Source organism: Corallococcus sp. AB038B, assembly GCF_003668955.1.
GTDB lineage: Bacteria > Myxococcota > Myxococcia > Myxococcales > Myxococcaceae > Corallococcus > Corallococcus exiguus.
The window spans coordinates 1149236-1205174 of sequence record NZ_RAWO01000001.1 but is presented as its reverse complement, the minus strand read 5'-3'; the positions used below and the strand labels follow the sequence as shown (position 1 = coordinate 1205174).

50 protein-coding genes (2 of these 50 cut by a window edge) are annotated in these 55939 nt (G+C 69.0%); 32 read left to right on the top strand and 18 right to left on the bottom strand.

Annotated features, from left to right (window positions below):
• The 6 genes from D7Y04_RS05005 to D7Y04_RS04975 all read left to right on the top strand — a co-directional run.
• Positions 1–1009 carry the end of a DnaJ domain-containing protein gene (locus D7Y04_RS05005; RefSeq protein WP_121758488.1) on the top strand. 1634 nt of this gene lie to the left of the window's left edge, so only the last 1009 of its 2643 coding nucleotides appear in the window; its start codon lies off the left edge, out of view; the stop codon is at positions 1007–1009.
• A gap of 30 nt (positions 1010–1039) precedes the next feature.
• Complete coding sequence (yhbY, locus tag D7Y04_RS05000; RefSeq protein WP_120580376.1) at positions 1040–1396, top strand: ribosome assembly RNA-binding protein YhbY; 357 nt, start codon at positions 1040–1042, stop codon at positions 1394–1396.
• 132 nt (positions 1397–1528) lie between these two features.
• Positions 1529–1801, top strand: coding sequence for a hypothetical protein (locus tag D7Y04_RS04995; protein WP_233597397.1), 273 nt, complete (start codon positions 1529–1531; stop codon positions 1799–1801).
• The gene (locus D7Y04_RS04990) at positions 1798–2688 is read left to right on the top strand and encodes a hypothetical protein (RefSeq protein ID WP_121758487.1); all 891 of its coding nucleotides are present in this window, start codon (positions 1798–1800) and stop codon (positions 2686–2688) included. Before D7Y04_RS04995 ends, D7Y04_RS04990 begins: the two co-directional genes overlap by 4 nt.
• 139 nt (positions 2689–2827) lie before the next feature.
• On the top strand, positions 2828–3685 hold the full coding sequence (locus tag D7Y04_RS04985) for a hypothetical protein (protein WP_121758486.1): 858 nt from the start codon (positions 2828–2830) through the stop codon (positions 3683–3685).
• Positions 3686–3798: 113 nt separating this feature from the next.
• Entirely contained in the window at positions 3799–4917 is a 1119-nt protein-coding gene (locus tag D7Y04_RS04975) for an alpha/beta fold hydrolase (RefSeq protein WP_233601275.1), read from the top strand.
• On the opposite strand, the gene D7Y04_RS04970 is transcribed toward D7Y04_RS04975, so the two are convergent.
• The 3 genes from D7Y04_RS04970 to D7Y04_RS04960 form a co-directional block, all read right to left on the bottom strand.
• Complete coding sequence (locus tag D7Y04_RS04970) at positions 4895–6064, bottom strand: metallophosphoesterase (RefSeq protein WP_121758485.1); 1170 nt, start codon at positions 6062–6064, stop codon at positions 4895–4897. The genes D7Y04_RS04975 and D7Y04_RS04970 overlap by 23 nt on opposite strands.
• 72 nt (positions 6065–6136) lie before the next feature.
• A complete protein-coding gene (locus D7Y04_RS04965; protein WP_120597126.1) occupies positions 6137–6694 on the bottom strand; it encodes a Uma2 family endonuclease in 558 nt (185 codons plus the stop codon).
• A gap of 114 nt (positions 6695–6808) precedes the next feature.
• Complete coding sequence (locus D7Y04_RS04960; protein ID WP_120597127.1) at positions 6809–7369, bottom strand: Uma2 family endonuclease; 561 nt, start codon at positions 7367–7369, stop codon at positions 6809–6811.
• 197 nt (positions 7370–7566) lie between these two features.
• On the opposite strand from D7Y04_RS04960, the gene D7Y04_RS04955 reads away from it, so the two are divergent.
• Positions 7567–8589, top strand: coding sequence for an NADP-dependent oxidoreductase (locus D7Y04_RS04955; RefSeq protein WP_121758484.1), 1023 nt, complete (start codon positions 7567–7569; stop codon positions 8587–8589).
• A 141-nt stretch (positions 8590–8730) separates the two neighbouring features.
• Entirely contained in the window at positions 8731–10845 is a 2115-nt protein-coding gene (locus D7Y04_RS04950; RefSeq protein ID WP_199749617.1) for a catalase, read from the top strand.
• An 18-nt stretch (positions 10846–10863) separates the two neighbouring features.
• On the opposite strand, the gene D7Y04_RS04945 is transcribed toward D7Y04_RS04950, so the two are convergent.
• Positions 10864–11577 (bottom strand): S8/S53 family peptidase, encoded by a 714-nt coding sequence (locus D7Y04_RS04945; protein WP_121758483.1) that lies wholly within the window; start codon positions 11575–11577, stop codon positions 10864–10866.
• 23 nt (positions 11578–11600) lie between these two features.
• Positions 11601–11792: a hypothetical protein gene (locus tag D7Y04_RS04940; RefSeq protein ID WP_120577837.1), complete on the bottom strand. Its 192-nt coding sequence runs from the start codon at positions 11790–11792 to the stop codon at positions 11601–11603.
• Positions 11793–11954: 162 nt separating this feature from the next.
• Here D7Y04_RS04940 and D7Y04_RS04935 point away from each other — a divergent pair, with 162 nt between their 5' ends.
• Entirely contained in the window at positions 11955–13232 is a 1278-nt protein-coding gene (locus tag D7Y04_RS04935) for a dicarboxylate/amino acid:cation symporter (RefSeq protein WP_121758482.1), read from the top strand.
• Positions 13233–13249: 17 nt separating this feature from the next.
• On the opposite strand, the gene D7Y04_RS04930 is transcribed toward D7Y04_RS04935, so the two are convergent.
• Both D7Y04_RS04930 and D7Y04_RS04925 read right to left on the bottom strand, forming a co-directional pair.
• Complete coding sequence (locus tag D7Y04_RS04930) at positions 13250–14485, bottom strand: SO2930 family diheme c-type cytochrome (protein ID WP_233601274.1); 1236 nt, start codon at positions 14483–14485, stop codon at positions 13250–13252.
• Positions 14486–14524: 39 nt separating this feature from the next.
• Positions 14525–16069, bottom strand: coding sequence for a parallel beta-helix domain-containing protein (locus tag D7Y04_RS04925; RefSeq protein WP_121758481.1), 1545 nt, complete (start codon positions 16067–16069; stop codon positions 14525–14527).
• A 352-nt stretch (positions 16070–16421) separates the two neighbouring features.
• Here D7Y04_RS04925 and D7Y04_RS04920 point away from each other — a divergent pair, with 352 nt between their 5' ends.
• Complete coding sequence (locus D7Y04_RS04920; RefSeq protein WP_120597118.1) at positions 16422–16871, top strand: hypothetical protein; 450 nt, start codon at positions 16422–16424, stop codon at positions 16869–16871.
• Between the two features lie 14 nt (positions 16872–16885).
• On the opposite strand, the gene D7Y04_RS04915 is transcribed toward D7Y04_RS04920, so the two are convergent.
• Positions 16886–17743: a neutral zinc metallopeptidase gene (locus D7Y04_RS04915; protein WP_120597119.1), complete on the bottom strand. Its 858-nt coding sequence runs from the start codon at positions 17741–17743 to the stop codon at positions 16886–16888.
• 138 nt (positions 17744–17881) lie between these two features.
• The gene (locus D7Y04_RS04910; protein ID WP_120597120.1) at positions 17882–19198 is read right to left on the bottom strand and encodes a neutral/alkaline non-lysosomal ceramidase N-terminal domain-containing protein; all 1317 of its coding nucleotides are present in this window, start codon (positions 19196–19198) and stop codon (positions 17882–17884) included.
• Between the two features lie 166 nt (positions 19199–19364).
• Between D7Y04_RS04910 and purF the strand changes: the two genes are divergently transcribed.
• The 7 genes from purF (at position 19365) to D7Y04_RS04875 (ending at position 30558) form a co-directional block, all read left to right on the top strand.
• Entirely contained in the window at positions 19365–20747 is a 1383-nt protein-coding gene (gene purF / locus D7Y04_RS04905; protein WP_216669370.1) for an amidophosphoribosyltransferase, read from the top strand.
• Position 20748: 1 nt separating this feature from the next.
• On the top strand, positions 20749–22383 hold the full coding sequence (locus D7Y04_RS04900) for a sensor histidine kinase (RefSeq protein ID WP_233601273.1): 1635 nt from the start codon (positions 20749–20751) through the stop codon (positions 22381–22383).
• Positions 22380–23747 (top strand): sigma-54 dependent transcriptional regulator, encoded by a 1368-nt coding sequence (locus D7Y04_RS04895; protein ID WP_121758479.1) that lies wholly within the window; start codon positions 22380–22382, stop codon positions 23745–23747. Before D7Y04_RS04900 ends, D7Y04_RS04895 begins: the two co-directional genes overlap by 4 nt.
• Before the next feature lie 157 nt (positions 23748–23904).
• Entirely contained in the window at positions 23905–25230 is a 1326-nt protein-coding gene (locus tag D7Y04_RS04890) for a TolC family protein (RefSeq protein WP_121758478.1), read from the top strand.
• A 132-nt stretch (positions 25231–25362) separates the two neighbouring features.
• Entirely contained in the window at positions 25363–26556 is a 1194-nt protein-coding gene (locus tag D7Y04_RS04885; protein ID WP_121758477.1) for an efflux RND transporter periplasmic adaptor subunit, read from the top strand.
• A 27-nt stretch (positions 26557–26583) separates the two neighbouring features.
• Complete coding sequence (locus tag D7Y04_RS04880) at positions 26584–29718, top strand: efflux RND transporter permease subunit (protein WP_121758476.1); 3135 nt, start codon at positions 26584–26586, stop codon at positions 29716–29718.
• A 42-nt stretch (positions 29719–29760) separates the two neighbouring features.
• A complete protein-coding gene (locus D7Y04_RS04875) occupies positions 29761–30558 on the top strand; it encodes an alpha/beta fold hydrolase (protein WP_121758475.1) in 798 nt (265 codons plus the stop codon).
• A gap of 4 nt (positions 30559–30562) precedes the next feature.
• Here the strand turns inward: D7Y04_RS04875 and D7Y04_RS04870 are convergent, their stop codons facing one another.
• Complete coding sequence (locus D7Y04_RS04870; RefSeq protein WP_121758474.1) at positions 30563–31540, bottom strand: RluA family pseudouridine synthase; 978 nt, start codon at positions 31538–31540, stop codon at positions 30563–30565.
• Between the two features lie 105 nt (positions 31541–31645).
• Positions 31646–32767 (bottom strand): non-hydrolyzing UDP-N-acetylglucosamine 2-epimerase, encoded by a 1122-nt coding sequence (wecB, locus tag D7Y04_RS04865; RefSeq protein WP_121758473.1) that lies wholly within the window; start codon positions 32765–32767, stop codon positions 31646–31648.
• Between the two features lie 104 nt (positions 32768–32871).
• Here wecB and kdsB point away from each other — a divergent pair, with 104 nt between their 5' ends.
• Complete coding sequence (kdsB, locus tag D7Y04_RS04860; protein WP_121759278.1) at positions 32872–33618, top strand: 3-deoxy-manno-octulosonate cytidylyltransferase; 747 nt, start codon at positions 32872–32874, stop codon at positions 33616–33618.
• Here kdsB and D7Y04_RS04855 read toward each other — a convergent pair.
• Complete coding sequence (locus D7Y04_RS04855) at positions 33611–34459, bottom strand: aldo/keto reductase (RefSeq protein ID WP_121758472.1); 849 nt, start codon at positions 34457–34459, stop codon at positions 33611–33613. The genes kdsB and D7Y04_RS04855 overlap by 8 nt on opposite strands.
• Before the next feature lie 116 nt (positions 34460–34575).
• On the opposite strand from D7Y04_RS04855, the gene D7Y04_RS04850 reads away from it, so the two are divergent.
• From D7Y04_RS04850 to D7Y04_RS04825, 6 genes are all read left to right on the top strand, one after another.
• Complete coding sequence (locus D7Y04_RS04850) at positions 34576–36345, top strand: ABC transporter ATP-binding protein (protein WP_121758471.1); 1770 nt, start codon at positions 34576–34578, stop codon at positions 36343–36345.
• Positions 36346–36673: 328 nt separating this feature from the next.
• Positions 36674–36907, top strand: coding sequence for a hypothetical protein (locus tag D7Y04_RS04845; protein ID WP_014393887.1), 234 nt, complete (start codon positions 36674–36676; stop codon positions 36905–36907).
• Positions 36908–36994: 87 nt separating this feature from the next.
• Positions 36995–38638: a CTP synthase gene (locus D7Y04_RS04840; protein ID WP_121758470.1), complete on the top strand. Its 1644-nt coding sequence runs from the start codon at positions 36995–36997 to the stop codon at positions 38636–38638.
• On the top strand, positions 38635–39471 hold the full coding sequence (gene kdsA / locus D7Y04_RS04835; protein ID WP_121758469.1) for a 3-deoxy-8-phosphooctulonate synthase: 837 nt from the start codon (positions 38635–38637) through the stop codon (positions 39469–39471). Before D7Y04_RS04840 ends, kdsA begins: the two co-directional genes overlap by 4 nt.
• 23 nt (positions 39472–39494) lie before the next feature.
• A complete protein-coding gene (locus D7Y04_RS04830; RefSeq protein WP_120581569.1) occupies positions 39495–40070 on the top strand; it encodes an HAD family hydrolase in 576 nt (191 codons plus the stop codon).
• Positions 40071–40114: 44 nt separating this feature from the next.
• A complete protein-coding gene (locus D7Y04_RS04825) occupies positions 40115–40744 on the top strand; it encodes a response regulator (protein ID WP_120600224.1) in 630 nt (209 codons plus the stop codon).
• Positions 40745–40867: 123 nt separating this feature from the next.
• On the opposite strand, the gene D7Y04_RS04820 is transcribed toward D7Y04_RS04825, so the two are convergent.
• Together D7Y04_RS04820 and D7Y04_RS04815 are read right to left on the bottom strand one after the other, a co-directional pair.
• Positions 40868–41317 carry an Hsp20/alpha crystallin family protein gene (locus tag D7Y04_RS04820; protein WP_233601272.1) on the bottom strand — a complete coding sequence of 150 codons (450 nt, stop codon included), beginning with the start codon at positions 41315–41317 and terminating at the stop codon, positions 40868–40870.
• Positions 41318–41542: 225 nt separating this feature from the next.
• Positions 41543–41737: a CPXCG motif-containing cysteine-rich protein gene (locus tag D7Y04_RS04815; RefSeq protein ID WP_120581566.1), complete on the bottom strand. Its 195-nt coding sequence runs from the start codon at positions 41735–41737 to the stop codon at positions 41543–41545.
• Positions 41738–41839: 102 nt separating this feature from the next.
• Here D7Y04_RS04815 and D7Y04_RS04810 point away from each other — a divergent pair, with 102 nt between their 5' ends.
• Complete coding sequence (locus D7Y04_RS04810) at positions 41840–42700, top strand: general secretion pathway protein GspE (RefSeq protein WP_121758468.1); 861 nt, start codon at positions 41840–41842, stop codon at positions 42698–42700.
• A gap of 12 nt (positions 42701–42712) precedes the next feature.
• On the opposite strand, the gene serB is transcribed toward D7Y04_RS04810, so the two are convergent.
• The 3 genes from serB to D7Y04_RS04795 all read right to left on the bottom strand — a co-directional run bounded on the left by serB (position 42713) and on the right by D7Y04_RS04795 (position 46477).
• Positions 42713–43909, bottom strand: coding sequence for a phosphoserine phosphatase SerB (serB, locus tag D7Y04_RS04805; protein ID WP_121758467.1), 1197 nt, complete (start codon positions 43907–43909; stop codon positions 42713–42715).
• Positions 43910–43983: 74 nt separating this feature from the next.
• On the bottom strand, positions 43984–45642 hold the full coding sequence (locus D7Y04_RS04800; RefSeq protein ID WP_121758466.1) for a serine/threonine-protein kinase: 1659 nt from the start codon (positions 45640–45642) through the stop codon (positions 43984–43986).
• A gap of 82 nt (positions 45643–45724) precedes the next feature.
• Positions 45725–46477: a TIGR02266 family protein gene (locus D7Y04_RS04795; RefSeq protein ID WP_121758465.1), complete on the bottom strand. Its 753-nt coding sequence runs from the start codon at positions 46475–46477 to the stop codon at positions 45725–45727.
• A 104-nt stretch (positions 46478–46581) separates the two neighbouring features.
• Here D7Y04_RS04795 and nuoE point away from each other — a divergent pair, with 104 nt between their 5' ends.
• From nuoE to D7Y04_RS04760, 7 genes are read left to right on the top strand one after another with little or no spacing between them, the layout of a single operon-like run.
• Entirely contained in the window at positions 46582–47070 is a 489-nt protein-coding gene (nuoE, locus tag D7Y04_RS04790) for an NAD(P)H-dependent oxidoreductase subunit E (protein WP_120579121.1), read from the top strand.
• 40 nt (positions 47071–47110) lie between these two features.
• On the top strand, positions 47111–48451 hold the full coding sequence (gene nuoF, locus D7Y04_RS04785; RefSeq protein ID WP_120594061.1) for an NADH-quinone oxidoreductase subunit NuoF: 1341 nt from the start codon (positions 47111–47113) through the stop codon (positions 48449–48451).
• Positions 48448–48954 carry an NADH-quinone oxidoreductase subunit J gene (locus D7Y04_RS04780; protein WP_120594062.1) on the top strand — a complete coding sequence of 169 codons (507 nt, stop codon included), beginning with the start codon at positions 48448–48450 and terminating at the stop codon, positions 48952–48954. Before nuoF ends, D7Y04_RS04780 begins: the two co-directional genes overlap by 4 nt.
• Before the next feature lie 25 nt (positions 48955–48979).
• On the top strand, positions 48980–49282 hold the full coding sequence (gene nuoK / locus D7Y04_RS04775; RefSeq protein WP_120527355.1) for an NADH-quinone oxidoreductase subunit NuoK: 303 nt from the start codon (positions 48980–48982) through the stop codon (positions 49280–49282).
• Between the two features lie 25 nt (positions 49283–49307).
• Positions 49308–51536 (top strand): NADH-quinone oxidoreductase subunit L, encoded by a 2229-nt coding sequence (gene nuoL, locus D7Y04_RS04770; protein WP_120594063.1) that lies wholly within the window; start codon positions 49308–49310, stop codon positions 51534–51536.
• Positions 51533–53224 carry a NuoM family protein gene (locus D7Y04_RS04765; RefSeq protein ID WP_120594064.1) on the top strand — a complete coding sequence of 564 codons (1692 nt, stop codon included), beginning with the start codon at positions 51533–51535 and terminating at the stop codon, positions 53222–53224. The genes nuoL and D7Y04_RS04765 overlap by 4 nt, the downstream gene beginning before the upstream one ends.
• Before the next feature lie 15 nt (positions 53225–53239).
• On the top strand, positions 53240–54799 hold the full coding sequence (locus tag D7Y04_RS04760) for an NADH-quinone oxidoreductase subunit N (RefSeq protein ID WP_120594065.1): 1560 nt from the start codon (positions 53240–53242) through the stop codon (positions 54797–54799).
• Between the two features lie 519 nt (positions 54800–55318).
• Here the strand turns inward: D7Y04_RS04760 and D7Y04_RS04755 are convergent.
• A protein-coding gene (locus D7Y04_RS04755; protein ID WP_120594066.1) for a sigma-54 dependent transcriptional regulator crosses the window boundary here: on the bottom strand, positions 55319–55939 show its 3' portion. It continues 834 nt past the right edge of the window; 621 of the gene's 1455 nt are visible here — the last part of the coding sequence; its start codon lies beyond the right edge, outside the window — the gene reads right to left on this strand; it ends in the stop codon at positions 55319–55321.

The window sequence follows — 55939 nt, the reverse complement described above, 5'->3', positions numbered from 1 at the left end:
CGCCGGTCCGGGTGCCGCGCCCGGCGCGCCAGTCGCGGGCCCAGGTGCGCCCGTCGCCGGTCCAGGTGCCGCGCCCCGCCCCGCCGCTGCCGCCCCCGTGGCGGGTCCCGGTGCCGCGCGCCCGGCCGCCGCGCCCACGACGGGCCCTGGTGCGGCGCCCCGTCCTCCTCCGGGAGCCCCCGCCGGAGCCGCCCCTGCCGCGGGCCCGGGTGCGCGTCCCCCGGGTGCCCCTGCTGGAGCCGCTCCCGTGGCGGGTCCCGGTGCCGCCCGGCCCGCTCCGCCCGTCGTCGCCGCTCCGGCGGCCCCGGCCGCTTCGGGTCCCGCCCCCGGCTCGGACGAACTGCCCGCGCTGCGCCAGCTCGCCGCGACCCTGAAGGGCCAGAATCACTTCCAGCGGCTGGGCCTCACCGAACAGACCGAAGGCAGCGCGGTGAAGATCGCCTACTTCCGCCTGGCCAAGCTCTACCACCCGGACACCCTGCCCCAGGGCGCCCCGCAGGAGCTGGAGAAGCTCAAGGCGGAGGTGTTCGCGTACATCGGCGACGCCTACCGAGCCCTCTCCGACGACAAGAGCCGCGCGGCCTACATCGAGGAGCTCAAGAACGGCGGCGGCGACGGCGTGGACATCCAGGCCATCCTCCAGGCGGAAGAGCTCTTCCAGAAGGCCTGCATCCTGGTGAAGGCGCGCAAGTACCCGGAAGCCGTGAAGATGCTCAACGAGGCCATCTCCCTCAACGCCGAGGAGCCCGAGTTCTTCGCCTGGCGGGGCTATGCGCGCTTCCTCGCCGCCCCGGACAAGAAGGCCGCCCAGCCGGAGTCCTTCCGCGAAATCCAGGCCGCCATCAAGCGCAACGAGCGGTGCGCCCCCGCCCACTACTTCCTGGGCGTCATCGCCAAGCTGTGCGGCGACGCGCCCGGGGCCCTCAAGCACTTCAAGCGGACGGTCGAGCTGCAACCGGACCACATCGATGCGATGCGAGAGGTCCGCATGGCGTCGCAAAAGAAGTAGGGTGCGCGCCTTTTCAAGGAGACACCCCCCATGCCCCTCACCGGGAAAGAACGCCGCCACCTGCGGGCCCTCGGCCACCACCTGGAGCCGGTGGTCATCGTCGGCTCGTCCGGCGTCACCGAGGGCGTCATCGCCGCCATCGAGCAGGCGCTGAACGACCACGAGCTCATCAAGGTGAAGATCAACGAAGGCCCGGAAGGCCGCCACGAAGGCGCCGACAGCATCGCCGAGGCCACCGGCTCGGAGCTCGCGCAGCTCCTGGGCCGCACCGCCCTCTTCTTCAAGCGCCGCAAGCAGAAGTCCCACTTCGAGGACATCCTCAAGGGCCCGCATGAGCCCCGTCCGGCCCCCAAGGCGGACGAAGAGAAGAAGCCGCGCCGCCGTTAGCCGCACCGTTTTCCAGAGGTCGCGGGGAATCCAGACTCATCCCCGCACTTTCTGCGGGTTCGAGGGCAGTCGAACCCTCGTACAGGGTTCGAAATGTCCCTACGCTGGGGGTCTTCCCCCCGCGGAGGTGACGTGCAGACTTCCTCGTCCTCCCCGTCAGCCTCCCCCGGCTGGCACGACGTGCTGATGCATCACCTGGAGCCACTCCTGGGTGATTTCACCGCGAAGATGGCCATCCACACCGCCGCGTTGCGGGCCCTCAAGCGTCCACCGGAGCAGGTGGGCGTTCAGGACGTGCCGCAGGTGCTGGAGGGCCTCAAGCCCATGCTCAACGTCTTCATCGGCGCGGTGCGCACGACGAACACCCTCACGGAGATTTCGAAGGCCATGGAGAAGCTGCGATGAACGCCCCCCGTTCTTCTTCGGGTCGCGCCTTCAAGCGGATGGCGCCGTGGCTGGGCGCCGTCGTGGTGCTCCAGCTGGTGCACCTGGCCGCGGTGGCCACGTCGTTCCAGGACGCGCCCCGGCTGGCGCTCGTGGGTGACGTGGCGGGCTGGACGGTGGGCCTGCTCGCGGTGGCGGGAACGGCGGCGGCGGCGCTGTCGTTCGGCTCCGGAGACTACCTGCGCCGCGTGTGGGGCCTGCTGACGGCGGGCGCGGTGCTGTCGCTCGTGAGCACGGCCCTGCGCAGCTACTGGATGCACGCGGTGCCGGACGTGCCCTTCACCGAGTCGCCGCTGCTGCCCGTGCGCATGGGCGTGGTGGTGCTGGCGAACGTGTGCACGACGTTCGCGCTGGTGCTGCTGTCGCGGACCTACAAGCAGTCCGGTCTGCAGCCGCCGCCCAGCTCCCGCGCGTCGCTGCTGTGGGCGGTGGCGGCGGTGGCGGCGCTGGCGGTGGGTGGACCGGCGCTCGTCGCGGCGGTGGGCCACCTGGGCCAGGGCTTCGCGGCCACGTGCACGGCGGTCATCGCGCTGGCCTCCACGCTGGCGGACATGACGACCATCCTGCTCGTCGCGCCCATCCTCCGCGTCGCGTACATGCTTCGCGGTGGGCGGCTCGCGTGGGTGTGGTGGGCCATGGGCGTGTCCGGCGCGGTGTGGCTCTTCTACGACGCGCGCGAATGGCTGGCGCCGCTGTTGCCCGGCAATCCCGCGGAGGCGGTGGAGCTGCTGCGCACGCTGCGCACCTCGGGGCTCGCGATGCTGGGGCTCGCCGGGTGGTTGCAGCGCTCGGCGCTCATGTCGGCCCAGCGCCAGTCCAGCCCGGGCGTCGTCGTCCCCACCGCCTGACACGGCCCGTCGCGTCGAACTGACGCACGAGGCCACCACCGGCCCGCTCCGTCTTCCGGGGCGGGCCGTCGTGTTTCCATGGGCACGGGGCTGGAGGAGACTGGGACTTCCCGTTCTCCTCACTGGAGGCTCCCCGCCCATGCGCTCTTTCCCGACGTCCCTGCTGTTGGCCACCTGCCTCCTGACCGGGTGCCGGACGGCGAGAGAAGCACCGGCGGCACAGGCGAAGGCGGACTGCGGTCCGGTGATTCCGGGCATGGAGGCGGTGCTCAAGCCCGCGGCCTTCGTCGTGTTGGGAGAGGTTCACGGCACGCAGGAGGCTCCGGCCTTCGCGGCGCGGCTGGCGTGTCACGCGGCGGCGGCGGGGCAGCCGGTGCGGCTGGCGTTGGAGTTCCCGGTGGAGGAGCAGGCGCGCCTGGACGCGTTCGTCGCGGGCGAGTCCGAAGGCCCCCCCGACAGTGCCTTCTGGCGCCGTGAAGTGCAGGACGGCCGCAGCAGCGAAGCCATGCGGAGCCTGTTGGAGCGCGCGAGGGAGTTGAGGCACGCGGGGCTGCCGCTGCGGGTGGTGGCGTTCGACGCGGGGGGCAAGGACCGCGATGACACGATGGCGGCGCAGCTCCGTCAGGCGCGGAGCGAAGCACGTGGAGACACCTTCATCGTGCTCGTGGGCAACCTGCACGCGCGTCGCGACGTGGGCGCGCCCTGGAACGAGAAGCTCCAGTTCATGACGCACCGGTTGCTCGAAGCGGAGCCCGGTCTGGTGTCGCTCGACCTGGCGAACACCGGGGGCTCCGCGTGGATCTGCCGGGGCATGACGGCGGACACCTGTGGCCAGCAGTCCCTGCGAAGCCGGGGCGAAGCGCAGGCCCCGGGCATCACGCTCCAGAAGAAGGCGGAGGACCCGGACGGCTACGACGGCACCTACGCCGTGGGAGCACTGAACGCCTCACCGCCCGCGTTCGGAGCCACGAGCACCGCGACGCCCGAGCCTCGCTGAGTCTCCGAACCAGGTGTCGTCCCGCCCACGCCCGGGCCATCGAGGAGTGGCCGACCTCCCACCGGGCGCGCTACATGCGCGGCTCCATTCTTTTTGGGCACGAGGAACCTGGAATGCTCGCACGCACCTGGCGCGGGGTGACGAAGGCGGAGGACGCCGACGCCTACCTCGCCTATCTCCACCAGACGGGCCTCACGCACTACCGGCGCACGCCGGGCAACCTGGCGGCGTACTGCCTGCGCAAGGTGGCGGACGGGCGCGCGGAGTTCCTCCTCGTCACGTTGTGGGAGTCCATGGACGCGGTGAAGCGCTTCGCGGGGGACTCGCCGGAGCGCGCCATCTTCTTCCCGGAGGACGACCGCTACCTCATCGACCGCGACGTGCACGTCACCCACTACGAGGTCCCCTTCGCGGAAGGCCAGGCCTTCGAGCCCCAGCGGATCCGCTTCGACGACTTCCGGGTGGCGGGGCCCGCGGGCGACCTGCGGCTGGTGGACACCGGCGGCGGCGGCAAGGCATTGCCTGTCGTCTTCGTGCACGGGCTCGCGGGCAACGCGTCCCACTGGCAGGCGCAGCTGGAGCACCTGACCCGTCAGGGCCGCCGAGGCATCGCGCTGGAGCTGCGCGGCCACGGGGGCTCGACCGTGCCGGAGCCGGAGGACTACACGCTGGAGTCACTCGCGGGTGACATCGCCGCCGTCGTGCGAGCGCTGGGGCTGCGCCGCTTCGTGCTGGTGGGACACAGCATCAGCGGGGGCGTGACGCTGGCGTACGCGGGGGAGAACCCGCGGCAGGTGGCGGGGCTGTTCCTGGTGGATCCGATGACGGACTCGCGCCAGTACCCCGAGGAGCAGGTGGCCGCATACATCGCCTCGCTGGATGCGCCGGACGTGGCGCAGGCGGTGCGGCAGGACTGGGCGCAGATGGCGGGGCCGCGCGCGGACGTGCGCGAGCGGCTGCTGGCGGACCTGGACGCGACGCCGTTGTCCGCCGTGACGGCCGTGCAGCGCTCCAGCCTGCGCTTCGACCTGACGGCGGCGCTCGCGCGCTACCCGGGACCGAAGTTCTCGCTCGTCGCGCCGGACAACGACGCGCCGCACAGCCTCCACCGGCTGGGGGAAGGCGTGGCGCACCAGGTGGTGGAGGGCGCCGGCCACTGGATCCAACTGGACCATCCGGACGAGGTGAACGCCGCGCTGGACGCGTTCCTCACGAAGTCAGCACCAGCTTGACGAGCTCCGGGGGGCTGCCCAGCCGCATGGGTGGCCCCCAGAAGCCGCAGCCCCGGCTGACGTAGATGTGTGAATCGCCATGCCGGTAGTGACCGGCGGAGTGCTCCCAGCTCAGCCCGATGAGCGCCGTCATGGGGAAGAGCTGGCCGCCATGGGTGTGGCCGGAGATCTGAAGGTCCACGCCGCGCTCCGCGGCCACCTTGAAGTTGGCGGGCTGGTGCGCGAGCAGCACCGCGGCGCGCTCGGGGTCACGGTCCGCGAGCGCCAGGTCCAGGTCATAGCCCTTCTGCCCCAGGCGCCGGCCGCCGTGCCAGTCGTCCACGCCGACCAGGTCGAACGCGCCGCCCTCGTCGCCAATGCGCACGTGCCGGTTGCGCAGCGAAGGAATGCCCATCGAGCCCAGGTGGGCCACCCAGGCCTCCGCGCCGGACGAATAGTCATGGTTGCCGGTGACGAAGAAGCTCCCGTAGCGAGCATGGAGGTTGCCGAGCGCCGCGACGAAGCCGCCCAGCCGGGGCACGGTGCCATCCACCAGGTCACCGGTAATGGCGACCAGGTCCGGCTTGAGCGCATTGGCCCGCCGCACGAGCTCGTCCATGAAGCGCCGCTGGATGAAGGGGCCCACGTGCAGGTCGGTGAGCTGCACGATGCTGAAACCGTCCAGCGAGCGGGGCAGCTTCGGAATGCGAACCACCACCTCCGTGACCTCCGGAGCAGTGAACGCGCGCCAGCTCCCATACCCCGCCAGGCCTCCACCCAAGGCAAGAGCCCCACCCGCGGTCGCCTGCGACAGGAAGCGCCGCCGCTCAGCATCCACGGAAGGCGCGGAGGGAGCAGGACGAAGCCGGCGTCCCAAAGCGAACACGGCGCGTCCCAGGTCGACGCCCGCGAGCCCGAGCACCAGGCACAGCGCCACGCCCATCCACGAATAGGACACCAGCTCCACGACGTCGCCAGGAGCCTCCGGAAGCGTGCGTTGCAGATACCGCCGCGCAATCAGCACGAGCGTCATGAAGCCCAGCACGAACGCGGCAACGAGCCGGGGCCCACGGCGGGACGTGAGGTTCCACACGAGCCGCCGGAACAGATACAGGTGCCCGAGCACGGCACCCAGCGCGATGAGGAGCGAGAACGCAGACAGCGGCATGGGCCCAAGCCTCCCGCGCCTCGTGCCCGAGCGCACCTGAATCCGTGCTCGGCCGTCCGCCCGCCGTCTTGTTCAGTCCAACTCGTCCCAGAGCACGGCGAGCTTCAATGCCACTGCCTCAAAGGGTTCGGCGTACACGGAGTCGGTTCCAGAATGGGTCGCCAGCTGCACGTATTGTCCCGACTCCAATCGGAACACTTCCAGGGTGCGAAGAACCGGGTCGATGAACCAGACATGCCGCACACCTTCGCGCGCGTACACCGGAAGCTTCACCTTGCGGTCCAGGCTTCGCGTCGAGGGAGACAACACCTCACAGACCCAGTCAGGAGCCAAGGCAAGGGCCACGGCCTTCGGAGCATGAGGGAGTCGTTCGCGCCGCCAGCCCGCCAGGTCCGGAACGAGGACGTCCTCTCCCAGACTGAGCTCGGGTTCGAGCACGATGTACCAGCCTCCCGGGCCTCCCAGGCCAAAGATAAAGGGATTGCCCAGCTTCGCCATCAGGAACGAAGCCGCCGTGAGATGGGGAAATGCCGGACGGGGGCTCGCATACAACTCCCCCGCGACAATTTCCCCCACGACCCCTTCCGGGAGCGCCTCCAGGTCCGCGTAGGTCGCGGGTTTCTTTCCCATGGATTCCCTCCAGTCCTCGCCGCCCATCACTCTATCCATGACGGGAGGAGGTAGCACGCCCGTCTGACGTACAAGGGTGGGTGGATACTCCTGAACCCTGGAGGTCTCACGCCTTCAGCTCATCGTGCGGCCCCAGATGAATGCGAGGTCCAGTTCCACGGCGTCGAAGGGCTCCGCCCGCACGGGCTCATCCCCGACATGCGTGAGCAGCGCCACGTACCGTCCATCCCGCAGGACGAACACCTCCAGCGTGCGCGTCCGCGGATCCATCAACCAGACGTGCCGCACGCCCTCGCGCGCGTACACAGGCATCTTCGCCTCGCGGTCCAGCTTCCGGGTGGATGGCGACAACACCTCGCAGACCCAGTCCGGCGCGAGAGACGTCGCTGCTGTTTCGGGAACAGCGGGCATCCGTTCCTGCCTCCAGCCCGCGACGTCCGGAACCAGGACGTCCCCTCCGAGATGCAGCTCTGGCTCCTCCATGAGGAACCACCCGCCGGGCCCACTCCGCCCCCGCTCGAAAGGGCCCAGGAGTTCGCCCCCCAAACGGTGGGTAACTGTCCCATGCCGCATCGTCGGCCGTGGGCTTGCATACAGCTCCCCCGCGACGATCTCCCCCACGACATGGTCGGGAAGCGCCTCCAGGTCCGCGTAGGTCGCGGGTTTCTTTCCCATGGATTCCCTCCAGTCCTCGCCGCCCATCACTCTATCCATGACGGGGAGAGGTAGCACGCCCGTCCGACATGACAGGGCACACGTCTGGCGCCCTACCCTACACATCTTCCACGGATTCCCCGCCCAATTCCCTGCCGCGACTCCACGCGGTGGTTAAGAGGCCCGCGCTTCCTTCCATCTTCACGAAAGGCCCCCTCATGGCCACGCCGCTCCAGGGACGTGAAATCCGCCTGAAGTCCCGCCCGCATGGTGAGCCCACGCCGGACAACTTCGAGTTCGCCACGGTCACCGTCCCGGAACCCGCCGAGGGCCAGGTCCTCGTGCGCAACCACTTCATGTCCGTGGATCCGTACATGCGCGGCCGCATGAACGACGCGAAGTCCTACGTCCCGCCCTTCAAGCTGGGCGAAGTGATGGACGGCGGCAGCGTGGGCCAGGTGATCCGCTCGCGCTCGCCTGACTTCAAGGAAGGCGACTTCGTCGTCGCCGGCACCGGCGGCTGGCGCGAATACGCCGTCGCTCCCGCGAAGCACTACCAGAAGGCCGACCCGTCCGTGGGCCCCCTCTCCGCGTACCTCGGAGTGCTCGGCATGCCGGGCATGACCGCGTACGTGGGCCTGCTCGACATCGGCAAGCCGAAGGCTGGCGACACCGTCTTCGTGTCCGCCGCCGCGGGCGCCGTGGGCGGCGTCGTGGGCCAGATTGCCCGCATCAAAGGCTGCCGAGTGGTGGGCAGCGTCGGCTCGGACGCGAAGGTGAAGCACCTCCGCGACGACCTGAAGTTCGACGCCGCCATCAACTACAAGTCCGCGCCCATCGCCGAGTCCCTGGCCAAGGCCTGCCCGGACGGCATCGACGTCTACTTCGACAACGTGGGCGGCGACCACCTGGAGGCCGCCATCGGCCTGATGAAGAACCACGGCCGCATCGTCCTGTGCGGCGCCATCTCCGTGTACAACGCCACCGCCCCCACGCCCGGTCCGCGCAACCTGGGACTCGCCGTGGGCAAGCGCCTCACCCTCCAGGGCTACATCGTCATGGACCACGCGGACCGCCGGGCGGACTTCCTGCGTGACGTGGGCCAGTGGCTGCGCGAGGGCAAGGTCCAGGACGTCTCCACCATCGTGGATGGCCTGGACAAGGCCCCCGACGCCTTCATCGGCCTGCTGCGCGGCGACAACACCGGCAAGATGCTGGTGCGCCTGACGAAGGACGCCTGACGCTCGCTGGCCAACGTCACGAACGAGCGCCACCGGACACAGCCGCCGTCTTGCGTCCTGCACCTCCCAGACGCGGGACACAAGACGTGCGGCCTCCGCCGCGTCCGGCACCCTGCACGCCCTTTCGCAGGAGGCAGTGCGGTGACCTCACAGAAGCAGCCGGACGCGGTGCGCGTGGATGAGAAGAGCAAGGACCAGCAGCTCGCGAAGGACCGCGCGGAGCCCACGGGCAACTTCCTCACCACGGACCAGGGCATCCGCGTCGAGCACACCGACGACTCGCTCAAGATTGGCGCTCGCGGTCCCACGCTCCTGGAGGACTTCCACTTCCGCGAGAAGATGACCCGCTTCGACCACGAGCGGATCCCCGAGCGCGTCGTCCACGCTCGCGGTGCGGGCGCCCACGGCTACTTCCAGGTCTACGAATCGCAGGCGAAGTACACCCGCGCGAAGTTCCTCCAGGACCCGGCCAAGAAGACGCCCGTGTTCGTGCGCTTCTCCACCGTCGCGGGCTCGCGCGGCTCCGCGGATACCGCTCGCGACGTGCGCGGCTTCGCGGTGAAGTTCTACACGGAGGAAGGCAACTTCGACCTGGTGGGCAACAACATCCCCGTCTTCTTCATCCAGGACGGCATCAAGTTCCCGGACATCATCCACGCCGCCAAGCCGGAACCCCACCATGAGATTCCCCAGGCGCAGACGGCGCATGACTCCTTCTGGGACTTCGTGTCGCTCGTCCCGGAAACGATGCACATGATCATGTGGATCATGTCCGACCGCGCCATCCCGCGCAGCTTCCGGATGATGCAGGGCTTCGGCGTCCACACCTTCCGCTTCATCGACGAAAAGAACACCGCGCGCTTCGTGAAGTTCCACTGGAAGCCGCTGCTGGGCACGCACTCGCTCGTCTGGGATGAAGCGCAGAAGCTCGGCGGCAAGGACCCGGACTTCCACCGCCGCGACCTCTTCGAAGCCATCGAGCAGGGTGACTTCCCCGAGTACGAACTGGGCGTTCAAATCCTGGAGGAGAAGGACGCGCAAGCGCTGGGCGTGGACCTGCTGGACGCGACGAAGCTCATCCCGGAGGAGGTGGCGCCGGTGCAGCCCGTGGGCAAGCTCACGCTCAATCGCAACCCGACCAACTTCTTCGCGGAGACAGAGCAGGTCGCCTTCTGCGTGGCCAACATCGTGCCGGGCATCGACTTCACGGATGATCCGCTGATGCAGGCGCGGCTCTTCTCGTACCTGGACACGCAGCTGACGCGCCTGGGCGGGCCGAACTTCGCGGAGATTCCCATCAACCGCCCCGTGGCGCCGGTGCACAACCACCAGCAGGACGGCTTCGGCCGGCACACGAGCAACGTGGGCCGCGCGAACTACTTCCCCAACTCGCTGGGCGGCGGCTGCCCGTTCCTCGCGGGCCAGCAGCAGGGTGGCTACGTGCACCACCCGGAGCAGGTGAGCGGCAAGAAGGTGCGCGAGCGCGCCGCCTCCTTCAACGACCACTACAGCCAGGCAGCCCTCTTCTTCCGCAGCCTGTCCGAACCGGAGCAGCAGCACCTCATCGACGCGTGCCGCTTCGAACTGGGCAAGGTGGAGACGAAGGCCATCCAGGAGCGCATGCTGGAGCACTTCGCGAAGATCGACGCCCTCCTGGTGTCGGCCGTGGCGGAAGGGCTGGGCCTGCCCGCGCCCAAGGCCACGCCCGTCACGCCCAAGGGTCCTCCCGCGTCCAAGGCCCTGAGCATGGAGGCCATGAAGCTGACCACGCCTCCGTCCATCAAGACGCGGAAGATTGGCGTGCTCGTCGCGGACGGCGTGGACGCGGACGAGCTGATGGCCCTGCGCAAGGAACTGGAGTCACAGGGAGCGCAGCTGAAGGTCATCGCCAAGCGCCTGGGCACGGTGAAGGCCTCCAACGGCAAGGACGTGCCGGTGGACAAGAGCGCCATGACCACGGCCTCCGTGGAGTACGACGGCGTCTTCATCCCCGGCGGCGCCGCGAGCGTGGCCACGCTGAAGAAGGACGGCGAGTCGCGCCACTTCGTGCAGGAGGCCTACCTGCACTGCAAGACGGTGGGCGCGTCCAAGGACGCGGAGGAGCTGCTCAAGGCCTGTGAAATCGACCCGGCCGCGCCCGGCGTCGTCGCGGGCTCCAAGGCCGGTGCCGGCGCGGCGCTGGCCACCGCGTTCGCGAAGGCCCTCGCGAAGCACCGGCACTGGGACCGCAAGGACAACGACCGCGTCCCGGCCTGAGGTCCACCGAGGCGAAGGTCACCGCGTCCGCTGTGACGCGGTGACGCGCCGCCATCCGGGAGGACAGCCCTCGCGCAGCACCCGCGCCGCCGCGAGGGCACAGGCGTAGCTGCTCGTGATGGGGCGCTCGCACCACGCGCCATCCGCGTACAGCCGCACCGTGGCCGCGTCCTCGACGTGGTCCACGATGTCCCCCTTCCTCAGCGCGTGGGCCATGGCCGCGTCCGCCACCGTCATCACCGACGGCAGCCCGGACGGCAGACCCGACACGGGGCCCGCGGCGCAGAGCACCACGCTGCCCTGCTCCACCGCGCGGTCCAGCAGCGCGGTGAGGGGCGCCTCGAAGGCGCGGCCCACGGTGCCCAGGCTCAGGTTGATGAGGTCCGGCCGCACGTCTTGCGTCAGCCACTCCAGCGCTTCCAGCAGGCCCAGCGAATCGCCGCGCATCCGCCCATCCAGCACGCGCGCGACGTACCACTCCACGTCGGCACCGGGACGGCCCTGCTCCATCAGGATGCTCAGCACCGCGGTGCCGTGGCCGTGCGTGTCCTCCAGGTCCTCCAACACGGAGTCGCCGCCGCGCCAGGCCGCCAGCTCCTCACGCGAGTGGACACGGGACTCCAGGCGCCGCGCCTCACGGTCCACCGTGAAGCTCGCGGCCCCGGCGAGCGACAGCCCCGCCCCGCGAAGGAAGCCTGCCGACACTCCACTGTCCACGATGGCGACCTTCATGGGGGCAGGGCCTTGCGACACGCCTAGCAGGAGCTGCTCGAGTCCTCGCCCACCGGGTACTTGAGCACCGGGAAGTAGGTGCCCACCCACTGGGTACCGCTCCAGGTGTAGTGCTGGCCGTTGAGGTACGACGTCGCGCAGGCGTGGCCCATCAGGTCCTCGGACCCGCTGACTTCCTCCAGCAGCTTCGACACGTCCTTGCTCGTGAACTTCATGGCAACACTCCTGGCATGGGATTGGGGGGAAAAGCGGGAAGGAGCCTAGGGGGCCAGTGAGCGGGTCGCAATGATGTGGGGCGTCCCTCGCAGGGGAACGCGGCGCCGGACTCGCGAGGGGGTTAGGGTCTGCCCGTCCACCGGTGTGAGAGGTATCGCGCGATGAAGCTCTGGGCCCGCTGGTTCCGCATTCCCTTCTGGCAGCGAGTGCTGGGCGCCTTCGTGCTGGGCGCGCTCGCCGGATGGGCGCTGGGCGACCGCGCCGGCACATGGCTCCAGCCGCTGGGCACACTCTACGTCCAGCTGATCCGGATGATCGCCACACCGCTGGTGTTCTTCGCCGTCATCCACGCGGTGTCCGCGCTGCGCGGCCAGAAGAGCGTGGCGGCGCTGGGCGGCCGCACCTTCCTCTGGTTTGCCGTCACCGCCGCGCTGGCCGTGGGCGTGGGCCTGGGCACCGCCGCCCTCACGAAGCCGGGCCTGGGCGTGGGCACGCTCCAGGCGGCCAGCGACTTCAAGCCCAAGCAGGTGCCCGGTCCCGTGCAGGTGCTGCTGGACGTGGTGCCCACCAATCCCTTCGCCGCGTTGGCGGAGGGCAAGATGCTCCAGGTCATCTTCTTCGCGGGCCTGCTGGGCTTCGCGCTGGTGAAGCTGGGGGACCGCACCGCCCGCCTGCGCGCGCTCGTGGGTGAGGCCAGCGAGGCGATGATTCAAGTCACCCGCTTCGTGCTGGAGCTGACGCCGCTGGGCACCTTCGGCCTCATCGCCGCGCTGGTGGGCACCTACGGCTTCGAGCGACTGCTGCCCCTGGGCACCTTCGTCCTCACGCTGTACCTCGCGTGCGCGGTGCACGTCGTCTTCGTGTACGGCGGGCTGCTCGCGGCGCACGGGCTCAACCCGCTGCGCTTCTTCCGGGGCGCCGCGCCGGGCATGCAGGTGGCGTTCGTCAGCTCCTCCAGCTTCGCGTCCATGCCGGTGGCCCTGCGCAGCGTCACCCACAACCTGGGCGTCGACCGGGACTACGCGGCGTTCGCGGTGCCCCTGGGCGCCAGCATCAAGATGGACGGCTGCGGCGCCATCTACCCGGCGATGACGTCGCTCTTCATTGCCCAATACTTCGGCCTGACGCTGTCCGCGCCCCAGCTCTTCATCATCCTGCTGGCGTCCGTGCTGGGCAGCTTCGGCACCGCCGGCGTGCCCGGTACGGCGGTGGTGATGACCACCGTCGTCCTCAGCTCCGCGGGGTTGCCCCTGGAGGGGCTGGGCTACCTGCTGGCCATCGACCGGGTGCTGGACATGATGCGCACCCTCACCAACGTCACCGGCCAGATGCTGGTGCCGGTCCTGGTGGCCCGCGAGGAGGGCCTCCTGGACCTGGCCGTCTACAACCGCGCGTCCAGCAACGTGGGGCTGGAAGAGCCCCCGTCGCCAGCCGCCTGAGCGCTACTTGCAGGTCGTCACTTGCAGGTCTTCGGCGGCATCGAGTCGATCCAATCCGCGATGAGCTGCGCGCCCTCCGCGTGGTGAATCGTGCGGCCGATTTGCGGCATCATCTTGCCGGACTCCTCCGTGTGCAGCCGATACCAGAGGATGGACTCCGCGTGGTTGCCGGGGACGATGTCGAACTCGCCGCCCACGCCCGCTCCTGCGGAGCCGGGACGCTTGCACTCGCCCAGTGAGAACAGGCTGGTGTTGTCGAAGTTGAGGAACAGCTGGCTGGTGATGCCCGCCGTGCCCTTCGGGTTGTGGCAATGCGCGCAGTTGATGTCCAGGTACGTGCGCGCCCGCGTGTCCAGGTTCGCCGACTGCGGGTCGAACGCGTCCGGCGCCTTCGGCAGCTCCGCCTGGGCGGGCAGCCCGTCCAGCTTGCCCAATGACGCCAGGTACTCCAGCTGGTCGCGCTCCACACCACCGTAGGTGTTCGTGCGGTGCAGGTAGCGCGCCTTCACGCCAATGGGGTGCATCACCTGCTCACCCTTGTCATCCACCAGGTGGTGGCACTGCTGGCACTGGTTCTTGGAGGGCACCGCGTACCGGAACGAACGGGTCTCCCCCTCCGAGTCGATGAACGTCACGTCGCGCACGCGGCCGCCGGTGGCCAGCGTGGCCTCCGTCTGCTCCGTGTTCCAGACGTACGGCCACGCCTCCCAGCCGGAGGGCTGGCGCACCAGGACGCGCGTCTCGATGAACCGCACGTCCTGGTCCGGATTCCGCAGGTCCGCCGGGAAGGCGAACGTCTTCGTGATGAGCGTCCCCACCGGCAGGTCCAGCGCGTCCTTCGGCTGGTAGTGCGCCGTCTTGCCGGGGGGGATGTAGAGGGTGCGTGACTTGACCGCGTAGTCGGAGAACAGCGGCGTGGACAGGGTGTAGGGCACGTTGCCCTCCACCGGGATGAGGCCTCCGTCCGCCGGGCTTCCGGTGAACAGCTCGAAGCCCGACAGCGCGTTGGGGATGGCCAGCGGAGGCCCCGCGTCCACGGGCCCGGCATCCGGAGCGCCCGCATCGAGCGTTCCGGCATCCGTGCCCGCGTCCACGATGCCCGCGTCAGGTTCACCCGCGTCCGGAACCCCCGCGTCCCCCGTTCCGGCATCCACGGTCCCCGAGTCGGGTGTGGGCCCGGGGCCTTCCGGGTCGGAGGAACCGCAGGCCGCCAGCGTCAACGCCAGCAGCACCACGGAGAGACGGGGGCTCACGAACGACGTCCACATGGGTGTCACGCTCCCTGACCGCGGTTACTGGATGAAGTTGCCAATCGTCAGCGCGGGGCTGAAGCCCGAGCAGTTGAACTCCGCCTTCGTGGCCGGGTAGTGCCGCGTGAGGGCCCACCCGCCCGCGAAGTTGCCCGTGGCCGCGGCCGAACCCGCCGCCACCAGGTCCAGGTCCGCGATGGCGTTGACGGTGCCCGTGGGCAGCGTGTTGTCGGCGAAGCAGATGTTGATGGGGTTCAGCTCCGTGCGGGCATGGCCGTAGGGGTCCACGCCGTCCCACACCAGGTGCTCCACGCCCTTCGCGCCCTGCGTCTCGCCGTAGGTGTAGAGCGCCGCCAGGGCCGCGCCCAGGGGCCGCAGCTGCGGGCTCAGGTTGCCGTTGTCCACGTTGTCGCCGCTGCCACCCTGGAAGGTGTTGCCGTGGATGTAGACGTCCGAGCTCGCGAAGTTGAAGCCGCCCGCCTCCCACAGCGCGACGTCGTCCTCGATGGTGAGGCCGCTCAGCACCGCCACGTCCACCGTGTTGTTGTTGCCCCAGGTGTTGCCCGTCAGCTCCACGCGGCGAGACGCCAGCATGAACGTGCCCGTGCCCGCCGGCACCTGCGACACCGTGCTGCTGCTGGCCGCGACGGACGCGAAGTTGTGCCGGTTGTTGCCGGTGATGATGTTGTTCTTCACCCGGATGTCCGTCCCCATGATGGGGTTGCCCGGCAGGTCGAACACCACCAGGCCCGTGGTGTTGTCCTGGGCCGTGTTGCCCAGCACGTAGGCGTACTTCGTGTTTTCAATCTCGATGCCCGCCACGTTCTGCTTCGCCACGCTGTTGCGCACGACGGCGTACTCCGTCTGGCCCACGTAGATGCCCGCGTCCGCGGCGTTGTACGCCTCGCATTCATCGATGAGGACGTACTTGGACTTCACCGGGTACAGGCCGTACTTGCCGTTGCTCTCCTTGTCGGCCTCCGCCCACTCCGTGCGCACGCGGCGCATGACGACGTCGATGGAGGATTCCACGCGGATGGCGTCCTTCTTCGCGTTCCACACCGCCAGGTCGCTCACCGTGAAGAGATTGCCCACCACGTCCAGGCCGTTGGAGTTCGCCGCGGCGTTGGTGAACACCAGCACCGTGCTGCTCGCCCCGCCGGTGCCCTCGCCCTTCGTGCCCTTGCCCGCACCCACCAGCGTGATGCCGTTCTGGCGGATGGTGATGGCGTTGTCGAAGGTGTACGTGCCCGCCGCCAGATTGATGGTGGTGCACTCGGCCATGGTGTTCACCTGGTCCTGGAGCGCCTCCTCCTGGCCCGGCGCGAAGTTCAGCGTCGCCTGGGCCTTGCCCTCGCAGGAGAAGGTCCCCGCGCTGCCGCCGTCCCAGGGGATGCCCGTGTCCACGCTGCCCGCGTCACTGCCGGCGTCCGTGTTCGTGCCCGCGTCCGTGTTCGTACCCGCGTCCACTTTCACGCCCGAATCCGGCGTGGTGTCGTCGTCATCCGAGCAGGCGGTCAACGAGAGGGCCCCTACCAGGGCCAGAACGGTCGCGCGCGTAGCGCGGGTCCACTGCAAACGGGGCATGTCGTTCCTCCGCGAGGCCGCTCCGCATGGGCCACGGGGAAGCGCCCGCGGCCCGCGAAGCAGCGGGAAGGCGGCATGCTCGGAGCAAAGACACACTGGCGACAAGCACAAGTTTCACGTTTGTGTTTTGACGCGGCGCCCCTTCAGTCACGCTCAAAAAAGCACGCGCACGCGGTAAGCCTATCGTCCGCAATGTGTCCGGAATGCGAATGACGCACGGCCCCATGACAGGCGCGCGGTCAGGCCCGTGGGCGAGGGCACCGCGCTCCCCGCAGCCGACCCGCGCGGTCATCTTGAGGAGGAGGTCGCGGCGCGGTTCCCCTCTCCCGCGACGGAAAGAACGAGGACACCCATGCGCACTGGAACCCTGGTGACCCTGGTGGTGGCGCTCGCGTCAGGTCCGGCCCTGGCGCAGCAGGACGAAGCGATGACTGCCCCGGATGGCAATGACTCGCAGAACCTGGATGACCCGCAATCACTGACAAGCGACTCCGGCGACGGCACCTTCTGGAACAATTACTGGTATCAGCCGCCCGCGGAGAGCGGGTTCCAGCAGCCCCTCGCCGGCTCGTATCAGCTCGAGCAGCCGATGGCCGGTTCGTACCAACTGCAGCAGCCGCTCGTCGGCACGTACCAGCTCCAGCAACCGCTCATCGGCTCCTATCAACTCCAGCAACCGCTCAACGGGACGTACCAGTTGCAGCAGCCGCTGAATGGGACGTACCAGCTCCAGCAGCCGCTCATCGGCACGCAGCAGCAGCGCCCGCCGATGCATGGGCCGGGCGCCACGCGGGTGCGCTGAGCCCTTCGCGCCACCTACCGCCGGGCGTTGAAGGTGTCGCACGCCTCCAGCGTCCCCTGCTCCAGGCCGCGCTTGAACCAGGTCATGCGCTGCGCGGCGGAGCCATGGGTGAAGGACTCGGGGACGACGTAGCCCCGGGCGCGCTTCTGGAGGGTGTCGTCGCCCACGGCGCTGGCGGCGCCCAGGCCCTCCTCCACGTCCCCCTGCTCCAAGATGTTCCGCTCCTTCTGAGCGTGGTGGGCCCAGATGCCGGCGAAGCAGTCCGCCTGGAGCTCCGTCAGCACGGAGAGCTGGTTGGCCTGCTCCTCGCTCGTGCGGTTGCGCAGGGACTGCACCTTGCGGGAGACGCCCAGCAGGTTCTGCACGTGGTGCCCCACCTCGTGCGCGATGACGTACGCGCGGCCGAAGTCACCCGGCGCGCCGAAGCGGCTCTCCAGCTCGTCGAAGAAGCGCAGGTCCAGGTACACCTTCTGGTCGCCCGGACAATAGAAGGGCCCCACCGCGCTCTCCTGCATGCCGCACGCGGACTGCACCGCGTCCGAGAAGAGCACCAGCCGCGGCTGCACGTAGCGCACGCCCTGCGGCTCCAGCAGGCCGGGCCAGGTGTCCTCGGTGTCCGCGAGCACGACGGAGGCGAAGTCCTTCAGCTCCTCCTGCTGTGGGTCCACGTTCCCGGAGCCGCCCGTGCCCGGTTGCGAATACGGGGAGGTGCGCGTGCCAATCTGCACGTCGGACGGGTCGCCGCCCAGCAGCATCACCAGCAGGGCCACCACCAGTGACGCGGCGCCACCGCCCACCGCGAGCGGGCGTCCGAAGCCACCGCCCCGCCGGTCCTCGATGTTCGAGCTGCGACGTCCGCCTTCCCACCTCATCCTGTTCCCCCTGTCGCGTGAAGACGCTTTCGAGGACCAAGGTAGGCAGCGGGCCCTCCGTCAGCGACGGTGCGGGCCCAGCGCGGCCGGATGTCAGGAGGTCCGCAGGGCAGGCGGGCGGACGGGCCTTCGCCGCGCCTACTTGACGGGAGAGAAGCCGACCGCGCCAGAGGCCACGCGCGCGGCGGTGCCCAGGCGCTCCATCAAGGCGGGACCGAAGTACTGGCGCCGGGATTCGCCCTGCCCTTCGCGCACCTTCTCAGGCGTGTCCAGGTAGCCCACGTAACCGTTGGCGAGCCCCAGCACGTGCGTCGCCCCGGTGAGGTCCGCCAGCGCGCGGCCCGCGCCCACGGTGGGCTCTCCCGGGATGGACAGCAGCTCCAGGGGCCCCAGCGCCAGCGCGTCCACCTCCGCCTCGCGCGGAGACGACGCGCACAGGAAGTTGTCCCCCGCCGCGCGGGTGAAGGCGGGCACCAGCCGCGAAGAGTCCGGCCGGGGCAGCGCCGTCTGGACTCGCGCGAACGCCAGCCGCACCGGCTCCGTCACGGACGCCGGGGCAGCGCCATCCGCCAGCGCCGACAGCTTGCGCGCGAAGCCCAGGGCGCGCTCGGGGCCCTGGCCCTCGTTGAAGGACACGGTCGCATTGCCCTCGCTGCCCTGCACGAACAGCGTGACGCCACTCCCCGCCTCCTCGCGCAGCGCGCTCAGCCGGCCCGGGAAGTCCGGATCCAACAGCGACCGCTGCCGGGGAATGAGCGTGGCGTGCCCGGCGAACACCAGCACCTCCGCCACGGGCCCCTCCGCTCCGCGCAACACCGCCCGCGTGAGCTGGCCGTCCGGGACATCACCACCGGAGCGGGAATGGACGAGCTCCGCGTCCGCCGCGCCGCCCACCTCCAGTGTCACGTCCTTCATGGAAGCCGCGGCCTTCTCCAGCGCCTCGCTCGCGCCTTCCACCACCGCGTTCGCGGACGCCTCCCGGTAGCGCCCCGTGCCGGAGAGCTGGGCCGCCCACCGCGCGTCGTAGCCTCCAAACGAGGAGTGCGTGTGCGTGGCCACCACCAGCACCTCCTTCACCCCGGCCTTCGCGACGCGCTCGCGCACCCGCGCCGTGATTTCCGGCGTCACCAGGAGCAGCTCCAGCGACACCACGCCCACGCGCGCGCCACCGGCCTCCAGCACCAGGGCCCTCGCATGGAGGGGGAGCTCGGCCTGGCTCGCCTCGGGGCGGGGTGGGACGTAGCCCGCCACCACCACCGGATAGGGCGGGGAGAGGGCCACCTTCGCCGCGCCCGCGCGCAGAGGACCTTCGCCACGCACCTGTGACAGCACCTCGGGCGTGCGCTCCTCCCACCTCCCACACCAGTTCCAGGAGGCGAGCGCGTAGGCGGCCCCGGCCGTTAACAAGGCGAAGGGCAGCAAGGGGCGGAGGAAGGAGCGCCGGGAAGAGGACATGCCGGAGGCAGCGTAACCCCTCGGCGCTTCCAGGCGGCTCCTACCTTTCGGGCAACGGTGCCTTGCCTGGCCTACAAGGGCCGACGTCGGCTGATGGTGGAATACCCACCTTCAAGGCGTGCGTTCCTGTTCCGCTTCGAGGTCGAAAGGGGTAAGGCAGCGCGCCATGTGCGGCATCTTCGGAATCGTGGGTCACGGAGAGGCGTCCAACCTGACGTACCTGGGGTTGCACGCCCTGCAGCACCGCGGACAGGAGTCCGCCGGAATCGTCGCGTCCGACGGGCACGTCCTGCGCGCGCACCGGCAGATGGGCCTGGTCGCCGACATCTTCACCGCGCCGGTGATTGAAGGGCTCCCCGGCAAGGCGGCCATCGGCCACGTGCGCTACAGCACGGCGGGTGGAAGTGGCATCAAGAACGCCCAGCCCCTGTTCGTGAACTACGCGGGCGGCCAGTTCTCCATCGCGCACAACGGCAACCTCGTGAACGCGGTGGAGCTCAAGGCGGAGCTGGAGTCGGAGGGCGCGCTCTTCCAGTCGGACGCGGACACGGAGGTGGTGATGCACCTCCTGGCCCGCTCCAAGCAGCCCACCTTCGAGGCCCGCCTCGTGGAAGCGCTGCGCCGGGTGGAGGGCGCGTACAGCATCCTGCTCCTCACCGAGGACAAGCTCATCGCGGTGCGCGACCCCAACGGCTTCCGGCCGCTGGTGCTGGGCAAGATGAAGGAAGGCGCCTACGTGCTCGCCAGCGAGACGACGGCGTTGGATCTCATCGAAGCGGAGATCGTCCGCGAGCTGGAGCCGGGCGAGCTGGTCGTCATCGAGAACGGCGTGCTGCGCTCCAGCATGCCGTTCAAGCCTGCGGCCCGGCTGGGCCGCTGCATCTTCGAGCACGTCTACTTCGCCAAGCCGGACTCGGTGCTCTTCGGCAGCAGCGTGTACGAGGTGCGCAAGCGCCTGGGCGTGCAGCTGGCACGCGAGCAGCCCGCGGAGGCGGACCTGGTCATCGCGGTGCCGGACTCGGGCGTGCCCGCGGCCATCGGCTTCTCGCAGGCGAGCGGCATCCCCTACGACGTGGGCCTCATCCGCAGCCACTACGTGGGCCGCACCTTCATCGAGCCGCAGCAGTCCATCCGCCACTTCGGCGTGAAGCTGAAGCTGTCCGCCGTGCGCCAGGTGCTCAAGGGCAAGCGCGTGGTGGTGGTGGATGACTCCATCGTGCGCGGCACCACCAGCCGCAAGATCGTGAAGATGCTCAAGGCCGCGGGCGCCGTGGAGGTGCACCTGCGCATCTCGTCGCCGCCCACGCAGTGGCCCTGCTACTACGGCATCGACACGCCCAGCCGCACGGAGCTCATCGCGGCCAGCCACACCACGGATGAAATCGCGAAGTACGTGACGGCGGACTCCCTGGGCTACCTGTCGCTGGAGGGCCTGGGCACCGCGGTGGAGGACCCGAAGCGGAGCACCTACTGCACCGCGTGCTTCTCCGGGCAGTACCTCACCGACAAGCTGTCCCAGAGCGCGGGTGCCACCAAGCTCAGCGCCTGAGATGTCAGCCGCGCCTTCGGGCCGGCCCGGGCTCGCCCAGGCGGAGCGGCAGTTCGTCCGCTCCGTCGTCGCGGGCCTGGTGTTGTTGGGAGCGGTCGCCGTCGCGGGACCGCTGCTCTCCTACCGCAGCGACGTCGCCGTGGCCCGTGCGGAGTTCCAGTCCCGCATGACGCGCGAGGCCCGCGTCTACGCGGAGGCGCTGGGCCTGCACCTGAAGCTGCTCCAGACGGAGCTCCTGCGCGTGTCCGAGGGCGTGGGCCCGGACGTGAAGCGCGAGCTGCCCACCGAGGACCTCCAGGACCTCACCACGCCCCGCGCCGGCCTCTTCCACGCGGGCGTGATGGTTCTGGATGCGCAGGGCAAGCTGCGCTGGAGCGACCCGCCGCTCGACGAGGCGCAAGCCCAGGACGGCTTCGCCACGCGCCCCTGGTTCCAGCAGGTGCTCGCGCGCCAGACGTCGGTGGTGGACGCCATCGCGCCGGGCGCATCCCTCTTCGTCGTCGCGGTGCCGGTGGTGCGCGCGGGCGAGACGACCGCGGTGCTCGCGGGCCTGCTGGACACGGGGACGGCGCTGCCGGGCGGGCGGCCCCTGAGCAACGACCTGGAGCTGCTCGTCCTCAACGCCTCAGGAGACCTCTTCCTGCCAAGCGCGCCACCCTCGTGGGCCAACGTGTCACGCGCGTCCGGAGAGCTGCGCGACTTCATCCGCGAGGGCGTCCGGCCCCCTTCACTGGGCGCGATGCCGGAGACCTTCCTCACCGCCACACCCGTGCCCGGCACGGGGCTGCACCTGGTGCTCGCCGCGGACGAGACCGCGCTCCTGTCCGGCCTGCGCGACCGCTTCCTCGTGCAACTGCTGGTGCTGGCGCTGCTCCAGGTGGGCACGCTGGTGCTCTTCACCGTCCACTGGCGCCGCGTCTACGGCCTGTTCCGCGAGGTGGAGACGCGCTCCGCGCAGCAGGAGAAGATGGCCGCGCTGGGCAGCGCCGCCAGCCTCATCGCGCACGAGGTGAAGAACTCCCTCAACGGCCTCAAGGCCGCCACCGGCCTCGTCTCTCCGGAAGGTGAAGGCGGGCTCGTGGTGCGCACGCTGCACGGGCAGATTGACCGGCTGGCGCATCTGGCCACGTCGCTGCTCAACTTCGGCAAGCCGCCCGTCGTGCGCCGCGTGGACGTGAACCTGTCCCAGTTGGTGCGTGACGTGGTGGAAGGCCTGCGCTCGCTGCCGGAGGCAGGGGAAGTGCGAGTGGACGTGGACGTGCCCCCGGACGCGGCGCCCCTGTCCTGCGACCCGCTGCTGCTCACCACCGCGCTGGACAACCTGGTGCGCAACGCGATGGAGGCCACGGTGGCGGCCAAGGACCTGGGCAAGGTGACCGAGCCCCAGGTGCGCGTGCGCGCCCGCCTGGACGCGGACGTCGCGGTGGTGACGGTGGAGGACAACGGGGGAGGGCCGCCGCCGGGCGTAGAGGAGCACCTCTTCGAGCCCTTCCACACCTCCAAGCCCAAGGGCATCGGATTGGGGCTGGCCATGACGCGCCAGGCGCTGGAGCATCAGGGCGGACAGCTCACCTTCGAGCGCCTCCCCGACGGCAGCCGCTTCCTCCTCCACCTTCCCCGAGTGCCCCGGCCATGAGCCTCCCCGTCCTCTTGGTGGATGACGACCGAGCCTTCTCCTCCATCGCGGCGGTGGCGCTCCAGCGAGAGGGCTTCAGCCTCACGGTGGCGCACTCGCTGCACGAAGCCCGTGCGTCGTTGGCGAAGACCACGCCCGTGCTGTTGGTGCTGGACCGCCGCTTGCCGGACGGAGACGGGCTCGCGTTCCTGCCGGAGCTGAAGGCACACGCGCCCGGCGTAGCGGTGGTGATGGTGACGGCGCACGGAGATATCGCCAGCGCGGTGGACGCGGTGCGAGCGGGCGCGGCGGACTACCTGGCCAAGCCCGTGGAGCTGGCGGACCTGGTGCTGCGCGCGCGCCGGGCCGTGGATGCCAGCCGTTTGAGGGACCGGTTGGAGACGGCGGAGGCGGAGCTGTCCGGCCGCCGCCGTCTGGTGCCCCCCACGTCCGCCGCGATGCAGCGGGTGTTCGCGATGCTGGAGCGCATCGCCGCGTCGCCGCGAAGCCCGGTGCTGCTACTGGGCGAGACGGGCGTGGGCAAGGAGCAGCTCGCGAGGCACCTGCATGCGCTCGCGTCGAAGGACGGCGGAGCGCCCTTCGTGCACATCAACTGCGCGGCCCTGCCCGAGCAGACGGTGGAGAGCGAGCTGTTCGGCCACGAGAAGGGCGCCTTCACGGACGCGCGCACCGCGAGGCGCGGGCTGGTGGAGGTGGCCCACGGCGGCGTGCTCTTCCTGGATGAAGTGGGCGAACTGCCGCTGCCGCTCCAGGCGAAGCTGCTGACGTTCCTGGACTCGGGGAGGTTCCGCCGGCTGGGTGGTACGACGGAGCAGACGAGCACCGCGCGCATCGTGGCCGCCACCAACCGGGACCTGCCGAAGCAGATGTCGGGAGGCAACTTCCGCGAGGACCTCTGGTTCCGCCTGGGCGTGTTCCGCATCGACATCCCGCCGCTGCGAAAGCGGCGCGAGGACATCCTCCCGCTGGCGGAAGGGATGCTCGCGGACCTGGGCCGCGAGCTGGGCCGGCGCGACGTCAGCCTGGGCGTGAAGGCCCGAGCGAGGCTCGCGGCCTATGCGTTCCCGGGCAACGTGCGCGAGTTGCGCAACATCCTGGAGCGGGCGCTGGTGCTGGAGCCCGAACCGGAGCTGGAGCTGGAGGTGCTTGGCGGCACGCCCTCCGTGAGCGCCGCGGTGAAGGTGGAGGCATCCGCCGCGGTGGCGCCGGGAGCCTTCAGCGTGACGGAGCCCGTGCCCATGGAGGACCTGGAGCAGGCGTACGTGCGCTGGGTGCTGGAGCGGCTGGGCGGCCGGCGCATGGAGGCGGCGAAGGCGCTCGGGCTGTCCTATCCGACCTTCCTCAAGCGCCTGGGTGACACCTGAAGCGATTTGCAGTGCCCGCGATGAAAGGATTTTGAAGTCGCGGGCGCTGAAAGGATTTTGAAGTCGCGCGGCGTCGCATCCGCGCGGATTTGCTGGGGCCAGGCCGGGCACACGGCTTGCGATGGGGCTCCTCCGGATTCTCACCGGAGCCTGCCGCTTGCGCCGTTCCCTCCCCGCACTCATCGCCCTGGGCACCCTGCTCGGTCTCACCGCCGGTGCCGAGCAGCACCCCACGTCCTCCTCCAAGCTGCTGCTCTCCACCCTGCCGGACGACGACGGTCTGGCGGAGCTCCTCTGGGAGCACTCCGCGGACTTCGCGGACGACCGCGCCCGCCTCGCGGCGTCGCGAGCGGATCACCAGCGCACGCACCTGCTGCCCAATCCGGAGCTGGACGTGTCGATGAACACCATCCCCATCGGCGCCACGAACCCGCCGGGCCTGCGCCGCCTGGACGACGTGCCCAACTACGTCGTGGGCCTGTCGGAGCTGGTGGAGCTGGGCAAGCGGGGCCCACGTCAGGACGCGGCGAAGGCGGCGCTGTCCGCCACCACGTTGGACGTGCACGCCGCGCTGAGGGCTCGCATGTACGACGTGCTGGAGCGAGCAGCGGACGTGGCCACCATGGAGGTGCGCATCGCGGAGCTGACAAAGCTCACCGACGACGCGCTGAAGCTCACGGACCTGCAACGCGCCAGGCAGCAGCACGGCGACGCCGCGGGTCTGGACGTGGACCGCTCCACGTTGGAGGCGCAGTCGCTGGAGACGTCGCTGGGAGAGGAGCGCGTGAAGCTCACGGACGCACTGCTCGCCTGCGCACAGCTCGCGGGCATTCCGTGTGAGCCGTTCGGAAACCACGAGCGGGCGATGTCCTTCCTCCAGGCAAGGCTCGACAAGGCGCCCGCCCCCGCCGCCATCGAATCAAGGCCGGACCTGCGGGCCCTGAGCGCGCAGGAGGACGCCGCGCGGTCTTCGCTGACGTTGGCGCAGCGCCGCTGGATTCCGGATCCGACGGTGCGAGCTGGCTACACGCGAGATCAGTTCATGATCTCCGGCAACCAGAAGAACTCCCTCTTCGTGGGCCTGTCGATTCCGCTCCCCCTCTTCGACCACGGACAGGCGGACGCGCACGCCGCCAGCGCGAGCGCCCAGTCCGCGAGGACCGCGCGAGAGCTGCTCACGGCCCAGGCCTCGCGGGAGACGGATGTCCTGAACCAGCAACTGCGAGCGGTGCAGGAGCGTCGGCAAAAGCTCCATACGCAGACGCTGCCGCTGGCCGAAGGCGTGGTGCAGCGCCTGGACGCGGCGGTGAAGGCAGGAGGCGCGGCGTTGCAGGACCTGCTCCTCGCGCGCCGGACCTACGGCGAGCTGGTGTTGCACGCGGCCGACCTGGATCAGACCGCCTACCGCCTCACCATCGCCATCGCCCGGACCAGCGCCGCCGGTCCGCGAGCACCGGACACGCTGATCAATCCCCGCTCCTGATGACGGCAGGCGCATTCCCTCGCTCCTGCCTCCGCGCCTCGAAGCACGAACACCGCCCTGCCCGCCCCTGACGAGCCGTCCCATTCCGCGTGAGCCCCACGCGATCCCTCCCGCCTTCCAGAAAGCCCCCGCATGAACACCCCCGACACCGCCGCTGCTCCGACGTCCAGCACCACTCCATCCCGCCGAACCACGGTCTGGATGGCCTTCGCGGGAGCGGGCCTGCTGGGCACCGGCGTGCTGCTCTACGTGCTGGCCCCCACCGACTCCGTCGCGGAGAGCGAGACCGCCATCAACGGCCCCACCGTGAAAGGCGAAACGGTGCACCTGCCAGACGGAGCACCGCAGTGGCACTACGTACAGCTCGCAGTGGCCACCGAGGGCAGCGCCCTCACCCCGCTCCCCTCCCCCGCGCGGGTGCAGTTCGACGAGGCGCGCACCGCCTCAGTGGGAGCCCCGCTCGCGGGCCGAGTGGAAGAAGTCCGCGTGCGTCCCGGAGACCGCGTGAAGCAGGGTGACGACCTCTTCAGCGTGCGCTCTGGAGCCTTCGCGGAGCTCGTGCGCGAACAGCGCGGCGCGGAAGCAGAGCTCGCGGAGAAGCGCCGCAACGCGGACCGCCTCAAGGAGTTGGTGGCCCTGCGAGCCGCCCCGGAGAAGGAACTCCTCGCCGCGCAGACGGAGCTGCGTCAGGCCGAACTCTCCCTGGAGGCCGCCAAGGCGAAGCAAGGCAGCCTCCGTGTGTCCTCCCGAGGCGAGAACCTCTTCTGGGTGACAGCGCCGCGCTCCGGCACGGTGGTGGACCAGGACCTGGCGGCCAGCCAGGAGGTGACGCCGGACCGCGACAAGCCGCTCGTGCGTCTGTCGGACCTGGATCAGGTCATGGTCGTCGCCGACCTCCAGGAGGCAGACGCGATGGACATGTCCCCCGGCCAGGACGTCACGGTCACCACGCGAGATGGCATCGTCCGTGCCGGCAAGGTGGACCGCGTCGCCGAGGTGGTGGATCCGCTGCGCCGCACCGTGGAGGTGCGCGTGCGGGTCCCCAACAACGACCGCCGCTTCCGCCCCAACGCCTTCGTGGAGGTGACGCCCACGCCCCCCGAAGGCGTCAAGCGCGTGCGAGTCCCGGACAGCGCGGTGGTGACGGATGGAGCGCGCTCGGTGGTCTTCGTCGCCCGTGACTCGAACCGCCTGGAGCGGGTCGCCGTGACGCCGGGCCGCCGTCGCGACGGAGAGGTGGAGCTGCGCGGAGGCCTCGCCTCCGGAGACCGGTTCGTCGCCCGGGGCGCGCTGCTCCTGGAGAACCAGATCGAACTGGCGGACTGAAGCCCCTCGACGGAACGAAAGACGCCCATGTTCGAAAAGCTCGTCGACTTCAGTCTGAAGAACCGCGCGGCGGTGGTGTTCCTCACGCTGCTCACCGCCATCTGGGGCTGGTTCTGCTTCACCGACCTCACCGTGGAAGCCTTCCCGGATCCCACCGACACCCAGGTCAACGTCATCACCCTCTACCCGGGCCAGCCGTCCGAAGAGGTGGAGCGTCAGATTGGCCTCCCGCTGGAGCGAGCCCTCAACGGCATCCCGGGCCTGACGCGCCTGCGCAACCTCTCCATGTTCGGCCTGTCGTTCGTCACGCTGAGCTTCAACGACAACACCGACGTGCTCTTCGCCCGAGCCCAGGTGCTGGAGCGCCTGCGCGACGCGGAGCTGCCCGAAGGCCTCACGCCTTCCCTTGGGCCGCTGGCCACGCCCATCGGAGAAATCTATCGCTACACGCTCAAGGGCGCGAAGGGCGACCCGATGAAGCTGCGCACCCTCCAGGACTGGGTGGTGCGGCCGGGCCTCTTGCGAGTGGACGGCGTCGCGGACGTCGTCAGCTACGGAGGACTCCTCAAGGAAATCCACATCCAGCCGGATCCCGTGAAGCTCGCGGCGTTCGGCCTCACGTTGGACGACGTGGAAGACGCGCTGAAGGACGGCTCGGAGAACGCGAGCGGCGGCGTGCTGGAGCGAGGCTCCGAACAGTTCGTCATCCGCAGCGAGGGCCTCTTCCGCTCGCTGGACGACATCCGCGACGTGCGAGTGGCCACGCACGAAGGCACGCCCGTGTTCCTCAAGGACGTGGCGGACGTGAACGAGGGCTGGTCCCCTCGCCAGGGCGTGGTCAGCCGCGACGGCGACAGTGACGTGGTGCAGGGCATCGTGTTGATGCGCCGGGGAGAGAACCCCTCCGTGGTGCTCTCTCGCGTGCGCGACGCGGTGACCGCGGTGAACGGCCGCCTCCAGACGGACGACGCGCACATTGATCCGTTCTACGACCGCACGGACCTGGTGAACACGACGTTGCGCACGGTGGGCCACAACCTGCTGGAGGGCGCGCTGCTCGTCACGCTGGTCCTCTTCATCTTCCTCTTGGACCTGCGGGCCGCCATCGTCGTGGGCGTCCTGATTCCCCTCTCGCTGCTGGCATCGTTCATCTACCTGAAGATGCGAGGCATGTCGGCGAACCTGCTGTCCATGGGCGCGGTGGACTTCGGCGTCATCGTGGACGGAGGCGTGGTCATCATCGAGAGCATCCTGGCGCGCATGTCCGGCCATCAGTACGAGGGGGAAACCCCGCTCGAACGCATCCAGCGCGCGACGAAGGCGGTGGTGCGCCCCACGGTGTTCTCGCTGCTCATCATCATCGCGGCGTACCTGCCCATCTTCATGTTGCAGCGGGTGGAGGGCCGCATCTTCGCGCCCATGGCGAACACGGTGGTGGCGGCGCTGCTGGGTGCGCTCGTCTTCTCCGTCACGCTCATCCCGGTGCTGGCGTCGTTCGTCTACCGCAAGCCGGTGAAGCACAGGGAATCACCAGTGCTGCGAGCCGCGGACAAAGCCTACGGCCCCGTGCTGACCTGGAGCCTCAAGCACCCGGGCACCGTGGTCGCGGTGTGCACGGCGGGCCTGCTCTTCGCGGGAGCGCTCGTCCCGCGCATGGGCAGCGAGTTCCTCCCGGCGCTCAACGAAGGCAGCCTCTACCTGACCTTCACGATGCCCTCGAACATCTCCCTGTCGGAGGGCCGCAAGCTGGTGCCGCGAATCGAAGGCCTGCTGCGCGCGGCGCCGCAGGTGGACGGAGTGCTCAGCCAACTGGGCCGCCCGGAGGACGGCACCGACGCGAAGCTCACCAACAACCTGGAGTTCTTCGTGAAGCTCAAGCCACCCGCCGAGGGGCCCAAGAGCACACCGAAGTTGGACGACGTGCTGGAGGTCCTCCAGCGCTCCGTGTCGGAGGTCCCGGGCATGGAGGTGAGCTTCAGCCAGCCCATCGGCGACAACGTGAACGAGAGCATCAGCGGCCAGCAGGGTCAGCTCGCGGTGAAGCTCTTCGGCGACGACCTCCAGGTGCTCCAGGAGTATTCGCAGAAGGTGAAGCGCACGCTGTCAAAGGTGGACGGCGTCGCGGACCTGGGCATCGTGAAGAGCGGCGAGGTGCCGAGCATCCAGGTGACGCCGGACCGTGTAGCGCTGGCCCGCCACGGCATGTCACTGGGTGACTTCCAGCACGTCTTCCAGACGGCGGTGGGAGGCCGGCCGCTCAGCGAGTTCTGGGAGGGAGAGCGCCGCTTCGACGTGGTGATGCGCCTGCCCATGTCCAGCCGGGACGACGTGGAGAAAATCTCCCACCTGCGAGTGCCCGTGGAGGGAGGCGTGCTGGTGCCGCTGAACGAGCTGGCCAAGGTGAAGACGGGCTTCGGCCGGGCCTCCATCAACCGCGAGAACGGCCGGCGTTACATCGGCGTGCGCATGAACGTGCGAGGCCGGGACCTGGGCTCCTTCGTGAAGGACGCACAGGCGCTGCTCCAGAAGGAAGCCCCGCCCCCCACGGGAATGAGCGTCGAGTGGGGCGGCGAGTTCGAGAGCAAGGAGCGCGCGATGGACCGGCTCCTCACCGTGCTGCCGGTGGCGCTGGTGCTCACGCTGCTGCTGCTCTTCAAGGCGTTCAACTCCTTCGGCCGCGCGGTGGTGACGCTGCTCAACGTGCCCTTCGCGCTGATGGGAGGCGTGTTCGGCCTGTACTGGGCGGGCATGCCGCTGAGCGTGGCGGCGGCGGTGGGCTTCATCGCGCTCATCGGACAGGCGGCGCTCAACGGAGTGTTGGTGATGAGCGCCATCGCGGAGCGGAGGGAGGCGGGAGAGTCGCTGGACGACGCCATCCTCCACGGAAGCCGCGAACGCCTGCGCCCTGTGTTGATGACGGCAGCGCTGGCGGCGCTGGGCCTGGTGCCGGCGTGCTTGAGCAACGGCATCGGCTCGGAGATGCAGAAGCCCCTGGCCATCGTCATCGTGTCCGGGACCATCTCCGCGTGCGCGCTGACGCTGGTGCTATTGCCGGTGCTCTTCCGCATCTTCGCCCGCTTCACGGAGCAGGTCGTGGACCGGATGCCCGAGCAACTGCTGCGCGTGGTGCCGGGAGCGAAGAACCTCCGCAAGGCAGGCTGATTGAACTTCACTTCCTGAGCCACGGCAGGCAGGAATCGTCCCATGACGACCTGGATGAGTGGAGTCCGCGAAGCGAACGGCATCGACCTCCACTACCTCCGGACGGGAGGCGCCAAACCTCCCGTCGTCCTGCTCCATGGATTGATCGGGAGCGGAGCCTGCTGGACTCCCGTGGCGCGCGCGCTCGAAGGTGAATTCGACGTCGTCATGCCCGACGCCAGAGGGCACGGCGGTTCGAGCACGCCGCGCCACGGCTACCAGTACGACGATCACGCAAGCGACGTCGTGGGCCTCATCCGAGGCCTGGAGCTCTCGCGTCCGGTGCTGCTGGGCCACTCGATGGGCGGCATGACCGCCGCGGTGGTCGCAAGCCGAGGGACGGCGGGCCTCCGCGGCGTCATCCTGGTCGACCCGACGTTCTTGAGCCCCGAGCGCCAACGCGAGGTGCACGCCAGCGACGTCGCCGAACAACACCGCAGGACACTCGGCTTCAGCAAATCCGAGCTCGTTGCACAGGCCCGAGCCCGGCAGCCGCATCGTTCGCCCGAACTCATCGAGCATCTCGCCGAGGCGAGACTGAAGACCCGTTTTGAAGCCTTCGACGTCCTCACGCCGCCCAACCCCGAGTATCGCGACGTGGTGAGCGCGATTGACGTCCCGATCCTCCTCGTCATTGGGGACAGCAGTCCCGTCGTCACGCTCGAGATGGCAACGGAGCTGCGGAGCCTCAACCCACGCGTGCGAATCGAGCAGATACAGGACGCCAGCCACGGCCTCCCGTATGACCAACCCGAGCGCCTGGCGGAGGTGGTCACGTCGTTCCTGCGTGAGCTGGCTTAGCGGCTCAACTCCCGGCGATGAAGTCCTTCAAGTCATCGGGAAGCGGCGACGCGAAGGTGACGGACTCCCCGGTGCCCGGGTGCGGGAACGTGATGCGCTCCGCGTGAAGCGCATGGCGCGGCAACCGCAGTCGGTCCCACGCCTCCGGCTCCAGCGAGTGCTTGCTGAACCGGTCGAAGTACCCCGGGTCCGGCCCGTACATCTTGTCGCCCACCAGAGGAAAGCCCGCCTCTCGCAGGTGGATGCGAATCTGATGCTGCCGTCCTGTCTCCGGAAAGCAGCGCAGCAGCACGAACGGCGCGCCGCCATGAGTGAAGCGCTGAAGCACCTGGAAGCGCGTACGACTGGGCTTGCCCACCACCGGGTCGATGCGCACGGCGATGCGGATCAGGTCCGTGCCCTCCGCGATGGGCGCGTCCACGACGAAGGTGTCCTCGGAAGGCTGGCCCTCGCACAGCGCCAGGTATTCCTTGTGCACATCGCGCGACAGGAACAGTCCACCCAGCACACGGCAGGACTCGGTGGTGCGGCCACACACGACCAGCCCACTCGTCTCACGGTCCAACCGATGCGCGGGCTCCGCGAAGCGCTCACCGAAGCGCTCGCGCAAGAGCGTCACCAGCGTGCCCTTGTGGTAGCGCGCGGTGGGGTGGATGGGCAGCCCCGCCGGCTTGTCCAACACCAGCAGCCAGTCATCGGAGAAGACAACGGGCAGCTCCGTGGGCGTCACGGGCTCCTGGCTCGCGGGGCGGCGAATGCGGAAGGTGAGCCCCGGATACACGGGCGTGGAAGGCTTGAGCCGGTACTCGTCGCACAGGACGCCGCGCAGGATGATGCCCCGCACGCGCTCCAGGTCCATGCGGCGGATCTTCTCGCAGAGGTACCGGTCCAACCGCCACCCCGCGTAGTTCGGCTCCACGACGAACGGGATGTCGACGTAGCCGTCGGGGATGACCGGAGCGCTCTCGGGGTCTTCACGCATGGCGGACCCGATGCTCTACCACGCTTTGAAACACGAAGGCCGCCCGGCCCCCGCGCACGAAGACGCGAGCACCCGGCGGCCTGATTGCTTCACGAACGCGTCAGCTCACCCGAAAGCGCGCTTGGTCTCCACGCCCAGGAAGCGCGAGTACAGGTCCGCGATGCGCTCGCCCGTGCGGCCGTCCCACAGCTCCGGCACGCGGCCCTTCTTGAAGTCGCCGGACAGCACGCGGTTCGCGGCCTCGCGGATGCGCGCGGGGTCGGTGCCCACCACCTCGTTGGAGCCGACCTCCACGGTGATGGGGCGCTCGGTCTGCTCGCGCATGGTGAGGCACGGCACGTTCAGCGCCGTGGTCTCCTCCTGCAGGCCGCCCGAGTCCGTCATCACCAGCTTCGCCTGCGACGTGACGGACAGGAACTCCAGGTAGCCCATGGGGTCCACCAGCTTGAGCCCCGGCGTCTGCTCCAGCCTGGAAGCCAGCCCCTGCTCCGAAATCATCTTCCGAGTGCGCGGGTGCACCGGGAACACGACGGGCAGCTCCTTCGCCACGTCCATCAGCACGCCCAGCAGGCCCGCCAGCAGCTTCGGGTTGTCCACGTTGGACGGCCGGTGCAGCGTCGCCACCACGTAGCCCTTCGGCGTCAGGCCCAGGTTCTTCAGCGTGGGCAACTGGTCGGCCTTCTCCTTGGACGACAGGAGCGAGTCGATCATCACGTTGCCCACCAGGTGGATGTGCTTCGGGTCGATGCCCTCCTTCAAAAGATTCGCGTCCGCGTCGCGCGACGGCGTGAGCAGCAGGTCGGAGAGCCGGTCGGTGACGACGCGGTTGATCTCCTCCGGCTGGTGCCGCTCGAAGCTGCGCAGGCCCGCTTCCACGTGGGACAGCGGAATCGCCAGCTTGGACGTGACGAGCGCCGCGGCGATGGTGCTGTTCACGTCGCCCACCACGGAGACCAGGTCCGGCTTCTCCTGGAGGAAGACCTTCTCCATCTCCACCATCATCTTCGCCGTCTGCTCGGCATGGCTGCCGGAGCCGATGCCCAGGTGGATTTCAGGCGGAGGCAAGCCCAGGTCCGCGAAGAAGACGTCACTCATCTTCGCGTCGTAGTGCTGACCGGTGTGGATGACGAGCTGCCGCAGGGACGTACGCGCGGAGATGGCCCGGTGAATGGGTGCCACCTTCATGAAATTCGGACGCGCGCCAACGATGTGGATGACCTTCTTCATGTCGCCCCGGAAGCTAGGCACGGCGCCATTTCTGGCCAGTGGTGGGAGCCGGTCAGCCCCTCCCCGAGCGCGGCGGGACGTCCTGAATCTGATAGATGCCGCCCATGCCCGCCTCCTACACCGTGGCCGTCATCCCCGCCCGCCATGCCAGCACCCGCTTCCCTGGCAAGCCGCTCGCCCTCATCGCCGGCCGTCCGATGATCGAACACGTCTGGCGCCGCTGTCAGGAAGCCAGCGCCTTCGACGAGGTGTGGGTGGCCACCGACGACACGCGGATCCGCGACGTCGTGGAGGCCTTCGGAGGCAAAGCGGTGATGACCAGCCCCGCCTGCCCCACCGGCACGGACCGCATCGCGGAGGTCGCCCGCGCCCGCCCGGACGTGGAGGTGTGGGTGAACGTGCAGGGGGATGAGCCGCTCGTGGACCCCGCCGCCCTCAAGGTGCTCGCGGAGCTCTTCCAGGACGAAGCCGTGAACATGGCCACGCTGGTGCGGCCCCTGGAACCGGAGGAGGTGGACAACCCCAACGTGGTGAAGGCCGTGCTCGCCCTCAACGGCGACGCGCTCTACTTCAGCCGAGCCACGGTGCCGCACGCCCGCGAGCCCGGCACACCCGTGCGCCGCTGGGCCCACCTGGGCCTCTATGGCTACCGGCGGGACACGCTGCTCCAACTCGCCTCATTCAGCCCCACCCCGCTGGAGGAGACGGAGAAGCTGGAGCAGCTGCGCGCCCTGGAGAACGGCCTGCGCATCCGCTGCGCCAGCGTGAACTGGCGCACCGTGGCGGTGGACGTGCCGGAGGATGTGGCCCGAGTGGAAGCCGTGATGCGCGAACGCGCTGCCGTCAGATGACGGGCAGCTCGTCCGGCTCGTCGCCCTTCGGGAACGCCGCGTCGATGCGCTGGAGCTCGTCCTCCGTGAGCTTCAGCGAGGCCGCGCTCGCGTTGTCTCGCACGTGCGCCGCGTTGCTCGCCTTGGGGATGGCGAACACCGACGGCCGGCGCACCAGGAACTGGAGCGCCACCTGGAAGGGCGTCACGCCGTGCTCCTTCGCGATGGACGCCAGCACCTTGCCGCCCGCGCTGGTGGGTGACGGGAACTGCCCGTTGCCGAAGGGGCTGTAGGCCACCACCGCCACGCCCTGGGCCTCGCACCACGGGACGACCGCGTGCTCGATGGCGCGCTCCTCCAGGTGATACAGCACCTGGTTGCACGCGATGCGCCCCTTCCCCGCGAGCGCCAGCACCTCCTCCAGGTCCTCCACCCCGAAGTTGCTCACACCCCAGGAGCGGATCTTCCCGGCCGCCACCAGCTCCTCGAAGGCCTCCACCGTGCCCTCCAGCGGGTGCGAACCGGGCCAGTGCAGCAGGTAGCAGTCCAGGTGGTCCGTGCCCAGGCGCTTCAGGCTGCGCTCGCAGGCGGCCACCGTGCCCCTCCGCGTCGCGTTGGACGGCATCACCTTGGAGACGAGGTACACCTCCTCGCGCCGGCCCTCGATGGCCTTCGACACCAGGGCCTCCTCCACCCGCCCCTGGCCGTAGAGCTCCGCGGTGTCCAGGTGCGTGAGCCCCAGGTCCAGCCCGGCGCGCAGGGCTCGGACGGCTGCTTCCGCGTTGTCATCCTCCATCTGCCAGGTGCCCTGTCCGATGACCGGCACCGCCACCCCGGTGTTGCCAAAGACGCGCTTCTCCATGGCCCCTCCTCGCGTGGAACGGGCCTTGGAATACCACCCAGGCCACCCGCCTGCATCCCGGCCCTGCGGACACCGCCCGGGCTGCACGTCCCCCGACAGTCCGGTAGGCTCCGCCGGTGCCTCCCTCCGTTACCACTTCGACACCGCACCTCTCCTCCGGGGTCACCGGGCGCCGCCTGCTGGCGCTCGCCCGCCCTGAGCTGGGCACGCTGCTGGTCGCCACCGTCTTCCTGTTCATCAGCAGCGGCGCCAGCCTGGTCTACCCCCAGGGCGTCCGCATCCTCATCGACGAGGCCCTCAACGCGAAGAACCGCGGCCTCATCGACAAGGCCGCGCTCGTCATGCTGGCCGTCTTCCTGGTCCAGGGCGTGGCCACCGCCGTGCGCTTCTACCTCTTCACCAACGCCGGCGAGCGCGTGGTCATGCGCCTGCGCCATGACTTCTTCCGCCGCCTCATGGACCAGGAGGTGGCCTTCTTCGACACGCACCGCACCGGAGAGCTCACCAGCCGGCTCGCCTCCGACACCACCGTGCTCCAGAACACGGTGAGCGCGAACATCTCCATGGGGCTGCGCAACGCCGTGCAGGCCCTGGGCGGCATCGTGCTGCTCTTCTACACCTCGCCCTCGCTCACCTTCCTGATGCTCGCCATCGTGCCCGTCGTCGCCGTGGGCGGCATGGTCTACGGCCGGCGCGTGCGCGGGCTGTCGCGCAACGTGCAGGACGCGCTCGCCAAGGCCAGCGAGGTCGCCGAGGAGAGCCTGTCCGGCATGCGCACCGTGCGCTCCTTCGCGGCGGAACCCTCGGAGGTGGCGCGCTACGGCAACTCCGTGCGCAATGCCTACGAGGTCGCCCGCAACCGCGCGCGCCAGTCCGCCGCCTTCATGGGTGGCGCCTCCAGCGCGGGCTACATCGCCGCGGTGGTGGTGTTCTGGTACGGCGGCCGGCTGGTGGTGGACGGCGAGCTCTCCGTGGGCGCCCTCACCTCGTTCCTCATCTACACGATGCTCGTGGCCGTCTCCCTGGGCTCCCTGGCGGACCTCTGGGCGGACTTCATGCGCGCCTCCGGCGCCGCCGAGCGCGTCTTCGAGCTGATGGACCGCGCGCCCGCCATCCCCGCCAACGAGGGCGAGCGCCCCGCCACCGTCGAAGGCCGCGTGGAGCTGCACGGCGTGCACTTCGCCTACCCCACGCGTCCGGACGTGCCGGTGCTCCAGGGCATCGACCTCACCGTCAACGCGGGCGAGGTCGTCGCCGTGGTGGGCTCCTCCGGCGCCGGCAAGTCCACCCTCGCCGCCCTCCTGTCGCGCTTCTATGATCCGCTCCAGGGCGAACTGCGCCTGGACGGCCGCCCGCTGAAGTCCCTGGACCCCAGCTGGCTGCGGCGCCACGTGGGCATGGTCGCCCAGGAGCCCCTGCTCTTCTCCTGCTCCATCGCGGACAACATCCGCTACGGCCGCCCGGACGCCACCGACGCGGAGGTGGAGGCCGCCGCCCGCGCCGCGAACGCGCACGACTTCATCCAGCGCTTCCCGGACGGCTACCGCACGGAGGTGGGCGAGCGCGGCGTGCAGCTGTCCGGCGGACAGAAGCAGCGCGTGGCCATCGCGCGGGCCGTGCTCAAGGACCCGCGCATCCTCATCCTGGATGAAGCCACGTCCGCCCTGGATTCAGAGAGCGAGCACCTGGTGAAGGACGCCCTGGACCGGCTGATGCAGGGCCGCACCACGCTCATCATCGCCCACCGCCTGTCCACCGTGGCCAACGCCCAGCGCGTGCTGGTGATGGAGCACGGCCGCGTGGTGCAGAGCGGCACCCACTCCACCCTCATGACGCAGGACGGCTTGTACCGCCGGCTCGTGGAGCGCCAGGTCGTCGCCGCCTGAACGCTCATTCCTCGGACGACCCCTGCCCACCTCGCGGTCTTCGTGGCGAGAAATGAGGGCGGGCATTATCTCTGCTGCCGCAAGAAAGGAGGTGATGCCTTGAACGACAGCAAGATCAAGGCGTCCACCTCCGTCGCGGTGGCCTGCTAACGCGGGTTGTCCCCGGCGGAAGTGACGCCTGCGGTAACGAGTCGCCCCCGTCCTTGCCGACGGGGGCGACTTTTTTCGTCCCCCTCCCTACCGGGAATGTCCTGTCCACCCACCGGTTCGTGGCCGCCGGGGGGAAGTGCCATCCACGACCGTAGGGGTCGCCTGCCGGAGAACTTCCGTGTCCATCACGCCATGTCCCATCCCGCTGCCCTCTGCTCTCCGTGACGAGGAGACGGTGGATGACCAGCGCAATCTTTTTTGTCCCAACTACGATGCCTGCCTGCACCAGGTCGTGAAGAAAGGCTGGGAAGGCTGGAGTTGCCGGGGGTGCGACCTGCGCCATTTCCGCGTCGGCCAGCCCACCGCCCAGCAGTTCGCCGTGGCCCGTCCGGGTGGTTGGGACGCGCAGTGAAGGGCTGACCCTGCGGGTCGGGGCCAGCCGGCCGTCCGTGCGTCAGAGAATATTTGACGCCCCCTGGCCCTCTTGGCAGGAAGGGACATGCGCTCCAAGAAAACCAAGTTCATCTTCGTGACGGGCGGCGTGGTCAGCTCGCTGGGGAAGGGACTGGCCTCCGCATCCATTGGCGCCCTCCTTGAGAACCGCGGGCTGGACATCACGCTCATCAAGCTGGATCCCTACATCAACGTGGATCCGGGCACGATGAGCCCCTTCCAGCACGGCGAAGTGTTCGTCACCGAGGACGGTGGCGAGACCGACATGGACCTGGGCCACTACGAGCGGTTCACCCACGCCCGGATGAGCCGCCTCAACAACTTCACCTCCGGCCGCATCTACAACGCGGTCATCACCAAGGAACGCCGTGGCGAGTACCTGGGCAAGACGGTCCAGGTGATTCCGCACATCACGGATGAGATCAAGGCCAGCATCCGCCAGGCCGCCCAGGACGTGGACGTCGTCATCGTGGAGGTCGGCGGAACGGTGGGCGACATCGAGTCCCTGCCCTTCCTCGAGGCCATCCGCCAGATGCGCTACGACGTGGGCAGCCAGAACGCTGTCTACATCCACCTGACGCTGCTGCCGTACATCGGCGCCGCGGGTGAGGTGAAGACCAAGCCCACGCAGCACTCGGTGATGAAGCTGCGCGAAATCGGCATCCAGCCGGACTTCCTCCTGTGCCGCACCGACCGGGAGATTTCGCGCGAGCTGAAGGACAAGATCGCCATGTTCTGCAACGTGGACAACGGCAACGTGTTCACGTCCCCGGACGTGCGCAGCATCTACGAGCTGCCCCTGGAGCTGCACCGCCAGGGCCTGGATGAGCGGCTGGCGGAGGTGCTCAACATCTGGAGCCGCGCGCCCCACCTGGAGAAGTGGGAGACCATCGTCCGCAAAATCTACGAGCCCGCGCGCGGTGAAGTCACCGTCGGCATCGTGGGCAAGTACGTGAACCTCACGGAGAGCTACAAGAGCCTCAACGAGTCCCTGCTCCACGGCGGCATCGCCAACGACGTGCGCGTGAAGCTGCGCTTCGTGGACAGCCAGGACGTGGAGGCTCAAGGGCCGGAGAAGACGCTCGAGGGCGTGGACGCGGTGCTCGTGCCCGGCGGCTTCGGCGTGCGCGGCACCGAAGGGAAGATCGCCGCGGTCCGCTACGCGCGTGAGAACAAGCTCCCCTTCTTCGGCATCTGCCTGGGCCTCCAGATGGCCGTGGTGGAGTTCAGCCGCACCGTGCTGGGCCTCAAGGGCGCCAACAGCCTGGAGTTCGACGAGCACACCGCGCACCCCGTGGTGACGCTGATGGAGAGCCAGGTGAAGGTGCAGGACAAGGGCGGCACCATGCGCCTGGGCAGCTACGCGTGCGCGCTCAAGCCCGGCAGCGTCGCGCACAAGCTCTACGGCCAGGAGGCCATCCAGGAGCGCCACCGCCACCGCTACGAGGTCAACAACTCCTACCGTGGCCGTCTCCAGGAGGCCGGGCTCGTCATCTCCGGCCACAACCCGGAGCTGAACCTGGTGGAGATGATTGAGCTCGCGGACCACCCGTACTTCGTGGGCTGCCAGTTCCACCCTGAGTTCAAGAGCAAGCCCTTCGCCCCCCACCCCCTGTTCTCCGGCTTCATCGGCGCGGCGCTCGCCCAGCGGGACGCCCACCGGACCCCGGCCCCCCCGGTGCGCTCATGAGCAACACCCCCTCCATCGAGCTGTGCGGCCACAAGGTCGGCCCCGGCCAGCGCCTCTTCGTCATCGCCGGCCCGGACAGCATCGAGTCCGAGGAGATGGCCCTGAGACACGCCCACCTGCTCAAGGGCATCACGTCCCGGCTGGGCGTTCCGTATGCCTTCAAATGTTCCTATGACAAAGCCAACCGGACCAGCGGGAAGTCCTTCCGCGGACCGGGTTTGAAGGAAGGTCTGAGAATCCTGGACCGTGTCCGTCGGGAGGTGGGAGTGCCCGTTCTCACGGACGTCCATGAAACCAGCCACGTCGGGCCTGCCGCTGAAGTCGTGGATATCATCCAGATACCGGCCTTCCTCTGCCGGCAGACGGACCTCGTGGAGGCGGTGGCCCGCTCGGGCAAGGGGGTGAACTTGAAGAAGGGACAGTTCGTGGCCCCCAAGGACATCGTCCACTCGGCGAAGAAAGCAGTGGAGGCGGGCAACCCCAACGTGCTCGTCACCGAGCGCGGCTCCTCCTTCGGCTACAACAACCTCGTCGTGGACATGCGCGGCCTCGCCCAGATGCGCGAGGCCGGCCTCGTGGTCTGCATGGACGCGACCCACGCCGTCCAGCTCCCCAGCTCCAGCGACGGAAAGACAGGCGGCGAGCGCCGGTTCGTCTCACTGCTCGCCCGCAGCGCCGCGGCCGCCGGGATTGACGCTTTATTCACAGAAGTCCACGAAGACCCCGACCGTGCCCTGTGTGACGGTCCGTGCTCGCTCAATCCACAGATGTTCGAGGACGTGCTACGAGATGTACTCAGCATCCGCCGCGCGCTGGGTCACGAAGCCAGTTGATGCATGCGAAAGGTGAGGAGGCCATGCAGACGGAAGCGCCTTCCAAGCCGGGCAAGGAAGAGCTGACGTCCCGTGCGTCGCGCGTGCGACTGCTCGTGTTCGACGTGGATGGCGTCCTCACCGACGGCGCGCTGTATTACGGCGACAACGGCGAAGTGATGAAGCGCTTCAACGTGAAGGATGGCCATGCGCTCGTCATGGCCCGGCTGGTGGGCCTGCCCGCCGCCATCCTCACCGCGCGCACGTCCCGCATCGTCGAGGCGCGAGGCCGAGAATTGGGCCTCGCCGCCATCTTCCAGGGCCGCAAGGAGAAGGGTCCCGCCTTCCTTGAATTGCTCGCCCAACTCCAGATACCCGCGAATCAGTGCGCGTATATGGGAGACGACCTGAACGACCTGGACCCCATGTCACTCTCAGGGTTGTCCGCCTGTCCGGCGGATGCTGTTCCAGAGGTGCGCCAGGAAGCAGACTTCGTTACGACGAACGTGGGCGGTCACGGAGCCGCCCGTGAGCTTGTGGAGCTGTGCCTCCGTGCCAGTGGCCGTTGGGATGACGCCGTGGGTCTGATGAGAAGCACAGATAAACGCAGCACGTCGTAGGGTGGGTTGATCAAACCCCGCATTCAAGGTAGGTGTTTATTTCCATGGCTAGTGGAACGATGCAGTCCGAGGGGAGTACGGCGATGACGGACCAGCTCTACACGACGCACGACATCAGTCGGTTGCTTCAGGTGGACCCGTCGACGGTGAGCAAGTGGATTGACCGCGGCATCCTGATGGCCTTCCGGACTCCGGGTGGCCACCGCCGGGTGCGTTCGACGGACCTGCGCACCTTCCTGGTCACCCACCAGATGCCCGTGCCCGAGGAGCTGGGTAGCAGCACGGTGCGCCTGCTGGTCGTGGACGACGAGCGCCCGGTGCTGGACGCCATCAAGCGCGCGTTCAAGCCGCACGCGAACCAGGTGGAGCTGCAGACCACCACGAGCGGCGTGGAGGCGCTGCTGCTGGTGTCGGAGCAGAAGCCGCACGGGATGATCATCGACCTCAACATGCCGGACATCGACGGCATCGAGGTCTGCAAGCGCATCCGCGCGCGCAAGCAGATGGAAGGCGTGCGTCTCATCACCATGACGAGCTTGCACACGCCCGACGTCGTGGAGGCATCCAAGCAGGCCGGCGCGGTGGCGTGTCTGGCCAAGCCGCTGGACGTGACTCAGGTGATGGAGCTGTTCCGGGTGCCGCTGGCGCTCAACACCAGCGCTGCTCGCAAGTGATGGGACGGGGGCTTCCGCCGGCCACCGCGGAAGCCCTCAGGTCGTACGGATGCTTGCGGGAGTCGCCGCGCCTCGCCGCAGCGAGGGCAGCGGCCTCCCTGATGGGGTGTTGATGCACGCGCATCAACCCTGGACCTTCACCTCGACGACGCGGGGCTTGGTCTCCTCGCGACGCGGCAGGGTGAGGGTGAGCACGCCATTGTCGTAGCGGGCCTCCACGCGGGTCGCGTCCACCGTCTCCGGCAGGCGGAACTGGCGCGCGTACACGCCCGAGGCGCGCTCCTGGCGCCGCAGGGTGCTGCCCTCCGGCACGGCTTCGGCCTTGCGCTCGGAGCGCACGGTCAGCACGCCGTCTTCCACCTTCACCTGGATGGCCTTGGCGTCATGGCCCGGCAGGTCCACGCGCAGCGTGATGCCGGACTCGGCCTCCAGGATGTCCGCCGCGGGCGTGACGGTGCGCTCGGCGTCCTCGCGGACACCCGGCGAGGCCAGCTCGCGGAAGATGAAGTCGAAGTCGCGCAGCAGCGGGTGGGTGACAGCGGCGTTGTTGAAGGGATAGCGAGCGTTCAGCATGGTCGTCTCCTGTTCGTGACGTCCCTGGGGACGCACGTCGTGCGGGTTCACGGTCGTTGTTGAAGTGGGTGGCCGGGACCCTGTTTCCAGGAGCGCCCGGCAGCGCCTCACAAGACTCAAGAGAACCATGCTTCGGGACGTGTCAAGGAACGGCCCCGCACGTCCTGGAGCCCCCGCGAAAGGCCTCGTGCCCGCCCGCCTGCCCTCCTGGCGGGGGGGCCAAGCTCAGTCGTCGTCGCGGCCCAACGTGACGGCGGCGCCGTCCTCACCGCGGGTGACGTGCACCTGCCAGGGGCGGCAGCAGACGGGGCAGTCCTCCACGTAGGACTCGGAGGAGGCGCCCAGCGAGTCCACGTCCACTTCGACCTCTTCGCCGCAGTACGGGCACATCTGGGTGGCGGCGTCCGCGAACGGTTGCATGGTCCAGCCTCCTTGCTTTCAAGCCATGTTCCCCTGCCTTCAAGGCAGGTTCATCGACGTGGACTGAGCGTCCGCGCCATCCGACGCTAGAATCCCCACCCCATGGCTCCCCCTTCCCGGAATCGCATCGCGGACATCCTCGTCAAGGCGCGCGTCATCGACGAGTTGCAGCTACGCAGCGCGCTCGCATCACTGGACCAGTGGGGCGGACGCGTGTCGCGCGTCATCGCGGACCTGGGGCTGGCGTCCGAGGAGACCATCACCCAGGCCATCTGCCAGGGGCTGGGAATGCCGCGCGTGCAGCTGGGCAACCTGACCAAGGACGCGGCGGCGCTCGCCCGCGTGGAGGTGGGGCTCGCCGAGCAGAAGGGCGTCTTCCCCGTGCAGCTCAAGGACAACGGGAAGACGCTGGTGCTGGCGATGTCCGACCCCACGGACCTGGCCACGTTGGACCAGGTCGCGGCGCGCAGCCGCGCCCGCGTGGTCCCCATGGTGGCGGGCGACCGTGAAATCGAGCACGCCATCCTGCGCCACTACCGCGGCCAGGAGCCGGTGGAGAAGAAGCGCTTCAAGCCCGACTCGAACAAGCAGCAGGACGCGGGTGAGCTCCCGGAGGAGGAGGAGTTCAAGGTCGTGGACATGAGCGGCAAGACGGTCGTGAAGCGCATCAGCGACATCGTCGACCCGAACGCCGCGCCGCCGCCCCCCGCCGCCCCGGCCCCCGCCGCGCGCGCGGCCCCCGCGCCCGCCGCGAACGCGGGCTCCAGCGCCTCGGACATCCTGGATGAAATCCTCGCGGGCGGCGCGCCCACCTCCGAGTGGACGGAGGAGGACCTGGCCCGCCTGCAGACGGTGCAGCAGAACCAGGAGAAGAGCTCGAAGATCCTCCGCGCCCTGCTGGAGCTCGTCTTCGAGAAGGGCGCCGTGCAGCAGCGCGAGCTGGCCGCGCGCATGCGCCTCTGACCCTGGCTTGTTTCAGCCCACCTCGCGCAGCTCGCGCGCGGTGAGCCCCAGCAGCGTGAGGATGGTGTCCAGCCCGCCGGCGGAGATGGACGTGTCGGCGGCCTCGCGCAGCTTCGGCTTGGCGCGGAAGGCGATGCCCAGCCCCGCCTTCTCCAGCATCAGCAGGTCATTGGCCCCGTCACCCACGGCGATGACCTGCTCCAGCAGGATGCCCTCCTGCTTCGCCAGCGTCTCCAGCAGCTCCGCCTTGCGGCGCGCGTTGACGATGGTGCCCAGGGTGCGGCCGGTGAGCTTCCCGTCCTGGACCTCCAGCATGTTGGAGTACGCGAAGTCGATGCCCAGCCGCTTCTGCAGCGCTTCCGCCGCCACGGAGAAGCCGCCGCTGATGACCGCGGTGCGGTAGCCCAGGCGACGGAGCACGCGGATGAGCGTCTCCGCGCCTTCCGTGAGCGGCAGGTTCGCTGCCAGCTCGTGCAGCACGCGAGCGTCCAGCCCGGCGAGTAGCGCCACGCGCTGACGCAGGGACTCGTCGTAGTCCATCTCCCCGTGCATCGCGCGCTCGGTGATGGCGGCCACCTTCGCGTGGACGCCGTAGGCACGCGCCAGCTCGTCGATGACTTCAATGCGGATGAGCGTGGAGTCCATGTCCATCACCACCATCCGCTTGCCGCGCCGGTAGAGGCTCTCGCGCTGGAGGGCGACATCGAAGGTGGGGCTCGCCATGGACAGCGCCAGCAGCGCGCGCTTGAGCGCTGACGTGTCGGCATCCGGCGGCAGCGTGACGTGCAGCTCCACCGCCGCGAGCGGCGTCTCGCTCAGCCGGGTGATGCGCTCCACGCGCGCGTTGCCCGCCACCAGCTGCTGCGTCAGCGCATGCACGTCGTGCAGGCCCAGCGCCTTGCCCACCGCGGTGACGACGTAGCGCAGCGGCTCGGGCCCCGGCGATGGAGACGTGACGGCCGGAGGCACCGCGCGGACGTCCACCGTGACGCCCAGCTCCCGGGCAAGCTCAGGGAGCGCCTGGAGGGACTCTCCACCCGGCAGACGCACCCACAGGGCCAGGGTGAGCAGGCCCTGCACCACCACCTGCTCCACGTCGAGCAGCTCCGCGCCCGCTTGAGCGAGCAGGCCGGTGAGGCGGGCGGTGGTGTCGGGGCCGTCCCTTCCGGTGACGGTGAGGAGGACGCTGTCAGAGGGGCGCGTGTGCATGACGCACCGCACTCTGACAGGTCCATGCGGGGACGGGCGAGCCTCGCGAGGAGGCCCGCCTGCCCGGCCGACAGCTACTCCTGCGGATCCGACGACAGGACGAGCGAGCCGCGCTCCAGGTACTCGCGCTCCGGGAAGGCCTTGTAGAAGTCCGCCAGCATCGCGTCCACGTCCGGGTAGCGCTGCTCGCGCCGGTCCTGCGTGGCCTTGTCGAAGAGCTGATCCAACCCGCTGGGCGCCTCCGGGTTCACCTCTGACGGCAGCGGCGAGCGGCGGCCCGGAATCTGACCGGTGAACATCTCGTAGAGCAGGATGCCCAGGGCGTACACGTCCGCGGCGGGACCCGCCTCCTGGACGCCCTTGTTCATCAGCTCCGGCGCCATGTAGACCATGCCGCCCGTGCCCACGAACACCTGGGGCATGCCCTTCGTCGCGTCCACCTCCACCACGCGGCTCATGCCGAAGTCGGAGAGCTTCGCGTTGCCGTACGTGTCGAAGAGGACGTTCTCCGGCTTGATGTTGTGGTGGGTGAGCCCCGCGGCGTGCGCGGCCTTCAGGCCGTACGCCAGCTGCAGGAAGGTGCGCAGCGCGTGCTGCACGTCAATGCCCTTGCCGCCGGCCGCCTCCAGCTTCTCCTTCAGGCTGCCGCGCATCAGCTCCACCACGAAGTAGGGCCGCGCCGAGTCCACGTTCTGGTCGAGGATCTGCACCACGCCCGGGTGGCGAACCTGCGCCTGCGCGCACAGCTCCTTCTTCAGGCGCTTGAGCACCTCACCGCGCTGCAGGAAGGAGAAGTAACCGAAGATGTCCTTCAGCTCCTTGATGCAGATGTCCAGCCCCAGGGCGTTGTAGCGGCCCTTGAAGACCGTCCCCAGCGGCCCCGTGCCAATGGGGTCGAACTTCTGGTAGCGCAGGTCCAGGTCGCTGGTGCCCTTCGCGGCGGCGGCGGCAGCGGCGGCATGGGGGACCGGGGCTGCGGGAGCGGGGGTCGAGGCGGGAGGGGGCATCGGAGCGGGCGCGGCGGCGAGCGGAGGGGTGATGATGAGCGGTTGGGACGCGCTGGGAACCGGCGCGGTCACCACGACGGGCTGGGACGCGGACGCCGGCGGCAACCCGATGAAGGTCTCCCGGCGTCCTTCCGCCGGGCCGTCCTGCCGCAACGCCGGCTGGGGCTGCGGCGTCGCGATGGGCGGCGGCTGCGCGGGCTGCATCTGGGTGGCGGCCTGCCCCAGGTCCAGCGCCGGCATGGCCACGCGGTGCGTGCGCGACGGCGGCACCGGCGGCGGCCCCACCTGGGACTGGGAGGAGACCCCGGCCGAGGAGGCATCCACCTCCGCCTCGTCCAGGAGCAGCTCCGGCGGCGGCGGCGGGACGTTCATCGGTTCGTCCTCGTCCAGCGGACGGCCGATGTGCGTGGCGTCCTCCGCCGGCAGGAGCTGATCCGCGAAGAAGTCGTCGACCTCCGACGCGAACCGGTCCTGCAGGTCCCCCTCCACCACCCGCTCACCCGTTTCGGTGAGCTTCAGCTGGGCCTCGCGGTCCATGGCGATGTAGTGGAACTTGCGCAGGAAGAAGAAGTAGTTGTCGAACTCCAGCGAAACGGACGGTTCGAGAGCGGCCTTCACGTCGGCCAGCTTGTTCGAGCGTCCCAGGCGGCCGTTCTCCCGCAGATTCTGCAGGATGAGCAGCGCCTCTCCACTGACGGTGTCACGATGGATGGCGGGCTTCGTCATGGGTGCGCGGACTCTACGCGGCACCCGCCCGGCGCTTCAACGTCTGGTGCGACGAAGAAGCGCCTGGGGAATCGCCCGGGCCCTACCGGATGCGCAGGAGCTGCTTCACCGTCTCCAGCACTTCCACGAACCGCACGGGCTTGCGCAGGTAGATATCCACCCCCAGCTGCATCGCCCGGTCCTGGGCCTCCTTGCCACCCGCGGAGATCGCGATGACCGGGATGCCCTTGAGCTCCTCTTCCTCCCGGATGCGCTCCACCAGGGCGAAGCCGTCCATCACGGGCATGTAGAGGTCCAGCATCACCAGGCTGAAGCGGTCCTCGCGCAGCCGCAGCAGGGCGTGGTGGCCGTCCGGGGCGAAGTGGACCTCCAGCGGCACCTTCCCGTGCAGGTCGTTGCTCGCGAGCTTCTTCAGCACGTAGCTGTACATCTCGATGATGTGCGGGTTGTCCTCGACGATGAGCACACGGAACCCGTCCTGCTCAGAGGGGGTCGCCGCGTTGTCGTTGGGTCCCGCCGCACTCAAGATGTCACCCAGTCGCCGCCGGTCCTGCTCGCTCTCCACACGGATGCCCACGCCGCCCGGCTGATCGGGCGCGGCAAGGCGCACCCACGCCACCGTCCCGGCGACTTCTACCGGATCCAGCAGTCCCGGGAAAGAAAGAGCAAGCCGCAGCTCGTCCCCCACCGCGAAGAGCTGCTCGGTCTGGACGAAGAACCCTCCGGTGGAGAGGTTTTCCGTCACGTCCCGGACCGGGCGCCCATGGGCGTAGTCCACCCGGAGGATGGTGGGGATGCGAGGGTGCTGCCGCTGGTCCGCAGGGTCCAGGCTCATAACAAGGGGTTGAAATCGCTCGGTAATTTGCTGAGGGCGGCCCAGTCTACCGCCGAGGGTTTATGTTGACAACGAAGCCATTGCGGCAATACGTACGGCCCGCCATGGCGGAGCCCCTGTTCACTCCTGAAGAGCAGAAGAAGTTCGACGCGGGGATCGCGGAAATCCTCTCGCACTACCCCTCTGATCGCAAAAGCGCCGGCATGCTTCCCGCGCTGCGCCTGCTGCAGGACCTCAAGGGGTGGTTGCCTCCTGATGGTCTGCGGCTGGTGGCGAAGAATCTGGAGGTCACGCCGGAGCGCGCCTACGAGGTCGCCAGCTTCTACGTGATGTACCACCTCAAGAAGCCGGGCAAGTACGTCATCGACGTCTGCACGAACCTCTCCTGCTCCCTGTGGGGCGCGGAGAAGATGCTCGCGTACCTGGAGCAGAAGCTGGGCCTGACCGCCGGGGAGACGAACGACAAGTTCACCCTGCGCGAGACGGAGTGCCTGGCGTCCTGCGGGACGGCGCCCTGCCTGCAGATCAACGAGGATCACCACGAGCGCCTGACCCAGGCGAAGCTGGACGCCATCCTGGCCCGGCTGTCGTGAGTCGCCCCTCCTCCCCCTCGCTTTCCTAGGACGTTCATCCATGGCCTCTACGGCAAAGGCGGTTGAATCCGTCATCTCGGCGGCCTGGGGCAAGCCCCAGTCCTGGACCCTGGACAGCTACCGCTCGCGCGGTGGCTATGACGGGCTCAAGCGCGCGCTCTCCATGGAGCCCGCCGCCATCATCGACGAGGTGAAGAAGTCCAACCTCCGCGGCCGCGGCGGCGCGGGCTTCCCCACGGGCATGAAGTGGAGCTTCGTCCCCAAGGACAGCCCCAAGCCCAAGTACCTGGCCGTCAACGGCGACGAGTCCGAGCCGGGCACCTTCAAGGACCGCTACATCCTTGAGAACGACCCGCACATGATGCTGGAGGGCATCGCCATCGCGGCGTACGCGCTGGGCGTGCACACCTGCTACGTGTACCTGCGCGGCGAGTTCAAGTTCCAGGCGGAGCGCACCCAGGCGGCCATCGACGAGGCCTACAAGGCCGGCATCTTCGGCAAGACGATGATGGGCAAGGACTTCGCGCTCGACTGCTACGTCGTCCGGGGCGCGGGCGCGTACATCTGCGGCGAGGAGACGGCGCTCCTGGAGTCCCTGGAGGGCAAGAAGGGCTGGCCCCGCCTGAAGCCCCCCTTCCCCGCGGTGGTGGGCCTCTTCGGCTGCCCCACGGTGGTGAACAACGTGGAGACGCTCGCCAGCGTGCCCCCCATCCTCGCCAAGGGCGCGGAGTGGTACGCGAAGCTGGGCACTGACAAGTCTGGCGGCACGCACCTGGTGTGCCTGTCCGGCTCCGTGAACCGCCCCGGCGTCTACGAGGTGGGGATGCACACCACCATCCTGGAGCTGATCCACGACGACCAGTACGGCCAGGGCATGCCCAAGGGCCGCAAGGTCAAGGCGGTCATCCCGGGCGGCTCCTCGGCGCCGGTGCTGGGCGCGGACGAGCTGGACGTGGCGCTGGAGTTCGAGGCGCTGAAGATGAAGCAGACGATGGCCGGCTCCGGCGGCGTCATCGTGATGGACGACGCCACCTGCATGGTGCGCAGCCTCTGGCGCGTGGCCCGCTTCTACGCGGAAGAGTCCTGCGGCCAGTGCACCCCGTGCCGCGAGGGCACGCCGTGGCAGACGCGTCTGCTGCGCAAGATCGAGGAAGGCCGCGCGGAGCTGAGCGACATCGACATGCTGTCGAACGTCGCCTCCTCCATCGCGCCCTACCCCCCCATCGGCCTGGGCAACACCATCTGCGCGCTGGGTGACGCGGCGGCGCTGCCCACGCACTCCTTCCTCATGCGGTTCCGGGACGAGTTCGAGGCTCACGTACGGGAGCACCGCTGCCCGTTCGGTGACCACCCCTGGGGTTCCTTCGGAGACTGGTCTTGAACATCGAATTGGTCCTCTTCGGCGTCTTCGCCGTCATGACGCTGCTGTCGGCGGGGCTGGTCATCACGGCGCGGAGCCCCATCAACTCCGCCATGGCCCTGGTGTCGACGTTCTTCTTCCTGGCCGGCATCTACGTGCTGCTCTGGGCGCACACGGTGGCCGCAGTGCAGGTGCTCGTGTACGCGGGCGCCATCATGGTGCTCTTCCTGTTCGTCATCATGCTGCTCAACCTGGGTGACGCCCCGCACCGCGGAAAGCCCACGGTGACGCGGCTGTTGGGCGGCGCCTCCGCGGTGGGCCTGCTGGCCGTGCTGGCCGTGACGCTGGGCCGGGTGAACGCGCAGCCCGCGCAGCTGGACGCGAAGAGCCAGGCGGCGTTCGGCACCATGGCGGCCATCGGCGAGACCATCTTCACCACCTGGCTGTTGCCCTTCGAAGCGGTCAGCCTGCTCCTGCTGGTGGCCATGGTGGGCGCGGTCGTGGTGGCCAAGTCCCGCATCTGATCCTCGCGACCTTCCGGACAACCCAATGGTCCCCATCACCTACTACCTCCTGCTGGCCGCGGCCCTCTTCTGCATGGGCATGTTCGGCGTGCTGGTGCGCACCAACGCGCTGGTCGTCTTCATGTGCGTGGAGCTGATGCTCAACGCGGTCAACCTGACGTTCCTGGCCTTCGCGCGCATGCACGGCGAAGGCACCGGGCACGTGTCCGCCTTCTTCGTCATCGCCGTGGCGGCCGCGGAAGCGGCCATCGGTCTGGCCATCGTCATCGCGGTCTTCCGCAGTCGCGGGTCCGTGAACGTCGACGACATCCGGACGATGAAGCACTAACGCCCCGTCACCCCTGAGCGCACCCATGGACGGATCCCTCGTCGAGTTCTTCAGAACCGCACCCATCCCCCCGGAGGTGTTTTCGCCCTCGCTGGGGTTGATCATCCTGCTGCCGCTGCTGGGCGCGTTCGTGTGCGGCGTGTTCGGCAAGTGGCTGGGCCGGGCCAACGTGCACCTGGTGGCGTGCTCCGCCATCGCCGGCGCCTTCGTGCTGAGCCTGCTGGCCTTCTGGGCCACCAGCGACGCGGCCGGCGGGCGCGTGGTGAGCATGGTCAACCCGTTCGGCATCGAGCGGGACACCATCCGCTACGCCATCGCGCACGACTACGGGACGTGGTTCGCCGCCGGTGACTTCCGGGTGAACTTCGGCCTGCTGGTGGACCACCTGTCGGGCATCCTGCTGCTCATCATCACGGGCGTCGGCTTCCTCATCCACCTGTACTCCACCAGCTACATGGAGCACGACGATGGGTACTGGCGCTTCTTCGCGTACCTGAACCTCTTCGTCGCCGCGATGCTCACGCTGGTGATGGCCGACAACCTGGTCCTGCTCTTCGTAGGCTGGGAGGGCGTCGGCATGGCCAGCTACCTGCTCATCGGCTTCTGGTACACGGACAGCGCGAAGGCGTGGGCGGGCCGCAAGGCGTTCGTCACCAACCGCATCGGTGACTTCGCGTTCCTCATCGCCACGTTCCTGCTCATCCTCACGGTGGGCGCCTTCAACCGCCAGGCGGACGCGCGGGACTACAACGCGGCGTCCACGTCGCGCGCTCGCTACGAGCAGGGCATCTCCCAGAAGGGCCCCGTCACCTTCAAGGGCCTGGAGAAGCTGGCCCTGGCCCTGCCGGAAGGCACGGGCGGCGCGGTGTCCCTGGCCACGCCCATCGAGTCCGGGCCGCTGGCGGGCTACACCTTCGGTGGCGTGATGACGTCCATCATGCTGCTGTTCCTGCTGGGCGCCGCGGGCAAGAGCGCGCAGCTGCCGCTCTACGTCTGGCTGCCGGACGCGATGGCCGGCCCGACGCCGGTCTCCGCGCTCATCCACGCCGCCACGATGGTGACCGCGGGCGTGTACCTGTTCTGCCGCATGAGCTCGCTGCTGGTGCTCTCTCCCACCGCCATGGCGACCATCGCCATCGTGGGTGCGCTCACGTCGCTGCTGGCGGCGCTCATCGCCTTCGCGCAGGACGACATCAAGAAGGTGCTCGCCTACTCCACGGTGTCCCAGCTGGGCATCATGTTCATGGGCGTGGGCATGGGCGTCTTCTGGGCCGCCGCGATGCACCTGATGACGCACGCCTTCTTCAAGGCCTGCCTCTTCCTGGGCGCCGGCAGCGTGATGCACGGCAACGGGGACGAGACGGACATCAAGAAGCTGGGCGGCCTGTGGAAGGAGATGAAGTGGACGCACGCCACGTTCCTCATCTCCACGCTGGCCATCACCGGCATCTTCCCCATCATGTCCGGCTTCTTCTCCAAGGACGCCATCTTCCACGGCGTGCACCACAACCACCTGCACGGCCTGGAGTGGGTCTCCACCTTCGTCTACGTGATGGGCCTGCTCATCACCGCGTCCACGGCGTTCTACATGTCGCGCGTCTACCTGCTCACCTTCACGGGCAAGCGGTCCCCGGAAGCGAAGCTGGCGCACGCGCACGAGAGCGCGTGGCACATGACGCTGCCGCTGGTCATCCTGGCGTTCCTCGCCTTCGTGACCTTCGCCTACGCCCTGCCCCTGATGCCCCGCGTGGGCGGCGGGATGCAGCCGGTGTTCGAGAACTTCCTGTCCCCCGTGCTGCGTCCGGCGGAGACGGTGGCCCGCGTGGCCAAGACGGTGCAGCTGGACACCAGCACGCCGACCCTCGGGGACTACGCCTTCGCGTGGATGTGGGCGCTCGCGGGCGGCGCGGCCGCGGCGTTCGCCTACCTGAAGTTCTTCCCCTCGCGAGTGGGCCAGCCCGTGCCGGCGTTCGCCCGCGCGGTGCGCCGCACGGCGCTCAACAAGTTCTACGTGGATGAGCTCTACGAGTTCATCCTCATCCGGCCGGTGAAGTTCGTGGCCTTCATCCTCTTCCGCGTGGTGGACGCGCTCGTCATCGACACGGTGCTGGTGCGCGGCACCGCGTACGTCACGGAGAAGGTGGGCCTTGGGCTGCGCCGGCTCCAGACGGGTGACGCGCAGGCCTACGCCGCCATCATGGCGCTCGCCATCCTGGGCGGCGCGGTCTACGCCCTCGTGCAGGTGCTTTCATGAGCTTCTTCGACACCCACCTGTTGAACGTCGTCATCTACCTGCCGCTCGTGTTCGCGGCGCTGGTGCTGATGCTGCCCGCGTCCGAGCACGGACAGGTCCGCGCCATCACCTTCGTGGGCATGCTGCTGGACCTGGTGTTCGGCGTCTGGGCGTACCTCCGCTTCGAGCCCTCCGGCGCGGAGTTCCAGATGGAGTTCCGCGTCCCGTGGTTCCAGCAGTTCGGGATGAGCTACCACCTGGGCCTGGACGGACTCGCGGCGAGCCTGCTGCTGCTGACGGTGTTCCTGGGGCCGCTGGTGGTGCTCGCCTCCACCACGTACATCAGCCACCGCATCAAGGAGTTCCATCTGGCGCTGCTGGTGCTCCAGACGACGATGCTGGGCGCGCTGGCGTCGATGGACGTCCTGCTCTTCTACATCTTCTTCGAGGCCATGCTCATCCCCATGTACCTGCTGGTGGGCGTGTGGGGCGCCGAGGACCGGCGCATGGCGGCGGTGAAGTTCTTCCTCTACACGCTGGTCGGCTCGCTGCTGATGCTGGTGGCCATCGTGGCGGTGTACTTCGTGAGCGGCGGCCCGGGTGTGCGCTCGTTCGACTACGGCACGCTCTACAACAACCTGCTCGCCGCCAATCAGCAACTCGCCGCGTGCACCAACGGCCCGGAGGGCGCGTGCGCGTCGCTCACGGGCATGGCCGCCACGCTGCACACGTATGGGCCGTGGATGTTCGCCGCGTTCGCGCTGGCGTTCGCCATCAAGGTCCCCATGTGGCCGGTGCACACCTGGTTGCCGGACGCGCACGTGCAGGCGCCGGTGGCGGGCTCCATGATTCTGGCCGGCGTGATGCTGAAGATGGGCACCTACGGCTTCTGGCGCTTCGCGATTCCGCTCTTCCCCGTGGCGGCCCACGCGGCCCGTCCGTTCCTCGCGGTGCTGGCCGTCATCGGCATCGTGTACGGCGCGCTGATGTGCCTGGCGCAGCGGGACATCAAGAAGCTCATCGCGTACTCGTCCGTCAGCCACCTGGGCTACTGCATGCTGGGCCTGCTCGCCGTCACCGGTGAGGGCGCCACGGGCAGCGCGTACCAGATGCTCAACCACGGCATCTCCACGGGCGCGCTGTTCCTCCTGTTCGGCTTCCTCTACGAGCGCCGCCACACGCGCCTGATGTCGGACTACGGCGGCATCGCCAAGGTGATGCCGGTGTTCACCGCGGCGTTCGTCATCATCACCTTCTCGTCGGTGGCGGTGCCGGGCACCAACGGCTTCATCGGCGAGTTCCTGGTGCTGATGGGCACGTTCAAGAGCACCCTGCCCCTGGGCTTCGGCGCGTTCGCCACGCTGGGCGTCATCCTGGGCGCGGCGTACATGCTGTGGATGGTGCAGAAGGTGTTCTTCGGCAGCATCACGCACCGGGAGAACCAGCACCTGCGCGACATGAACCTGCGCGAGATGCTCACCACGGCCCCCTTCATCGTGCTGGTGGCGGTGATGGGCCTGATGCCGCAGCCCTTCCTGGACCGCATCGCTCCGTCCACGGACCGCTACGTGGCTCGCGCCAGCGTGGGCGCTCCGGGCGCCACCCAGGCGAAGGACGACCAACTGCGCGTGGAGGTGATGTCCCTGCCCTCCACCGCCGCCGCGGCCCGCCCCTCCGTTCCCGCCGCGCCGCTCGCCGTTCGCGAGTAGGCCCCGAAAGACTCCATGAACCTGCCAAATCTCACCCTGGCGGATTTCCTCCCCATGCTGCCCGCCATCATCATGGTGGTGGCAGCCTGCGTCCTGCTGTTGTCGGAGGTGTTCCTCTCCGCGACGGCGTCCCGCGGCTACCAGGCGGTGCTCACCGTCGTGGCGGCGCTGGCCAGCGGCGCCGTGGCCGTGGGCCTGATGTTCGAGCCGCCGCAGGAGGTGTTCCTCGGCTTCGGCGTGTTGGACCCCTTCTCCAGCTTCCTCACCCTGGTGGTGAGCGTGGGCCTGGGGCTGGCGGCGTTGAGCGCGGTGGGCTTCCTGCGCAAGCGCGGAGCGGAGCGCGGTGAGTTCTACGCGCTGATGCTCTTCGCCTCCGCGGGCATGAGCCTGCTGGCGATGTCGTCGGAGTTCATCACCATCTTCGTCAACATCGAGGTGCTCTCCATCGCGACGTACGCGCTGACGGCGTACCTGCGCCGCGGCACGCGTCCCAGCGAGGCGGGCTTCAAGTACTTCATCCTGGGCGCCTTCTCCTCGGCCGTCCTGTTGTACGGAACGGCGCTGCTGTACGGCGCCACCGGCACGACGAAGCTCAACGACATGGCGGGCCCGCTGCAGCAGGCGCTGTCCACGTCTCCGGCGCTCGTCTACGTGGGCGCGGTGCTCATCGCAGCGGGCTTCGCGTTCAAGGTGGCGGCCGTGCCGTTCCACATGTGGACGCCGGACGTGTACGAGGGCGCTCCCACCCCCGTAACGGCGCTCATGAGCGCGGGCGTGAAGGCGGCGGCGTTCGCGTCGCTGGTGCGCGTGTTCGTCACGGTGGGCAAGGGCATGGACCCCAAGCTGCCGCTGATGCTGTTCGCCACGCTGGCGCTGCTCACGATGGTGGCCGGCAACCTGATGGCGATTCCGCAGCGCAACGTGAAGCGCATGCTGGCGTACTCCTCCATCGCGCACGCGGGCTACCTGCTGCTGGGCGTGGCGGCGCTGTTCGTCGCGGCCCCGGGTGAGCACTTCCGCCTGCTGTCCGCGTCCTCGCTGTCCGGTGGCACGCCGCTGGACGTGGCGCGCTCGGACGCGCTGCGCGGCATCCTGTACTACCTGCTGGCGTACACCTTCAGCGCGACGGGCGCCTTCGCCATGGTCTCCGCGCTGGAGCGCCGCGAGGACGAAGAAAAGGGAACCGCGTGGGACCTGGAGCGCTTCGCGGGCCTCGCGCAGCGCCGTCCGGGTTGGGCGTTCGCCATGGCGGCCTTCATGCTGTCCCTGGGCGGCATCCCCCCCACTGTCGGCTTCATGAGCAAGCTGCTCATCTTCCAGGCCGCCATCGACGTGGGCCTGGTGGGCCTCACGGTGGTCGCGGTGCTCAGCAGCGCGGCGGGCGCGTATTACTACCTGCGCGTCGTGGTCTACATGTTCATGCACCCCGTCCCCGAGGGCGCCCAGCCGCTGGAGCGCAACTGGGGCACCGAGGCCGCGCTGGTCATCTCCACCGTCGCCGTCGTGCTGCTGGGCATCCTCCCCGGCCACGTCACCGACTGGCTGGCCCAGGCCGGCACGCTGTTCGGTCAGTAGCCGTTCGCCGGCAGCTCGCGGCACCCGACGCCCGCCTCGGCCCCTGGCCCTGGCGGGCGTTGTCGTTGCGGGGCGTGGCTCACAGCGTCAAACGCCGCGCGCATTGCAGAAGTGAAATGGATCCGCGCCGCGTCACGCGGGCGGCTGCAACGCGGCGATGATGCAGGGAGCGGAAAAGAAGGCGGCCCGGCACCCGTGAGGGTGTCGGGCCGCGGGTCTTCTCAAGGTAACGCACCGGAAGTGCTGAAAGGGTGGGGGGGAACCACTTTCAACCTCGCTTCGATGCGTCCCGAGCCTAACCCTTAGCAGGTGCCATGCCAGAGCCCATTTGGGACGAAACTCTAGAGTTCTCAAGCACTTGGACGACAGGGCAACAATCCCGCCCCATTGCAGCCCTGAAATCGCGTTTCAGGGATGAAAACAATCAACGAATTCAGGAGGTTGGTTTTTTCATCGCTGAACGCGGGTGATTTCGGATCTGAACTCGTACTGGGAGGCAGGTGCGAGTTCGCTGGCAGGCTATTCGCGGGCCCCGGCGGGAGGCCGCAGGTTGAGCCGCTTCATCTTCCGCCACAGCGTGGTGGAGGAGACGCCCAGCTCATCCGCCACGCGGGCCAGGTCCACGCCGTGGCGCTCCAGTGCCTGGACGATGGCGCGGCGCTCCGCGTCCTCCACCACCTCCGCCAGCGTGGGGCCCGTGGCCTCCGTGCTGATGGGCCGCACGGCGTCGGTGGGGGGCAGACCCGTGGCTTCAGACGGAGGCGTGGCGGCGGAGAGCACGCGGCTCTGGGGGCGCAGCGGGAAGTCCTCGGGGAGCAGCTCGTCCCCTTCCGCGAGCGCGGCGGCCTGCTCCACCAGGTTCTCCAGCTCGCGCACGTTGCCGGGGAAGTCGTACGTCATCAGGTGCTCCACGGCGGACGAGGACAGGCGCCGGGGCCGGGGGCTGCGGGCGTTGGCGCGCTCCAGGAAGTGCTCCGCCAGCGCGGGCACGTCCTCCAGGCGCTCGCGCAGCGGCGGCACGCGCAGGAGGACCACGTTGAGGCGGTAGTAGAGGTCCTGGCGGAAGCGCTTCTCCTTCACCTCCAGCTCGATGTCGCGGTTGGTGGCCGCGGCGATTCTCACGTCCACGCGCAGCGCGGT

What these genes read in the sequence shown, in the direction of transcription:
- D7Y04_RS04815 (WP_120581566.1), bottom strand. Translation starts at nt 41,737, where the DNA reads ATGCAACCGTTCGCGGACGCCGCCACCCAGATGTGCCCGTACTGCGGC.
- D7Y04_RS04945 (WP_121758483.1), bottom strand. Translation starts at nt 11,577, where the DNA reads ATGAAGGTCGCCATCGTGGACAGTGGAGTGTCGGCAGGCTTCCTTCGC.
- D7Y04_RS04940 (WP_120577837.1), bottom strand. Translation starts at nt 11,792, where the DNA reads ATGAAGTTCACGAGCAAGGACGTGTCGAAGCTGCTGGAGGAAGTCAGC.
- D7Y04_RS04915 (WP_120597119.1), bottom strand. Translation starts at nt 17,743, where the DNA reads ATGAGGTGGGAAGGCGGACGTCGCAGCTCGAACATCGAGGACCGGCGG.
- D7Y04_RS04955 (WP_121758484.1), top strand. Translation starts at nt 7,567, where the DNA reads ATGGCCACGCCGCTCCAGGGACGTGAAATCCGCCTGAAGTCCCGCCCG.
- D7Y04_RS04795 (WP_121758465.1), bottom strand. Translation starts at nt 46,477, where the DNA reads ATGAGCCTGGACCCTGCGGACCAGCGGCAGCACCCTCGCATCCCCACC.
- D7Y04_RS04825 (WP_120600224.1), top strand. Translation starts at nt 40,115, where the DNA reads ATGGCTAGTGGAACGATGCAGTCCGAGGGGAGTACGGCGATGACGGAC.
- D7Y04_RS04855 (WP_121758472.1), bottom strand. Translation starts at nt 34,459, where the DNA reads ATGGAGAAGCGCGTCTTTGGCAACACCGGGGTGGCGGTGCCGGTCATC.
- D7Y04_RS04840 (WP_121758470.1), top strand. Translation starts at nt 36,995, where the DNA reads ATGCGCTCCAAGAAAACCAAGTTCATCTTCGTGACGGGCGGCGTGGTC.
- D7Y04_RS04885 (WP_121758477.1), top strand. Translation starts at nt 25,363, where the DNA reads ATGAACACCCCCGACACCGCCGCTGCTCCGACGTCCAGCACCACTCCA.
- nuoF (WP_120594061.1), top strand. Translation starts at nt 47,111, where the DNA reads ATGGCCTCTACGGCAAAGGCGGTTGAATCCGTCATCTCGGCGGCCTGG.
- D7Y04_RS04965 (WP_120597126.1), bottom strand. Translation starts at nt 6,694, where the DNA reads ATGGGAAAGAAACCCGCGACCTACGCGGACCTGGAGGCGCTCCCGGAA.
- D7Y04_RS04970 (WP_121758485.1), bottom strand. Translation starts at nt 6,064, where the DNA reads ATGCCGCTGTCTGCGTTCTCGCTCCTCATCGCGCTGGGTGCCGTGCTC.
- D7Y04_RS04900 (WP_233601273.1), top strand. Translation starts at nt 20,749, where the DNA reads ATGTCAGCCGCGCCTTCGGGCCGGCCCGGGCTCGCCCAGGCGGAGCGG.
- D7Y04_RS04830 (WP_120581569.1), top strand. Translation starts at nt 39,495, where the DNA reads ATGCAGACGGAAGCGCCTTCCAAGCCGGGCAAGGAAGAGCTGACGTCC.
- D7Y04_RS04990 (WP_121758487.1), top strand. Translation starts at nt 1,798, where the DNA reads ATGAACGCCCCCCGTTCTTCTTCGGGTCGCGCCTTCAAGCGGATGGCG.
- D7Y04_RS04800 (WP_121758466.1), bottom strand. Translation starts at nt 45,642, where the DNA reads ATGACGAAGCCCGCCATCCATCGTGACACCGTCAGTGGAGAGGCGCTG.
- D7Y04_RS04760 (WP_120594065.1), top strand. Translation starts at nt 53,240, where the DNA reads ATGAACCTGCCAAATCTCACCCTGGCGGATTTCCTCCCCATGCTGCCC.
- D7Y04_RS04880 (WP_121758476.1), top strand. Translation starts at nt 26,584, where the DNA reads ATGTTCGAAAAGCTCGTCGACTTCAGTCTGAAGAACCGCGCGGCGGTG.
- D7Y04_RS04810 (WP_121758468.1), top strand. Translation starts at nt 41,840, where the DNA reads ATGGCTCCCCCTTCCCGGAATCGCATCGCGGACATCCTCGTCAAGGCG.
- D7Y04_RS04920 (WP_120597118.1), top strand. Translation starts at nt 16,422, where the DNA reads ATGCGCACTGGAACCCTGGTGACCCTGGTGGTGGCGCTCGCGTCAGGT.
- D7Y04_RS04935 (WP_121758482.1), top strand. Translation starts at nt 11,955, where the DNA reads ATGAAGCTCTGGGCCCGCTGGTTCCGCATTCCCTTCTGGCAGCGAGTG.
- D7Y04_RS04975 (WP_233601275.1), top strand. Translation starts at nt 3,799, where the DNA reads ATGCTCGCACGCACCTGGCGCGGGGTGACGAAGGCGGAGGACGCCGAC.
- serB (WP_121758467.1), bottom strand. Translation starts at nt 43,909, where the DNA reads ATGCACACGCGCCCCTCTGACAGCGTCCTCCTCACCGTCACCGGAAGG.
- D7Y04_RS04765 (WP_120594064.1), top strand. Translation starts at nt 51,533, where the DNA reads ATGAGCTTCTTCGACACCCACCTGTTGAACGTCGTCATCTACCTGCCG.
- wecB (WP_121758473.1), bottom strand. Translation starts at nt 32,767, where the DNA reads ATGAAGAAGGTCATCCACATCGTTGGCGCGCGTCCGAATTTCATGAAG.
- D7Y04_RS04875 (WP_121758475.1), top strand. Translation starts at nt 29,761, where the DNA reads ATGACGACCTGGATGAGTGGAGTCCGCGAAGCGAACGGCATCGACCTC.
- D7Y04_RS04820 (WP_233601272.1), bottom strand. Translation starts at nt 41,317, where the DNA reads ATGCTGAACGCTCGCTATCCCTTCAACAACGCCGCTGTCACCCACCCG.
- D7Y04_RS04895 (WP_121758479.1), top strand. Translation starts at nt 22,380, where the DNA reads ATGAGCCTCCCCGTCCTCTTGGTGGATGACGACCGAGCCTTCTCCTCC.
- kdsB (WP_121759278.1), top strand. Translation starts at nt 32,872, where the DNA reads ATGCCCGCCTCCTACACCGTGGCCGTCATCCCCGCCCGCCATGCCAGC.
- D7Y04_RS04925 (WP_121758481.1), bottom strand. Translation starts at nt 16,069, where the DNA reads ATGCCCCGTTTGCAGTGGACCCGCGCTACGCGCGCGACCGTTCTGGCC.
- D7Y04_RS04910 (WP_120597120.1), bottom strand. Translation starts at nt 19,198, where the DNA reads ATGTCCTCTTCCCGGCGCTCCTTCCTCCGCCCCTTGCTGCCCTTCGCC.
- nuoE (WP_120579121.1), top strand. Translation starts at nt 46,582, where the DNA reads ATGGCGGAGCCCCTGTTCACTCCTGAAGAGCAGAAGAAGTTCGACGCG.
- D7Y04_RS04985 (WP_121758486.1), top strand. Translation starts at nt 2,828, where the DNA reads ATGCGCTCTTTCCCGACGTCCCTGCTGTTGGCCACCTGCCTCCTGACC.
- yhbY (WP_120580376.1), top strand. Translation starts at nt 1,040, where the DNA reads ATGCCCCTCACCGGGAAAGAACGCCGCCACCTGCGGGCCCTCGGCCAC.
- purF (WP_216669370.1), top strand. Translation starts at nt 19,365, where the DNA reads ATGTGCGGCATCTTCGGAATCGTGGGTCACGGAGAGGCGTCCAACCTG.
- D7Y04_RS04870 (WP_121758474.1), bottom strand. Translation starts at nt 31,540, where the DNA reads ATGCGTGAAGACCCCGAGAGCGCTCCGGTCATCCCCGACGGCTACGTC.
- kdsA (WP_121758469.1), top strand. Translation starts at nt 38,635, where the DNA reads ATGAGCAACACCCCCTCCATCGAGCTGTGCGGCCACAAGGTCGGCCCC.
- nuoK (WP_120527355.1), top strand. Translation starts at nt 48,980, where the DNA reads ATGGTCCCCATCACCTACTACCTCCTGCTGGCCGCGGCCCTCTTCTGC.
- nuoL (WP_120594063.1), top strand. Translation starts at nt 49,308, where the DNA reads ATGGACGGATCCCTCGTCGAGTTCTTCAGAACCGCACCCATCCCCCCG.
- D7Y04_RS04960 (WP_120597127.1), bottom strand. Translation starts at nt 7,369, where the DNA reads ATGGGAAAGAAACCCGCGACCTACGCGGACCTGGAGGCGCTTCCCGAC.